The organism is Brenneria rubrifaciens (assembly GCF_005484945.1).
GTDB classification, from domain to species: Bacteria; Pseudomonadota; Gammaproteobacteria; order Enterobacterales; family Enterobacteriaceae; genus Brenneria; species Brenneria rubrifaciens.
Genome location: NZ_CP034035.1, coordinates 1,844,055 through 1,901,725, shown reverse-complemented (window position 1 = coordinate 1,901,725; position 57,671 = coordinate 1,844,055). Strand labels below are relative to the sequence as shown.

At 50.4% G+C, this 57,671-nt stretch carries 53 protein-coding genes and 1 pseudogene (2 of these 54 cut by a window edge); 24 read left to right on the top strand and 30 right to left on the bottom strand.

The features are described from left to right. A protein-coding gene (locus tag EH207_RS08835; RefSeq protein ID WP_137713660.1) for an MFS transporter crosses the window boundary here: on the bottom strand, positions 1 to 764 show its 5' portion. It extends 496 nt beyond the left edge of the window; only the first 764 of its 1,260 coding nucleotides appear in the window; it begins with the start codon at positions 762 to 764; the stop codon falls past the left edge of the window. A 112-nt stretch (positions 765 to 876) separates the two neighbouring features. Here EH207_RS08835 and EH207_RS08830 point away from each other — a divergent pair, with 112 nt between their 5' ends. Both EH207_RS08830 and mlc read left to right on the top strand, forming a co-directional pair. After that, on the top strand, positions 877 to 1,773 hold the full coding sequence (locus EH207_RS08830; protein ID WP_137713659.1) for a LysR family transcriptional regulator: 897 nt from the start codon (positions 877 to 879) through the stop codon (positions 1,771 to 1,773). A 191-nt stretch (positions 1,774 to 1,964) separates the two neighbouring features. After that, the gene (mlc, locus tag EH207_RS08825) at positions 1,965 to 3,182 is read left to right on the top strand and encodes a sugar metabolism global transcriptional regulator Mlc (protein ID WP_137713658.1); all 1,218 of its coding nucleotides are present in this window, start codon (positions 1,965 to 1,967) and stop codon (positions 3,180 to 3,182) included. Positions 3,183 to 3,203: 21 nt separating this feature from the next. On the opposite strand, the gene EH207_RS08820 is transcribed toward mlc, so the two are convergent. Further along, positions 3,204 to 3,656 (bottom strand): SgcJ/EcaC family oxidoreductase, encoded by a 453-nt coding sequence (locus tag EH207_RS08820; protein WP_137713657.1) that lies wholly within the window; start codon positions 3,654 to 3,656, stop codon positions 3,204 to 3,206. Between the two features lie 358 nt (positions 3,657 to 4,014). Between EH207_RS08820 and bioD the strand changes: the two genes are divergently transcribed. Next, a complete protein-coding gene (bioD, locus tag EH207_RS08815; protein WP_137713656.1) occupies positions 4,015 to 4,680 on the top strand; it encodes a dethiobiotin synthase in 666 nt (221 codons plus the stop codon). Positions 4,681 to 4,808: 128 nt separating this feature from the next. Beyond that, positions 4,809 to 6,296, top strand: coding sequence for an MDR family MFS transporter (locus EH207_RS08810; RefSeq protein WP_137713655.1), 1,488 nt, complete (start codon positions 4,809 to 4,811; stop codon positions 6,294 to 6,296). Positions 6,297 to 6,378: 82 nt separating this feature from the next. Here the strand turns inward: EH207_RS08810 and EH207_RS08805 are convergent. Beyond that, positions 6,379 to 6,621: pseudogene (locus tag EH207_RS08805) on the bottom strand (DUF1161 domain-containing protein); the annotation flags it as partial. Between the two features lie 93 nt (positions 6,622 to 6,714). Further along, positions 6,715 to 7,065: a DUF1283 family protein gene (locus EH207_RS08800; protein WP_137713653.1), complete on the bottom strand. Its 351-nt coding sequence runs from the start codon at positions 7,063 to 7,065 to the stop codon at positions 6,715 to 6,717. A 531-nt stretch (positions 7,066 to 7,596) separates the two neighbouring features. On the opposite strand from EH207_RS08800, the gene EH207_RS18605 reads away from it, so the two are divergent. Then, positions 7,597 to 7,677 carry a hypothetical protein gene (locus EH207_RS18605; RefSeq protein WP_377805047.1) on the top strand — a complete coding sequence of 27 codons (81 nt, stop codon included), beginning with the start codon at positions 7,597 to 7,599 and terminating at the stop codon, positions 7,675 to 7,677. Continuing rightward, positions 7,674 to 8,333: a sulfotransferase domain-containing protein gene (locus EH207_RS08795; protein WP_217496131.1), complete on the top strand. Its 660-nt coding sequence runs from the start codon at positions 7,674 to 7,676 to the stop codon at positions 8,331 to 8,333. The genes EH207_RS18605 and EH207_RS08795 overlap by 4 nt, the downstream gene beginning before the upstream one ends. 125 nt (positions 8,334 to 8,458) lie before the next feature. Here EH207_RS08795 and EH207_RS08790 read toward each other — a convergent pair whose 3' ends face one another. The 4 genes from EH207_RS08790 to xopG form a co-directional block, all read right to left on the bottom strand. Then, positions 8,459 to 9,673, bottom strand: a complete 1,215-nt coding sequence (locus tag EH207_RS08790) for a glycosyltransferase family protein (RefSeq protein ID WP_137713652.1) — start codon at positions 9,671 to 9,673, stop codon at positions 8,459 to 8,461. Between the two features lie 23 nt (positions 9,674 to 9,696). Then, positions 9,697 to 10,548 (bottom strand): mannosyl-3-phosphoglycerate phosphatase-related protein, encoded by an 852-nt coding sequence (locus EH207_RS08785; protein ID WP_137713651.1) that lies wholly within the window; start codon positions 10,546 to 10,548, stop codon positions 9,697 to 9,699. A 331-nt stretch (positions 10,549 to 10,879) separates the two neighbouring features. Next, on the bottom strand, positions 10,880 to 11,056 hold the full coding sequence (locus EH207_RS18130; protein WP_175413662.1) for a hypothetical protein: 177 nt from the start codon (positions 11,054 to 11,056) through the stop codon (positions 10,880 to 10,882). A gap of 227 nt (positions 11,057 to 11,283) precedes the next feature. After that, the gene (gene xopG / locus EH207_RS08780) at positions 11,284 to 11,928 is read right to left on the bottom strand and encodes a XopG/HopH/AvrPtoH family type III secretion system effector (RefSeq protein ID WP_137713650.1); all 645 of its coding nucleotides are present in this window, start codon (positions 11,926 to 11,928) and stop codon (positions 11,284 to 11,286) included. A 486-nt stretch (positions 11,929 to 12,414) separates the two neighbouring features. Between xopG and EH207_RS08775 the strand changes: the two genes are divergently transcribed. Next, positions 12,415 to 12,681: a YjbD family protein gene (locus tag EH207_RS08775; protein ID WP_137713649.1), complete on the top strand. Its 267-nt coding sequence runs from the start codon at positions 12,415 to 12,417 to the stop codon at positions 12,679 to 12,681. Positions 12,682 to 12,758: 77 nt separating this feature from the next. Here the strand turns inward: EH207_RS08775 and EH207_RS08770 are convergent, their stop codons facing one another. Further along, on the bottom strand, positions 12,759 to 13,043 hold the full coding sequence (locus tag EH207_RS08770; RefSeq protein WP_137713648.1) for a YciI family protein: 285 nt from the start codon (positions 13,041 to 13,043) through the stop codon (positions 12,759 to 12,761). Positions 13,044 to 13,321: 278 nt separating this feature from the next. Here EH207_RS08770 and EH207_RS08765 point away from each other — a divergent pair, with 278 nt between their 5' ends. The 5 genes from EH207_RS08765 to uspE all read left to right on the top strand — a co-directional run bounded on the left by EH207_RS08765 (position 13,322) and on the right by uspE (position 22,561). Continuing rightward, positions 13,322 to 14,716: an SrfA family protein gene (locus tag EH207_RS08765; protein ID WP_137713647.1), complete on the top strand. Its 1,395-nt coding sequence runs from the start codon at positions 13,322 to 13,324 to the stop codon at positions 14,714 to 14,716. After that, the gene (locus EH207_RS08760; protein WP_137713646.1) at positions 14,716 to 17,703 is read left to right on the top strand and encodes a virulence factor SrfB; all 2,988 of its coding nucleotides are present in this window, start codon (positions 14,716 to 14,718) and stop codon (positions 17,701 to 17,703) included. The genes EH207_RS08765 and EH207_RS08760 overlap by 1 nt, the downstream gene beginning before the upstream one ends. Further along, positions 17,700 to 20,174: a putative virulence factor gene (locus tag EH207_RS08755; RefSeq protein WP_137713645.1), complete on the top strand. Its 2,475-nt coding sequence runs from the start codon at positions 17,700 to 17,702 to the stop codon at positions 20,172 to 20,174. Before EH207_RS08760 ends, EH207_RS08755 begins: the two co-directional genes overlap by 4 nt. Positions 20,175 to 20,731: 557 nt before the next feature. Beyond that, complete coding sequence (gene fnr, locus EH207_RS08750; protein WP_137713644.1) at positions 20,732 to 21,481, top strand: fumarate/nitrate reduction transcriptional regulator Fnr; 750 nt, start codon at positions 20,732 to 20,734, stop codon at positions 21,479 to 21,481. Positions 21,482 to 21,607: 126 nt separating this feature from the next. Further along, positions 21,608 to 22,561: a universal stress protein UspE gene (gene uspE, locus EH207_RS08745; protein ID WP_137713643.1), complete on the top strand. Its 954-nt coding sequence runs from the start codon at positions 21,608 to 21,610 to the stop codon at positions 22,559 to 22,561. Positions 22,562 to 22,634: 73 nt separating this feature from the next. Here the strand turns inward: uspE and pntB are convergent, their stop codons facing one another. Then, entirely contained in the window at positions 22,635 to 24,023 is a 1,389-nt protein-coding gene (gene pntB, locus EH207_RS08740; protein WP_137713642.1) for a Re/Si-specific NAD(P)(+) transhydrogenase subunit beta, read from the bottom strand. Between the two features lie 10 nt (positions 24,024 to 24,033). Continuing rightward, entirely contained in the window at positions 24,034 to 25,563 is a 1,530-nt protein-coding gene (gene pntA, locus EH207_RS08735) for a Re/Si-specific NAD(P)(+) transhydrogenase subunit alpha (protein ID WP_137713641.1), read from the bottom strand. Positions 25,564 to 26,076: 513 nt separating this feature from the next. On the opposite strand from pntA, the gene ydgH reads away from it, so the two are divergent. Continuing rightward, complete coding sequence (gene ydgH, locus EH207_RS08730) at positions 26,077 to 27,030, top strand: DUF1471 family protein YdgH (RefSeq protein ID WP_137713640.1); 954 nt, start codon at positions 26,077 to 26,079, stop codon at positions 27,028 to 27,030. Positions 27,031 to 27,345: 315 nt separating this feature from the next. On the opposite strand, the gene EH207_RS08725 is transcribed toward ydgH, so the two are convergent. The 8 genes from EH207_RS08725 to hemA form a co-directional block, all read right to left on the bottom strand. After that, positions 27,346 to 27,888, bottom strand: a complete 543-nt coding sequence (locus tag EH207_RS08725; RefSeq protein ID WP_377804945.1) for an ankyrin repeat domain-containing protein — start codon at positions 27,886 to 27,888, stop codon at positions 27,346 to 27,348. Between the two features lie 71 nt (positions 27,889 to 27,959). Next, positions 27,960 to 29,456: a catalase KatB gene (katB, locus tag EH207_RS08720; RefSeq protein WP_137715307.1), complete on the bottom strand. Its 1,497-nt coding sequence runs from the start codon at positions 29,454 to 29,456 to the stop codon at positions 27,960 to 27,962. A 436-nt stretch (positions 29,457 to 29,892) separates the two neighbouring features. Next, positions 29,893 to 30,747 carry a 3-deoxy-8-phosphooctulonate synthase gene (gene kdsA / locus EH207_RS08715; RefSeq protein ID WP_137713639.1) on the bottom strand — a complete coding sequence of 285 codons (855 nt, stop codon included), beginning with the start codon at positions 30,745 to 30,747 and terminating at the stop codon, positions 29,893 to 29,895. Between the two features lie 67 nt (positions 30,748 to 30,814). Next, on the bottom strand, positions 30,815 to 31,624 hold the full coding sequence (gene sirB1 / locus EH207_RS08710) for an invasion regulator SirB1 (RefSeq protein WP_137713638.1): 810 nt from the start codon (positions 31,622 to 31,624) through the stop codon (positions 30,815 to 30,817). A 2-nt stretch (positions 31,625 to 31,626) separates the two neighbouring features. Then, a complete protein-coding gene (locus tag EH207_RS08705) occupies positions 31,627 to 31,986 on the bottom strand; it encodes a SirB2 family protein (protein ID WP_137715306.1) in 360 nt (119 codons plus the stop codon). Between the two features lie 39 nt (positions 31,987 to 32,025). Continuing rightward, positions 32,026 to 32,886, bottom strand: a complete 861-nt coding sequence (gene prmC, locus EH207_RS08700; protein WP_137713637.1) for a peptide chain release factor N(5)-glutamine methyltransferase — start codon at positions 32,884 to 32,886, stop codon at positions 32,026 to 32,028. Next, a complete protein-coding gene (gene prfA, locus EH207_RS08695) occupies positions 32,886 to 33,968 on the bottom strand; it encodes a peptide chain release factor 1 (RefSeq protein WP_137713636.1) in 1,083 nt (360 codons plus the stop codon). The genes prmC and prfA overlap by 1 nt, the downstream gene beginning before the upstream one ends. 32 nt (positions 33,969 to 34,000) lie before the next feature. Further along, entirely contained in the window at positions 34,001 to 35,260 is a 1,260-nt protein-coding gene (hemA, locus tag EH207_RS08690) for a glutamyl-tRNA reductase (RefSeq protein ID WP_137713635.1), read from the bottom strand. A gap of 211 nt (positions 35,261 to 35,471) precedes the next feature. Here hemA and lolB point away from each other — a divergent pair, with 211 nt between their 5' ends. The 3 genes from lolB to prs all read left to right on the top strand — a co-directional run bounded on the left by lolB (position 35,472) and on the right by prs (position 38,066). Then, positions 35,472 to 36,095 (top strand): lipoprotein insertase outer membrane protein LolB, encoded by a 624-nt coding sequence (lolB, locus tag EH207_RS08685; protein WP_137713634.1) that lies wholly within the window; start codon positions 35,472 to 35,474, stop codon positions 36,093 to 36,095. Positions 36,096 to 36,098: 3 nt separating this feature from the next. Beyond that, positions 36,099 to 36,977: a 4-(cytidine 5'-diphospho)-2-C-methyl-D-erythritol kinase gene (ispE, locus tag EH207_RS08680; protein ID WP_137713633.1), complete on the top strand. Its 879-nt coding sequence runs from the start codon at positions 36,099 to 36,101 to the stop codon at positions 36,975 to 36,977. Between the two features lie 141 nt (positions 36,978 to 37,118). Further along, positions 37,119 to 38,066, top strand: coding sequence for a ribose-phosphate diphosphokinase (gene prs, locus EH207_RS08675; protein WP_137713632.1), 948 nt, complete (start codon positions 37,119 to 37,121; stop codon positions 38,064 to 38,066). 141 nt (positions 38,067 to 38,207) lie between these two features. On the opposite strand, the gene ychH is transcribed toward prs, so the two are convergent. Then, positions 38,208 to 38,477 carry a stress-induced protein YchH gene (ychH, locus tag EH207_RS08670; protein WP_137713631.1) on the bottom strand — a complete coding sequence of 90 codons (270 nt, stop codon included), beginning with the start codon at positions 38,475 to 38,477 and terminating at the stop codon, positions 38,208 to 38,210. A 311-nt stretch (positions 38,478 to 38,788) separates the two neighbouring features. On the opposite strand from ychH, the gene pth reads away from it, so the two are divergent. The 4 genes from pth to EH207_RS08650 all read left to right on the top strand — a co-directional run bounded on the left by pth (position 38,789) and on the right by EH207_RS08650 (position 41,749). After that, complete coding sequence (gene pth / locus EH207_RS08665) at positions 38,789 to 39,376, top strand: aminoacyl-tRNA hydrolase (RefSeq protein WP_137713630.1); 588 nt, start codon at positions 38,789 to 38,791, stop codon at positions 39,374 to 39,376. A 130-nt stretch (positions 39,377 to 39,506) separates the two neighbouring features. Then, complete coding sequence (gene ychF, locus EH207_RS08660) at positions 39,507 to 40,598, top strand: redox-regulated ATPase YchF (RefSeq protein ID WP_137713629.1); 1,092 nt, start codon at positions 39,507 to 39,509, stop codon at positions 40,596 to 40,598. A gap of 123 nt (positions 40,599 to 40,721) precedes the next feature. Then, positions 40,722 to 41,093, top strand: coding sequence for a M24 family metallopeptidase (locus EH207_RS08655; protein WP_246048953.1), 372 nt, complete (start codon positions 40,722 to 40,724; stop codon positions 41,091 to 41,093). Continuing rightward, entirely contained in the window at positions 41,093 to 41,749 is a 657-nt protein-coding gene (locus EH207_RS08650; RefSeq protein WP_137713628.1) for a flavin reductase family protein, read from the top strand. Before EH207_RS08655 ends, EH207_RS08650 begins: the two co-directional genes overlap by 1 nt. A gap of 410 nt (positions 41,750 to 42,159) precedes the next feature. Here the strand turns inward: EH207_RS08650 and EH207_RS08645 are convergent, their stop codons facing one another. Then, positions 42,160 to 43,188 (bottom strand): LLM class flavin-dependent oxidoreductase, encoded by a 1,029-nt coding sequence (locus tag EH207_RS08645; RefSeq protein WP_137713627.1) that lies wholly within the window; start codon positions 43,186 to 43,188, stop codon positions 42,160 to 42,162. Between the two features lie 331 nt (positions 43,189 to 43,519). Here EH207_RS08645 and uilS point away from each other — a divergent pair, with 331 nt between their 5' ends. Next, positions 43,520 to 44,380, top strand: a complete 861-nt coding sequence (gene uilS, locus EH207_RS08640) for a UilS family quorum-quenching N-acyl-homoserine lactonase (protein WP_137713626.1) — start codon at positions 43,520 to 43,522, stop codon at positions 44,378 to 44,380. A gap of 126 nt (positions 44,381 to 44,506) precedes the next feature. Here uilS and EH207_RS08635 read toward each other — a convergent pair whose 3' ends face one another. From EH207_RS08635 to EH207_RS08620, 4 genes are all read right to left on the bottom strand, one after another. Next, entirely contained in the window at positions 44,507 to 45,286 is a 780-nt protein-coding gene (locus tag EH207_RS08635; protein ID WP_137713625.1) for an acetoin reductase, read from the bottom strand. 284 nt (positions 45,287 to 45,570) lie between these two features. Beyond that, on the bottom strand, positions 45,571 to 46,764 hold the full coding sequence (locus tag EH207_RS08630) for an MFS transporter (protein ID WP_137713624.1): 1,194 nt from the start codon (positions 46,762 to 46,764) through the stop codon (positions 45,571 to 45,573). Positions 46,765 to 46,935: 171 nt separating this feature from the next. Beyond that, positions 46,936 to 47,868 (bottom strand): LysO family transporter, encoded by a 933-nt coding sequence (locus EH207_RS08625; RefSeq protein ID WP_137713623.1) that lies wholly within the window; start codon positions 47,866 to 47,868, stop codon positions 46,936 to 46,938. 554 nt (positions 47,869 to 48,422) lie between these two features. Next, on the bottom strand, positions 48,423 to 49,019 hold the full coding sequence (locus tag EH207_RS08620) for a hypothetical protein (RefSeq protein WP_137713622.1): 597 nt from the start codon (positions 49,017 to 49,019) through the stop codon (positions 48,423 to 48,425). 311 nt (positions 49,020 to 49,330) lie between these two features. On the opposite strand from EH207_RS08620, the gene EH207_RS08615 reads away from it, so the two are divergent. Then, positions 49,331 to 50,263: an omptin family outer membrane protease gene (locus EH207_RS08615; RefSeq protein WP_137713621.1), complete on the top strand. Its 933-nt coding sequence runs from the start codon at positions 49,331 to 49,333 to the stop codon at positions 50,261 to 50,263. 116 nt (positions 50,264 to 50,379) lie between these two features. On the opposite strand, the gene EH207_RS08610 is transcribed toward EH207_RS08615, so the two are convergent. The 5 genes from EH207_RS08610 to nifL all read right to left on the bottom strand — a co-directional run bounded on the left by EH207_RS08610 (position 50,380) and on the right by nifL (position 56,309). Next, positions 50,380 to 50,901: a GNAT family N-acetyltransferase gene (locus tag EH207_RS08610; protein ID WP_137715305.1), complete on the bottom strand. Its 522-nt coding sequence runs from the start codon at positions 50,899 to 50,901 to the stop codon at positions 50,380 to 50,382. A 68-nt stretch (positions 50,902 to 50,969) separates the two neighbouring features. Beyond that, positions 50,970 to 51,494, bottom strand: a complete 525-nt coding sequence (locus tag EH207_RS08605) for a nitrogen fixation protein NifQ (RefSeq protein ID WP_137713620.1) — start codon at positions 51,492 to 51,494, stop codon at positions 50,970 to 50,972. Next, complete coding sequence (nifB, locus tag EH207_RS08600; RefSeq protein ID WP_137713619.1) at positions 51,494 to 52,891, bottom strand: nitrogenase cofactor biosynthesis protein NifB; 1,398 nt, start codon at positions 52,889 to 52,891, stop codon at positions 51,494 to 51,496. Before nifB ends, EH207_RS08605 begins: the two co-directional genes overlap by 1 nt. A 345-nt stretch (positions 52,892 to 53,236) precedes the next feature. Continuing rightward, the gene (gene nifA, locus EH207_RS08595) at positions 53,237 to 54,823 is read right to left on the bottom strand and encodes a nif-specific transcriptional activator NifA (protein ID WP_137713618.1); all 1,587 of its coding nucleotides are present in this window, start codon (positions 54,821 to 54,823) and stop codon (positions 53,237 to 53,239) included. A gap of 1 nt (position 54,824) precedes the next feature. Next, entirely contained in the window at positions 54,825 to 56,309 is a 1,485-nt protein-coding gene (gene nifL / locus EH207_RS08590; protein ID WP_137713617.1) for a nitrogen fixation negative regulator NifL, read from the bottom strand. Positions 56,310 to 56,642: 333 nt separating this feature from the next. On the opposite strand from nifL, the gene rsxA reads away from it, so the two are divergent. Then, positions 56,643 to 57,221, top strand: coding sequence for an electron transport complex subunit RsxA (gene rsxA / locus EH207_RS08585; RefSeq protein WP_137713616.1), 579 nt, complete (start codon positions 56,643 to 56,645; stop codon positions 57,219 to 57,221). Between the two features lie 10 nt (positions 57,222 to 57,231). Then, on the top strand, positions 57,232 to 57,671 hold the 5' portion of the coding sequence (locus tag EH207_RS08580; protein ID WP_137713615.1) for an RnfABCDGE type electron transport complex subunit B. Its footprint extends 103 nt past the window's final position; the window shows 440 of its 543 coding nt (coding positions 1-440); it begins with the start codon at positions 57,232 to 57,234; its stop codon lies off the right edge, out of view.

Below are 57,671 nucleotides of genomic sequence, written 5' to 3'. Positions count from 1 at the left end.
AGCAAAAAACCCTGTAAAAACAGAAGTGGCAGCCCCGCATCATGCCAGTGCAGTTTGACATTCAATAGCAGGGCTTTAGGACGCAACGAACCCGGTCGGAAATGACGCGATTTAGGTAAAATCCGCCAGAAAGTCAGCGCCGCCATCAGCGCCAGCACGCCGATCACACCAATGGCGACCCGCCAGGGGAAATAGTCGGTCAATACACCGCTGACCAGACGGCCGCTCATCCCGCCAATCGAGTTGCCGCTGATATACAGCCCCATTGAAAAGGCTAACACGCTGGGATGAATCTCTTCGCTCAAATAGCTCATGGCAACCGCCGCCACGCCGCTGAGTGATAATCCGATCATCGCCCGCATGATCAGAACGCCTTGCCAACTGGTCATGAACGCACAAATTAGGGTGCTAATCGAGGCCAGCAACAGTGACACTACCATGACGTTCTTGCGCCCGATGGTGTCCGATAATGGACCTGTGAACAGCAAACCAACGGCCAGCATTATGGTGGAAACCGAAAGCGCCAAGCTGCTGGTCGCCGGTGAAATGGAAAAATCGTGCGAGAATACGGGCAACAAAGGTTGTATGCAGTAGAGCAGTGCGAACGTTGCCAGACCGGCAGAGAACAACGCCAGCGTGACACGCATAAACTGCGGGGTGCCGCGTTTGATATAGGGAGTTTTGCCGTTTGAGTTTGGGGAGTTCGAAGGTGATTCCGCATCGTCAATAACAGACACCGGCGCGGAAGATGGCAGGCTACTCAAGATAATTCCTTACTGGACATGGCAAATAAAAGAGAGAAGAGAAAGTGGGATCATAGAAGAGTGGTATTGTTCTGTATAATATATTAATAGTTATGATTAAGACGTTTAAGATATGAATATCGAACTTCGACACCTTCGCTACTTCATCGCGGTAGCAGAAGAGCTGCATTTTGGTCGCGCCGCCGAAAGGCTGAACATCTCGCAACCACCGCTTAGCCATCAAATCCAGATTCTGGAGGAGCAGATCGGCGCCAAATTGCTGGAACGCAACAACCGTAATGTTCACCTGACGCCGGCAGGCGCCATGTTTCTGAAAGAAGCCTGGACTATTATCGACCAGGTCGAGCAGGCAGCCGAACGCGCTTCACGTCTTCAGCGCGGCGAAATAGGAGAATTGACGATCGGGTTTACCTCGTCCGCGCCGTTCATCAAAAAAGTGTCGCGCAGCCTACTGTATTTCCGGCAATCCTACCCGGAAGTCCATATTCAAATGATGGAGTTGAATACGAAGCAGCAAATCGAACCGCTGCTGAATGGCAAGCTCGATCTGGGCGTGATGCGCAATAATCCCTTGCCCGATGCGCTCGAACATCAGTTGTTGCTGCATGAAGCGCTGGTTGCGGTTGTGCATGAAGAACATCCGCTGGCCAAACAATCCACGGGTGACCCCATCAGCATCAAACAGTTGGCGCCGGAGCCATTTGTGTTTTTCTCCCGCGCCGTGGGGACGGCGCTTTACGACGAAACGCTGACGCTACTAAAAAGATACGGCATCAGCCCGTATATCACTCAGGAAGTGGGCGAGGCGATGACGATTGTCGGGCTGGTTTCATCGGGTCTTGGCGTTTCCATTTTGCCCGCGTCTTTTGTGCGTATCCGCGTCGATGGCGTGAAGTATTTGTCACTGGCCGAATACGATGCCACAACGCAGGTGTGGCTGGTTACCGCCCGGCACCGCCCGCTGAACGCGGCCGCACAGACGCTGATCGGGCTTATGCTGGCGCACTAACCCATGCAATATGTGCGTTAAATCACATAACGAATCAAATATTTGACGGTTTTAGCGAAAAGGCCCACCATAACCGCAGTTTTTTATTTTGCAGCGTGAAAAATAGTAAGCAGATAACACTTAGCGGTCAGCCCGGTCGAAAAACAAATTCCCAGTCGCAGTATCAGCAATGTAGAGTAGGAGCCAGGTTTGTGATTGCCGACGGTCAACCCGGTCACATCGATCAAATTAAACAAATGAATGCCGGGGCAGTCTACCGGCTGATCGATATGTATGGCCCAATATCACGTATCGAACTGTCAAAACGCACACAACTGGCACCCGCAAGCATCACCAAAATCGTACGCGAACTGCTGGAAGCCCATCTGGTTCAGGAAACGGAATACCAGGATATCGGCAGCAGAGGACGTCCGGCGATCGGGGTGATCCTCGATACTCAGACGTGGCATTTTCTCTCCGTGCGCATCAGCCACAATTCCATGACGTTGGCACTGCGTGATTTGAGCAGCAAACTGGTGGCTGAAGATAACGCTCTCCTTTCTGCTGAACATCCTCAGCCTTTGCTCAATCGCATTTTAAATGAAATTGATAATTTCTTTATTCGGCATCAAAAACGTCTGGAGCGATTGACCGCCATCGCCATTACCGCGCCGGGGATCATTGACGCCACAGCCGGTATCATCCATCGCATGCCGTTTTATGATGTTGAAGAGATGGCTATCGGGCCTGCGCTGGCCCAACGCACCGGGCTACCGGTTTATCTGCAACACGACATCTGCGCCTGGACGATGGCGGAAGCGTTATATGGCGCTTCTCGCGGCTTTCAGAATGTCATTCAGCTCGTCATCGATCACAACGTGGGCGCGGGCGTCATCACCGGCGGACGCATTCTGCATGTAGGTAGCCGCAATCTGGTTGAAATCGGCCATACGCAGGTCGATCCCTATGGCAAGCGCTGCTATTGTGGTAACCACGGTTGCCTTGAAACCGTTGCCAGCACGGAAAGTATGCTGGAACTGGCCTCTCAGAGAATGAGCGCCTCCATGAGTTCTATTCTGCATGGTTCTCCGCTCACGGTGGATAACCTGTGCGACGCTGCCCTGAAAGGCGATCCGCTGGCGAAAGATATCATTCACGATGTCGGAAATAACGTTGGCCGCATTGCCGCCATCATGGTGAATTTGTTCAATCCGGATAAAATCTTGGTTGGTTCTCCGCTTAACAAAGCGGCCAGCATTTTATATCCGGCGATCATGGGCTGTATCCATCAGCAGTCTTTTCCGCCCTACAGCCATAACACCCAGGTGGAAGCGACCCAGTTTTATAATCAGGGGACAATGCCCGGCGCGGCATTAGTGAAGGACGCCCTGTATAACGGTTCTCTGCTGGTAAAACTGCTACAGGGCTAAGATATGCAGGATATGCAGCGCTCAGTTTTCAGGCATGGCCGAAGAGTGATGAGTGGAAATTTTCCAATCACTACCTCTCCAGGCATAAGTGAAAGTGTAACGGGCTAAGAGCTTTGACTTATCCGCGAAAGTGAAGGTATATATTCCAGTATCAATTGCTTTATTACAGCCAATACGTATGGTTCGGCTATTGATCTTTCCACGCGGTTTTTTGGCCAGGAAATGTTCAAAATAATCAATTCGCTCCGCTTCAGTCAGACGCACTTTATTAGAAACTGTGGGTATTAAGACCGCATCGCTCAGATAATTACTTGTAACCTTCTTTGCATCACCAGTCCGTAAAGCATCGTTCCATTTATCGAATAACCGTTCAATTTGAACACGATCAACTTTAACGCAGTTAGGCGCGGTTGCCGCCCACGCAGAGCCAGAAACCAACATCAGTGAACCAACAACGCCGAGTAATTTTTTCATACTAGTTCCTTTTAGTAAGATTGCTTCCCTTCAACTCAGGAATATCAATAAAAATGACCACAAACAATAACATTTTTATATAGTTACATTACTTTACTATAATTTAAACAAGCACGGAGATATGCATTGATTGCTACTCATATTTTCACACCAATGGAAAAAGTTACAAAGGCGCATCTCGCTCCCAAGCAGATTGATATGGCTTAATGTAAGTTTTCGTTCCACCGAGCATCAGCCCACAGAAACAAAACATTGAGCTAACGCAAGCCGCCTGAATAGTGCATCGCCTAGACTTTTACACTTGGAAAGCATTTTGTTGTGCTTGTTATTTTATTTTCAGGTGGGCCGGAGTTATCTCATGTTGAAACGTATTTTTGTCACAGGAACTGATACTGCCGTCGGTAAAACGGTGGTTTCCAGAGCGCTATTGCAAAAATTGGCAGTGAGTGGCAAGTCCGCGGCGGGTTATAAACCGATAGCGAAAGGGTGTATGGAAACAGAAGAAGGGATGCGAAACCGTGATGCGCAACTGCTGCTGGCCACATCCACCCTTAAATTGACCTATGAGCAAGTGAATCCCATCGCCTTACCGGAGGATGAAATCAGCGCCAGCGAACACTTGATCAACTATAGCGCCATGACGCAAGGGCTGCATTATCTGAGTGAAAACGCAGATGTGGTGGTTGTGGAAGGCAGCGGCGGCTGGCGTACGCTGATGAACGATCTGCGGCCCTATTCCGAATGGGTTATTCAGGAACAACTCCCCGTGGTGTTGGTTGTTGGTATCAAGCTGGGTTGTATCAGCCACGCGCTGCTAACCGCTCAGGCTATTCTTAACGACGGGTTGCCGTTGGTAGGTTGGGTTGCCAATCGCATTAATCCTGGGCTGGCAAATTATGCGGAAATCATAACGGTGCTACGCAAAAAGATTCCCGCGCCTCAGCTAGGGGAGTTACCTTATTTACCCCGGGCGGAACAGCGCGATTTATCCCCTTACATTGATCTCTCCGCCGTGGCGGATTGAGACAGATGGCTCTGACTCCCGCCTCAATAGCGGGAGCTTTTTTCTCTTTTTCTTTTCCCCTCGGCCATACGTCTGTCGGATAACACCTGATATACTCAAAACAGTCTTTCTTTCTCATAAAAAATGCAATGAAAACAGAGAATAACTCCGAACATCCTCCGGTTCCCCATCGTCACTGGGTATTGATTGCCTGTATGCTGGCCATGTTCACCGCAGCCATAGAGGTCACCATCGTTGCGACCGCATTGCCGACCATTATTGCGGATCTCGGCGGCTTCTCCCTGCTTGGGTGGGTTTTCGCCGGTTATTTGCTGACACAAGCCATCAGCATTCCGATTTATGGTCGGCTAGCCGACCTTTTTGGCCGTAAGCGAATTTTTTTCATTGGCACTGTCACGTTTCTACTGGGGTCAGTGCTATGCGGTTTTTCTACCAATATGGGATGGTTGATCCTGTTTCGTACCCTTCAGGGGCTGGGGGCCGGAGCAATTACCCCGATTGCATTTACCATTGTCGCTGATGTGTACAACAGTTCGGAGCGCCCAAAAATACAGGGCTATCTTTCGAGCGTCTGGGGCGTCTCCGCCATCGTCGGACCGCTGTTAGGCGCCTTTATCGTCCAACATTTCAATTGGGCGCTGATTTTCTGGGTTAATGTGCCAATAGGTTTGCTCTCCATTTTTTTACTGGCGCGTTATCTGCCCGCCGTCAATCAAAAATGTCCTCATCGGTTGGACTGGGCTGGCGCATTCTACCTTGCCCTTACCGTTGCCAGTCTGTTAATGGCGTTACTTCAAGCTGGGGTCTTTGGATTCTGGATAATTCCTATGTTGATCGTGGCGATCGGGGGCGGCGTTTTACTGTTCCGGCAGGAAAAGAGCGCCCCTGAGCCACTTTTTCCGCTGGCGCATTGGCGTAACAAGATCATCATCGCGGGTAATTTCGGCGGTCTGGCGATTGGGGCTGCGATGATGGGCGTCAGCGCTTTTATGCCAACATTTATACAAGGCGTGATGGGAAAAACACCACTGGAAGCAGGCAGTATCCTGGCGTTGATGTCTATTGGCTGGCCGCTGGCCAGTACGCTGAGCGGACGCCTGATGCTACGTACTTCCTATCGGTTTACCGCCATCAGCGGAGGCATTCTGATTATCGTCGGCAGTCTGGCGTTACTAACGCTTGACCGGAGCAGCAATCTTAACTGGGGCAGGGCCGCCGCGTTTCTGATCGGCGCTGGAATGGGATTGAGCAACACCACCTTTCTGGTATCGGTGCAAAATTCCGTAGACTATTCGACCCGTGGTATTGCGACAGCCTCCACCATGTTTAGCCGTATGCTGGGTTCCGCGTTGGGCACGGCCATTCTCGGCGCCACGCTCAACCTAAACCTGCATTGGCGTCTGCCTGAGCTGGACGATCCATTACAAATGTTGATGGATGTAAATAGCAGGAACATGATGAGTGCGGAACAATTCGATTGGCTTTCCTGGCAGGTATCGGCATCTATTCACTGGGTTTTTGTCGTTTCGGCATTGATAGCGGTAATGACGTTATTTTCAGCCTGTATGATCCCCGCCAATCAAAGGCCGGGGAGTGCTGACGCGAGGCGTGAATAGCAGGGCAGATAAGGCAGGGGGGTTACTGCACCGGTTGTGCCGGTGGGTTTTCCGTCGGGGTCGATACGTCATTCGTCCCCGCTTCACCTTCAGCATGACGGATATAGACAATCTTCTGTGAATCATTCTCACAATGACCAACCACCTGACCACCGACCTGACTGACCTGATCGTTAGGCACAATCTCCAATGAAAAACCTGATTCCAGTACGCCGTTATTGATTATCTTCTGTGAGATGTCGGCTTTAGCACTTTCACAAGACGCCTGCGCCGTCAGAGGGGCAACCATACCTAGAAACGTGCCAACAATGATAATTTTTTTCATATTGTCACCCTTTTATTTGGATAAATCTGGCTAATCGTCTGGTGTTATGCACACCAGACGGATATTGAAACTATATAAAGGATAGACTAAAAATCAGGGAGTGACCGGACGACCGGTCCGACGGTCGAGACAACGGTCAGTATTGGCTTCCCAATAGGCGTTCACATTATAGCTGGTGTTACATTTCTCACGACCGTCGATAGATTTTTCAACTTTATCGAACTCTTTCTCGGTACGAGCATTGACTTTATTACGCAGTGACCGCGTTGAATTCCATTGTTCACTGCTTTGTCGGGCGGCCTCTTTGGATAAAACACTGTCGCCTGAATCAATCACAACATGGCGAGTGTCCGCCAGCGCAGTCAGTTGCCAGACCGTGGCCGCCGCGAGCATGGAAAGCGGGATCAAAGCCCGGATCAGAGAAGCAAAGGGATATTGGTTCATGTTTCACCTTGACAAAACAAAGGATTGATACAAACGCCACGACAATCGTTATGACAAAGAACAGCTTATCGAAAGATCATCAAAACAATACGTCAGAAACAGTAGCGTTCCCTGCACAAAACGGCAGGCCGATATTGCCGCGCCCACCTGGATATTGATACGGTAACTATACCATTCTTCATCTCAACGACACTATAACCGCGATGAGTAAGTTAATTAAGGGGTCTATTGTGGCCTCTATAATTGACCGAAAAACAGTACCCTGATAGGTTAACTTTGTGTTTGGATAGGCACAAATTCAAGTATTTTTAATTCAATACATGGAGATCGTTATGAAGAAAATTATTAGTGGTCATGTTGCAGATTATATTTATACCCAATAAGATTTATTCACATAACAGTGTAAAGATTTATCGATAAATAAAGGGGAGATAGATGAAGGAGATCGGCCTTCCCGTCAAGACAAGGGAATATGAAAACCGTTTTTTCGATTCGACGGTTTGGAATGATTTTGTATACTGAGACGACGATATTGTTATTGCCAGTTACGCAAAGGCGGGCACAATGTTATTGCAACAAATTGTCGCTCAACTCATATTTAACGGTAGATAGCGAAAATATCTCCCTGGCTTGATTCTGTTTATCCCGATAAGGCAACCAAGTTAGATCAGGTTGAATCCCAGACCCACCGGCGTTTTCTTAAAACGCACCTGCCGGCGGACTCGCTTGTATTCTCCGAACGGGCTAAATACATTTACATTTGCCGCGATGGTCGCGACATTGTCTGGAGCCTCTACGACCATCAGTCGGCTCTCCGGCAGGAAGTTCAACCCACGCTGAACGCCGCAGAGGGAACAGCGGGGCGCTTGCGGGTTATGGCGCCCCCTGAGTCCTCAATTGTCGATTATTTTACTGACTGGCTTAATAAAGACGGTCATCCGTTCTGGCCATTTTGGGAAAGTGTTCGTTCGTGGTGGTCAATACGCCATTTACCAAATGTTCACATCGTGCATTTCGCCAATCTGATCGAAAATATGCCCCGCGAGATTCGCAGAATAGCGGAGTTTATCGACACGACCATCAATGAATCCCAATGGGAAGCAATAATCCGCCATTGCAGTTTCGATTATATGAAAATGCATGCCGCCAGATACGTTCCCCAGGGTGTCGGTCTCTGGAAAGAAGGTGGCAACGCCTTTTTCAGTAAAGGGAAAAATGCTCGCTGGCTGGCAGAACATTCTCCCTTCAGATATCTGCATCCAATATGAACAGCGGGCCGTCGACGAACTCGGCAGAGATTGCGCCCACTGGCTAGCGACCGGAAAGCTGCGTTAGTCAATTAATGTGATAAACGCCGTGCTGATTGTTGACAGCTATTATGGTTTTACCGCCATTATTCCTGATTATCCGCTTCCACGGCGTTGTACAATCGCTCAAGTATATCGGGAAATGCTGACTGCACGCGGTTCCAGCTAGGTACGAAGGGTTTATCACCCGGACTTTCGCTGTAGACCTGCCCGGAAAGGGTGATGACATCCGCGAACAGCTCTACGGCTGACTCTTCAGTATGTCGATCAAAGTGCAAGCCATTCATGCGGGCATCATGCTCAAAGGCATCGATCATATCGAGCGCGTTGCGGTAGTAAGTCGCGCGCAATACCCGAAACGAATCCGTCGTAATATTCACGCCCAGTATCGCCAGTTTACGATACAATGCTTTAGTAATATCGGTCGCCATGCGTTGCAGACCGGAATTAGGGTCATCTTCCGACATCGGCTGATGCTTATGATCATAGTTATCAGCGATGTCGACCTGACAGATACGACTCGTCGCCGTTCCCCGATGAATTTCAGACAGCACGCCAATTTCCAGTCCCCAATCGCTGGGAATACGCAGGTTATTTAAAATATGGGTACGCATGGCAAACTCGCCCGACAGCGGATAACGGTAGCTACGCATGTACTCCAGATAGTCGGAATTGCCATAAACCTTTTGCAAGGATTTGAGCAAAGGGAAAACCAGTAGCCGACCGACCCGGCCATTGAACTTTCCCTCGGCCACTCGTGCATAATACCCTTTGCAGAAATCATAATGAAAATGCGGGTTCGCCACCGGATAGAGCAGGCGAGCAAGCATACTGCGATCGTAAGTGACAATGTCACAATCATGCAGCGCGACGCAGGACGTTCGCCTCGAGGCCAGAGTATATCCGACGCAAAACCAAACATTGCGGCCTTTACCTGGCTCCATTGGCGCCAGTCCTCTGTCAGCCAGTTCATCGCTTAGCGTTGTCAACCGGGGTCCATCGTTCCACAAGATACGGTGGCGTTGCGGCAGACGGGAAAAAAACTTGCGGGCATAATGAAACTGTTCCTGGTCGGCACGATCCAAGCCAATTACAATCTCGCCAAGATAAGGCACCTGAGATAACAGGTCGACAATATTATCCAGAGCAGGCCCTTCCAGTTCTGAATAAAGGGAAGGGAGGATAAGTCCCATGCTGTTTTGCCCAGAAAACACCTGTAACTCATATTCCAGTTCTTCCACACTTCGCTGGGTAAGATTGTGAAAATTGGTAATGATTCCATCCTGATAAAATTCACTCATCGTGCTTCTCCCTCAGATTACATTTATGTTTTATGCGCCGTGTTGGGGTTGGTCGTTGAAAAACTTTTACCAATGAAGTGCGACAATCCTTCACTCCAACCAACAGGTCCCATGGCCTGCGTGCGATACAACTGGCCAACATAGTTTCCTGGTAACTCTACTAATTGATTACCCTTGCCTTTAATTAATACGGCATTGTCCATCGCACTTAACAACGAGACATCATTCGGCCCGTCACCAAGACCGATGGTTGTCACCGTAGTACCATTTTTATCGGCAAATTGTGCTTTTATCCAGTAGGCAGCAAGTCCCTTACTAACCTGTTGTCCCATTACATGATAGAAGCGTCCGCCCTGTGTCAGCGAAAGACCATGCTCAGCAAGGCGCTGACGAAAACGCGCTAGCGCCTCGGCGTCATCCAGCCACAACAATGGTTCAGAAGCTTCACGCCGACGTGCCAGTTCAGCATTTTGCAATGAAAGCCCGGTCACGCTGGCGACCGCCTCGCTATCCATGTCAGCGAATCCTTTAAATTTAAACGCGTCCTGCTCCCGTAACTGGCGAAGCAGGGTGCAAATGGAAGGGTAGTCAGCCTCAAAAATCTTACGCGGGTAGTCTGGGTGCGAACGCCACGTTGGGGGTAACGCAATCAACGCGCCATTTTCCGCAATATAGGGAAGATGGCTTAACCCCAGCTCGCTTTGCAACGGGCAGATTTCCGCCGCCGTTTTACTGGTGGTAATAATGACGGGAACGCTACCCCGAGCCAGCCGATCCAGCCACGGGCGAGCGGGCTCCCAACTGTAGGTATCGTGATCAAGCAGCGAACCGTCAAGATCGCTGAAAATCATCAGCTTGTCGCTCAATACTGGCATTGGTTCTCCATAATTTACGGAAGTAAACAGATAATAACGATGGGCATGAGTTCGTTGTTTTAAAGCCGGCTGAGATATCAACCTGATAATGCAGATGAAGTGCGACATTGATCGCTGTACTAACTGTATGCGGAAATCAGTGTTTAAGCAAATGACGTTGGGATGACACTAATTCCATCTCCCTTACACATGGAAGCGCTCTCTGCTTGAGAAGGGGATTCAAGTTTCCTTGAATGATTTCAATAGTAGCCCCGAAGTGTAATCAATTTAACATAATATACATTATGCGAACCAAACTAAGAATGGGCGGGAACTGGCGTTCCCGGAGCTGTCACAGGTCGTGCTGATGTGTTGAATCAAACACGATTTCCTCGGTGCCATCATCGTGATGCCGGATAATCTGGTAATCCGGCTCCGGGTTCTGGCTCTCAGCTTCATACGCCGCCCGGAATGCGGGATCTTTTAATAATGCCTCTTTCAGTTCGTGATGTGTCGTGAACTTCTTCATAAACCCGCCTCGCAGGAATGCTGCCGCGCCGCAATTAACGCCAAAGAAAACGCCAGAACTTTCTTGGAGCATCCGCCTAAAAAGCAAAAAGCAAATAGACATTTCTATCGAGCTTCGACAAAGGTAAGTATAAGCGGGAACGCCAGTTCCCGCTGTGCGTCATTTTACGAAATAGTTAAAGCCACCCGGCGGTACGTACAGAGCCCGGCAAATTCGGACAGCGCTTATTACCATGCGCCTGAGCGTGAGTACTTCGTCCTTAATGGGAGCCCGTGTTCACGACGAATAGAGTTTTCCGTGGGCTTTCCGGTTCTTTCATACTCATACTTGCCAAGCCCGACGGCTCGAAGTTCCTCTTTCCCAGATTTTGTGGATGCAGATGAAGCATCCTGAGTTATCGAGCCACCATATTTACTGGTTCCTGCCAAATGATGATTGGCGTGAATGAGTTCATGGGCTAATGCTATGAATGCGTTATCGGGATTTGCACCGGCAACGGGAACACCTGATAAATTTATCTCCGGCTCTGCAGCCATTTTACTCCAAGGTATCTCCGATGCCGTCCCCTTTTTATTGATAATACTGGAACTGGTTGATTCCTTAATTAGCACAGACTCAAAATCCCTTTGTGTTGGATTGTTTCCCAACTTACTTATTTGGGAAAGTGTCAATCTGGGTCTGGCTACGGGTGCCTGTCCAGCACTCGCTTCCGAAATAGTTACGTATTTCTCGTGGGTAGATATCTCGGATATTTTCTGCAAAAGGCGTTGCCCGGTTGGGCCTGACTGGATTCGATTGAGGGATTCGACAACATCATTCTCAAAACTGGGAGATGAATAACTTCCTATCCTGATTCCTGGAAAATTGTTCATATAAACGACTCGTTCTGATTGATATACCCAGCATACTGAAATTGCAGGTTAATTTATCGGTTATATCGCCGACCGTGGTATATGGGTATATAAATAAAACAAACACATTTTCATGTGCGCCTAAGAAGTATTTATTTAACTCTACTTCTTGGCATATTAGTCGATATTAAAGGCACCTTGTCTTAACTCAAAATGTAAATACATTCATCAACTATAATCAATAACCATTTGTTCTTATTACAGGAAGGTCAGTATATGTTTATATATGGAAATAGATTCTAATTCTATTTGCATTATGAATATATATGGATATATTTTTTATTAAAATTGGATCATAAAACAACGCCCCGCTGTTAACTTCATTATTATTTACTCCCGTTATCAATACGGCTGTCGATGTTAACTATTTTTTCAGTTTTTCATGACCCTCCCCCCTTTTTTCCACTACAATGAAGTATCTTCATTTACCCGGTGACCCACCCCCCTATGTCTCGATTAACCCAGAAAGATATGACCGAAAGTGAACAGCGTCAGTTGAAAACCCTGCTCGATCAGGAAAGAAAAAAACTGGGGCGCCCCCTGACTAATTCCGAAAATAACCATATCAAACACGATTACATCGATAAATTAACGCAAGAACGAGAGGCTGAGGCTAAAAAGTCCCGAGCCGAAAAGAAAAAAAACAAGTTTAAACCGGATGCTTCAACGACGTATGAATGGTCTGCCAACACCAATCTTCGTGGCCGGCGTTAATCCCGATAATCAAACGTCTGCATAATGGGGGAAAAGCATTTGAATGGCAGACCAGAACTCTGCCATTCAGTACAAAATCAAATGTCTTTCAATACATTGAGGGCATCGATGGTCATGGATGGCGCGAACTCGGTAATGTTGTAATCAGCAACCGCATTGAACGGGTCCTCGGCCAGCACCGTCTCAAGCGCTTGACGTTCCATCGTTTTTGCGAAAATCACTCCGCCCGTTCGCGGTATTTTTCTACCGGAAGCGATAAATACCCCTTGTGTGTAATACTTCTTCAGCCACTCGATATGGCCTTCCAGATGGGTTTCAACTACGTCGATCGGTTTATTGTAGGTCAGATTAACGATAAACATTCTTCATCCTCTTCTAAACGGTAACTGATTCATTCACTTGAGATTAAGGATGAGTTGCAGCAAGATGGCAACCCTTATCCGTTTTACCCTGTAACCGGAACAAGTGCGTTTTTTCTCCCGTATTCCCTGTTTTCACGTCGTCTATGGCTGAAATATTTGTTAATTTTGTCCTTTCTTTAACCGTTTGATTCGCCTTGATTAGCACTAAGGTATACCCTGTCGCAGATTACACTCTATATTTTCTGCTTTAGGTATCTATCACAAAAGGTCTCTTTTGCGTGGCAAAATTATTTTTACGTAGTGGAAGTTTGGATGATTTTCTGGCGCTGGGCGAAAATGGACAGCCGGTTTATGCATCAGCACTTCAGTTACGGGAAACTTTACGTCTGCGAAAACAACCGCAGATTGCAGACTGTCTGGCTATTCCCCAACCCAATGAAAATGGCGACCGGATTGACTGGTATTCGCCGATCGAAGGTAAAGTTACCTCATGGATTGCCGCCAGCGAAAAAGAACGCGATATGGCGTTAAAACGGCTGGAAGCCTATCAATCCGCCGTCGCTGATATCAGCCAACATGCACAAAGTGCGGAAAAAGCCGGTCAGAAATTGTTTGGCGTCCTGCTGGCGAAAGCGCTTCAGTTTCCTGGGCCAAATCATGTTTATCTGGTTGATGGCAATCCAGTTTTGACCTTCTGGGGTTTTGTTAATCTGGATAAGAAATCTCGCACCGACGCGCTTGATTGCCTGCGTCCGGCAGAAAAAGAGAGCGAACCAGAGGTTGCCGTTCCCACGTCCTTCGCGCCGCCCGAAGAGCCGGCGACGCCTTCAGCGCCCAAACCTGAACTCGTCGTCACACCCGCAGCAGTTCCCGCCCGCAGCCCCTGGCTAACCATCGGGTGGTGGTTACTCCCGGCAGCGGCGTTAATGGCCGTCTTAACTTTCCAAATTCGAGGATGCGTATCCGAACAAAACGCGTCCCCTGCTCCTGCGCCATTAGCCGCAACCAATAAACCAGAAAAACGCGCCTTGCCTGCTTCCGTCCGCGAACCACAGGCAGAGACGCCTGTATATAACTCAGCGGCACCGTTATCTGTACCGCCAGAAATCGTATCCGCCGAACCAGTAATCGAAGAGGCCGCGCCTGCTGAGGCGGTCGTTGTGGAAACACCGGCAGCGAAACCGCCTGTCGCCACAGAGCCGAAAGAGAGTGCGCCCGTGCCAGTTGAATCCGCGCCGACACCTGCCCCAGAGCCCGAAGCCCCGGTGATCCAGGCGGGTAAAGACGAACTGGTGATGCCTGCCGACGCCGTGCGTTTGGGCTCAATCAAATTCCTTAATGGAAGCTGGCGTATCGCCGTTGATGCGAAAACGCCGCCGATCACCGGCAGGCCGCCAAGCCTGAGATATCAAATCAAAAACGGTAAAGGCACCGCGCGAATTACGCATGGCGACGGCGTTACTTGTCGTGCAAATATTGAAGCCGGGTTAATGAGCTCCGGTAATCTGATTATCAACAGCCGTACCAAAGCAAGGTGCAGCGATGACTCCAGATTCCAGATGCCTGAAATCGTATGTAAACAAAGCGCGAATGGCGCTGCTGCGGAGTGTATCGGGCGCTACGACGCTAACGCGATCTTCCCGATGACGATAAAGCGTGAGAGTAAATCCTAATGCTGGCAACGATCACTGATTACAAACAAAGAATTACGCTTATTCAGGACAGCGGAATCCAATTTCTGGATTTCGCGTTAAAACCGGAATCACGCATTGACTTCCCGAATAAATATGTCCGTAAAAGTGCCAATGGGCCGCTACTGCGTCTGATTTATGATGAGCAGACTGATAAATATTTTCTGCCGTCTCCCGTGGGAACGCCACCGGAAGTGGTTAAGCCGGAGCTAAGTATTCCGCTTGAGCAATCACTGAAACTACTCGAAAAGATCTGGTTGCCGCTGCCTTTTTTGCGTTTTAATCCGCCGCGCACCTTCATGGGTGGACCAGATAACTGGGCGCGGATGCAGGTTATCGCGCTGGACGCGCCGGATTTGGACGGTAATACCCATCGCATCTGTCTGGCGTTTGACACCAAAGTGTATCCTGAAGGCCATGCTTACGAAGCCTTGGCTCCCAATGCTAATGACATCAAGACCGGCGGCAGTTTTGCGCTGGCCTATCACAGTGACGAACTGGGTGAATTTCTCGATCATACCTGGGTAGATGGCTGGCTGAGAGAAGTGTTCACTCAGCAGGCAACCCTGCTGGAACATCGGGATGACCGGGAGATCAAAGCCGCGCTCAGAGGGTTTGAATATCAGGCGCACTACATGAACCTGCTGGACATGCTGGGCAACCAACTATCAGTACCAGAAATTCGCATTAATACCGGCACGTTGCAAGAACCCGCAATTAACGTGGATCTGATCCTTGACGTGGGCAACTCCCATACCTGCGGTATTCTGGTTGAAGATCACGCCAATGAAGACAACGGTCTGAAACAAACCTATGAGCTGCAACTGCGCGACCTCAGTCAGCCGCATTACCTGTATAACGAACTGTTTGATAGTCGTGTTGAGTTTGCCCAGGCCAAATTCGGTAAGCAAAACTTTTCGGTGGAAAGCGGTCGTGATGACGCCTTTATCTGGCCTTCCATTACCCGCGTCGGCCGGGAAGCCAGCCGCATGGCGTTGTTGCGTCAGGGTACGGAGGGGGCGACCGGCATTTCCAGCCCGCGCCGTTATTTATGGGATGAAGAGAGCTATGCGCCCGGCTGGCGTTTCAGTCAACCGGATGTTCACTCGCAGAGTGAACCGCTGGCAACCGCCATGCCGCTGACCATCCTGCTTAATGATGAAGGCCAACCGTTGTACGACCAACCGCTGGATGAGCGCTTGCCGGTCTTCTCCCCGCACTACAGCCGCAGCGCCATCATGACGTTCATGCTGTCTGAACTGCTGCTTCAGGCGATGATGCAGATGAACAGTGCGGCGCAGCGGCTGAAAATGATCCACTCTTCAGCGCCGCGCCAACTGCGCAACATTATTCTGACGCTGCCTTCGGCGATGCCGAAACCAGAACGGGAAATCTTCCGCCGCCGGATGCACGAAGCGATCGCGTTGGTGTGGAAAGCGCTGGGCTGGCATCCGATGGATGACGATTTCACGACGCTTTCAGACAAGCAGAAAAGCCGCGTACCGGTGCCGGAAGTCCAAATCGAATGGGACGAAGCCACCTGCGGGCAAATGGTCTATCTGTATAATGAAGCGCAGGTGAATTTTGGCGGACGGGCCGAAGACTTTTTTTCCAGTATGGCGCGCCCGGATAAAGAATTGGCTGAAGGTGAACCTGCGGGCAAAACGCTGCGCATCGCGTCGATTGATATCGGCGGCGGCACCACCGATTTGGCGATTACGCAATATTTGCTGGATGACGGCGTCGGCAATAACGTCAAAATCATTCCGCGCTTGCTGTTCCGCGAGGGCTTCAAGGTCGCGGGAGACGATATCCTGCTCGATATTATCCAGCTTTATGTGTTACCGGCGCTTCAGGCGGCGTTGAAAAATATCGGTATGGCCAGCCCGGACGGGTTGATGGCGAAACTGTTTGGCAGCGAAGGCCGTATGGACGGGCAGCTCACGCTGCGCCAGCAGGTGACGTTACAGATATTTATCCCCATTGGCCGCGCCATTCTGGAAGCCTATGAAAGTTTCGATCCGCTGGATACCAGCGCCGAAATCGAATCCTCGTTTGGCGAGTTGCTGACGCAACAGCCGACGTCCAACGTGCTGGAATACATCAATACCGAAGTTCAGCGCGAACTGCCGGTGGGCGACAATACGTTTGATATTTTACAGGTGCCGCTGATCCTCAAATTGAGCAAGTTGCACGGCGAGTTCTTGTCTAACCGCATGAATATTACGCAGAATCTGCGTTTAATGTCCGAGGTGGTGTCGCTCTACTCCTGTGATATTTTACTGTTAACCGGCCGCCCTTCCCGTTTCCCCGGTATTCAGGCGCTGTTCCGGCATTTACAGCCGTTGCCGATTAACCGCATGTTATCGCTGGACGGCTACCATACGAGTGACTGGTATCCGTTCAATAAACGCGGACGCATTGATAATCCGAAGTCGACTGCGGCCGTTGGCGCCATGCTGTGTCTGCTGGCGCTCGATCTTCGCTTGCCGGGTTTCTATTTTAAAGTCGGGGATTTCCAGCCCTATTCCACGATCCGCTATCTCGGCATGATGGACAGTAACAACGCCCTGACCACGGATAACGTGTATTACAGCGATATCGATCTGGATGTGGCGGATTTCGAGCTTGATCCGAATGCCAGTTTCCAGGTGCGCGGTTCACTGTGTCTGGGCTTCCGTCAGCTCGACAACGAACGCTGGCCCGCGTCTTCGCTATACACCCTATCCATCGTCGATCAGGAACTGGCCAGAAGAGTCGTTGGCGACAGCGTCCTGCGCGTCAGGCTGGCGGTAACCAAAGGTGACGGTCAGGATAGCCCGGAACGTTTTGAAATCGCGGATGCCGTTCTGGAAGACGGCGCCCATGTTCCTCCGGAACATTTACGCCTTAAGTTGAACACCCTAACTGCTAGCGGAACAGGCGCAACGCATTACTGGATCGATAGTGGGAGCGTATTTAGAAAATGAGACCTTTAACGCCCAAACAACTTTCTATCCAACTCAACAACCAGCTACAGGCCGTCGCTGAGAGCGTTGATCACGCCATCGATTGGATTGAAAACACGCGGCAAGATGCGCCGCGTCTGGATATGGAAGCGGATCGGCTGATCGTCAAGCTGCGCCGTCACCGCAACAAGGCAAAACACCTCTCTGAAGTATCGCTCAAAGAGATCGCCATTGGATTCTTTGGTTTGTCGCAGGCGGGAAAAGCTTACCTGATTGCTGCGCTGGCATCTGGCGAGAGCGGCAAGCTGGAAACATCGTTTGAAGGACAACAGCTCGATTTCCTAACGCACATCAACCCGGCGAATCAGCCCACCTCGCTGGTCACGCGTTTCAGCCGCCAGGCAGGTGTAAAAAACAAATCCTTCCCGGTACAACTGTTACTGCTCAGCGAAGTGGATATCGGCAAGATTATGGCGCATGCCTTCTTGCACAATCTCAATCAGCAGACCGTGACCGAGGATTGGGACGAACATCAAATTACCGAACACCTGAAAACGCTGCTAAGACACCGCCAGCCGGAACCGGTCGAAGGTATGACTCGTGATGAAGTGGTCGAACTGTGGGATTATTTGGCCCGCCACGATGCCAAACGGCAAAAGCAGTTGGAAACCCACTTTTGGCCGGTCGCCGTGGAGTTGGCTCCCTACCTCAGCATTGACGATCGCGCGCATCTGTTTTCGCTTCTATGGGACGAACTCACCACGCTGACCGCAGCTTATCGCCATTTTGCTCACACCTTGCAGCCTCTCTCCGGGGCAAGTAAAGTGCTGGCGCCGCTCAGAATACTTGTCGATGAAAACCAACACCCCACCAACGGTATGATTAATGGCGCGATGCTGGCGCGACTCAACACCGCTTCAGACCCCGCCGTGTTGGTTCGCCCGGTGCTGAATGGGCGTGCGGGGAAAACCGTTGAGCTATCGCAAGCGGAGTTAACGATGCTGACCGCCGAATTATTGATCCCGCTGCATGCGCCTACCCGCGAACCCCTGTTTGAGCAAGTCGATATTCTGGATTTCCCCGGTTTTGGCGATATCACCGAGTCTACAGAAGCACTTCAGGCGGCGGAAAACGCCAGCAGCGACGACTACCCGCTGACGCAAACGCTGTTACGCGCTAAACGCGCATACCTGTTGGAACGATATACCGATAATCAGGAGATGAATGTCCTGATGGTTTGCTCCGCCGCCGGCAAACGCGAAGATGTCAAAATCGTTGGCAAAGCGCTGGATTTCTGGGTGCGGCAAACGCAGGGGGAAAACACCCAGATTCGTAGCCGCCGCAAGCCGGGTTTAATTTGGGCGGTCACCCGGTTTGATCGACGCATTACCCACGGACAGAACTATGACGCCGCCGTACAGCGTTATGTCGGCAATCCTGGCGACACCTGGGGAACCATGCTGGCTATGGATAAACGCGGCGTTACCCGGATGGCGACTTGGCTGGGAGCTGAGGTACACCGGGAAGTGAAGCTTGGCCGCCTCAGCGAGCAACTCAGTGAAATTCAGCGCGAACTGAGCGATAACCTGCTGGGGAACTGGTATCAGCCCGCCGGGACTGACGACCCGGCGGAGAAACAGCGCATCGCGGAGACGCTGCTTAAATCATTGCAAACCAGAACCGGGGTACATGGCGAGCTACTGGAGCGCCTGTTGCCTTCCCGTGATGAACTGCGCCGTCTCTACCTGAAACAGCAAGACCGGACGAGCTATGGCGCTTACCATGCAGAAACCGAGGAGTCCGGCGCGCCATCCGTCAGCGCCGATCCTTTTGGTGTCGGGATCGAGATCGATCTGTTCGCCAACGATCCGATCGAACTCAAGCCACGACAATCTTCCCCTGCACAGGCGCTCGGCCAGGGTTATGAAGCCGAGTACGCCCATTATGTGTATCGTTACTGGATCAATCATCTGCGCAGCCTGCCTGAAAACGCGCCATTGATTGAGCTGTTGGGCGTGCCAAAAGCAACGATTGAAATTTTGGCGGAAGAACTCATTACCGCCAGTATCCGTCTGAATATTGAGGACGCGCTGGTTAATAGGCTGGTTGATACGGAACAACTGGGCGTACACCGCGAAAGCAAAGCCGACCGCCAGATTTCCCGTGTGATAACCGTGTTGGGTGACTTCGTGGCATGGCTGGGCTTCCAGCAAATGGAGGAAGCGCGGCGCCCTGCCAGCCGAATCAACCGGGGTCACAAAATTTTCGCCAAGCCGGAAAAACAGTCGGTAAACTTCGGTGCCTCACAGCGTCTGACCAAACTGGCGCTGACGCCGACCAATAATACCGCTTTTTATATCTATGACTGGCTGGTTGGTCTGAATGAAATGATTATTCAGAATGCAGGATACTCCGCAGCACGCGAAGTCAGCGCCGAACGGCGCGAGCAGTTAGGCGCTATTCTGGCGCAGATTAAACCTGTAGAAAAATGAGGCATCGCGCACAAAAACCGCCGTGTGTTTTTGTGCGCGGATTCTTAAAAGGTGTTTAAGTCACAAATACTATTTTAAAGTTGATATCTCTCCCCTGTTTTTAGTGATTTATTCCTCTTTTTTATAGTGATTATGTGATATTCATCGTGTTTTATTTTTATTATTGCAATATCTACCGGATACCGACACTTTACTGAAGATCTCAGTTTCGGCACTCAGATAAGAAAAAAATATGAAGCTTTTCTTTCTGAACAAAATGACAACGCTTGGCGGTGAATTAATAATTGTTGCGGATGAAAATAATCACCTTCTGACAATAGAATGGCGTAAATAGGAAGAAAAAAATTATATCGTTCATTCAATCGCAGTTATCGACACGCCCCTTTTTCATTGCAACCTTGCCATAATCCGGGCGGACCGACCGAGAGTCTGCAACGCCAAGCGAGTATTTATCGTTTATTCATCTATATTGGTCTTTTCAGTGAATTCGCAGTCTTATCACCGACCATAAAAGCTGTTAAAATTGACCGATATCAATTATTGCCTGAGCAAAGTCTATGATCCCGGAAAAGCGAATTATTCGACGCATTCAGTCTGGCGGTTGTGCTATACACTGCCAGGATTGCAGCATTAGTCAGCTATGTATTCCTTTTACCTTAAATGAACATGAGCTCGATCAGCTTGATAATATCATTGAAAGGAAAAAACCCATTCAGAAAGGGCAGACGTTGTTCAAAGCGGGCGATGATTTAAAATCGTTGTACGCTATCCGCTCAGGCACTATTAAAAGTTATACCATCACCGAACAGGGTGATGAACAGATTACCGGCTTCCATCTGGCTGGTGATCTGGTCGGTTTCGATGCAATCGGTAACGCGCAACACCCTAGCTTCGCCCAGGCGCTGGAAACCTCTATGGTTTGTGAAATCCCTTTCGAGACGCTGGATGACCTCTCTGGCAAAATGCCTAATTTGCGTCAACAAATGATGCGCTTGATGAGCGGTGAAATCCGTAGTGACCAGGACATGATCCTGCTGCTTTCGAAGAAAAATGCGGAAGAGCGTCTGGCGGCGTTTGTTTATAACCTATCGCGCCGTTTTGCTCAACGCGGTTTTTCTCCTCGCGAGTTCCGCTTGACGATGACTCGTGGCGATATCGGCAACTATCTGGGATTAACCGTTGAAACCATTAGCCGTCTGCTGGGACGCTTCCAGAAGAGCGGCATGCTGGCGGTAAAAGGTAAATACATCACCATCGAAAATATTGACGCGCTTTCCGAACTGGCGGGAACGCCACGCAGAACGTAGGCCTTTGCCGGATCAATAATTTGCTTTTTTTATTGATCCGGCGCCCTCATCATCAGTTGTTCAAAACGATTCCCATAGAGTACTCTTGATTTACAGACTGTGTATCAACAGCTGTTTGGAGGATCTATGGCAAAGTATCAGAACTTACTTGTCGCTATCGACCCGAATCAGGATGACCAACCAGCGCTGCGTCGGGCGGTTTATCTGGTTCAGCGACTTGGCGGCCGTATCAAGGCTTTTCTGCCTATCTATGACTTCTCTTATGAGATGACCACCCTGCTTTCTCCTGATGAACGAACCGAAATGCGGCAAGGCGTCATTCAGCAACGAACCGAATGGATTGCGGAGCAATGCAAATATTATCTTGATGCGGGCGTACAGATAGAGATCAAAGTGGTCTGGCACAATAAGCCATTTGAAGCCATTATCCGGGAAGTCATTGCCGGACAACATGACTTGTTGTTAAAAATGGCGCATCAGCATGATCGACTAGAAGCCGTTATTTTCACCCCAACCGACTGGCAACTGTTGCGTAAATGCCCCTGCCCGGTGTGGATGGTGAAGGATCAGCCCTGGCCGGAAGAAGGACGGGCTCTGGTTGCCGTCAATTTGGCCAGCGAAGATCCTTACCATGACCCCCTCAATATTAAGCTGGTTTCCGAAACGCTGGAACTGGCAAAACAGGTAAATCAAACTGAAGTCCATTTGGTTGGCGCCTATCCAGTGACCCCTATCAATATTGCAATCGAACTGCCAGACTTTGATCCCGGCGTGTACAACGATGCCATTCGTGGTCAGCACCTTATCGCGATGAAATCATTACGCCAGAAATTTAATCTGGATGAGAGTGTCACCCATGTGGAAAAAGGCTTACCGGAAGAAGTGATTCCCGATTTGGCGGAGCATTTGCAGGCTGGGGTTGTCGTGCTGGGATCGCTCGGCAGAACAGGTCTATCCGCCGCGTTTATCGGTAATACGGTAGAACACGTTATCGATCACCTGAAATGTGACCTGCTGGCTATCAAACCGGATGATTTTGTTTCACCGGTTACCCTTGAAGAAGAAAATGACGACGCGTAGTGCCACTCAAAAGTAAATTTAAAAGGGGCGATGTCGCCCCTTTTAATCTTCTTTGATACTTATCCAACGCGGGTTACAGCGCTTTCAATATTGCTTCCACGCTCTCTTTGGCATCGCCGAACAACATTTGCGTATTTTCTTTGAAGAACAGCGGATTTTGAACCCCGGCATAGCCGGTATTCATTGAACGCTTAAATACGATGACGTTCTGCGCTTTCCATACTTCCAGCACCGGCATCCCGGCGATTGGGCTATTCGGATCTTCCTGCGCGGCTGGGTTAACCGTATCGTTAGCGCCAATAACCAGTACGGTGTCGGTATCGGTGAAATCATCATTGATTTCATCCATTTCCAGCACGATATCGTAAGGTACTTTGGCTTCCGCCAACAATACGTTCATATGACCAGGCAAGCGTCCGGCAACCGGATGAATGCCAAAACGGACGTTAATACCGCGGGCACGCAGTTTGGCCGTAATATCGTGTACCGGATATTGCGCCTGCGCCACCGCCATACCGTATCCCGGCGTGATAATGACAGAGGTTGAGTTCCTGAGCAATTCCGCGACCTCTTCCGCAGACGCTTCGTGATACTCGCCCATTTCCTCGCTTTCACCCGTCGAGGAGCCGTCAGTACCGAAGCCCCCGGCAATCACGCTGATGAAAGAACGGTTCATCGCCTTACACATGATATAAGAGAGAATCGCCCCTGAAGAGCCGACCAGCGCGCCAGTAACGATCAGCAGGTCGTTGCTCAACATGAAACCCGCGGCGGCAGCGGCCCAACCGGAGTACGAGTTCAGCATAGAAACCACGACCGGCATGTCGGCGCCCCCGATAGAGGCAACCAGATGCCAGCCGAACGCCAGCGCAATCACCGTCATCAGCAGTAACGCGATAACCTGCAACGCCACGCTGCCAGTGTTGACAAAGAGCAACAACAGCAGGAAAGAAACAATCAGCGCTGCCAGATTCATTTTATGGCGATGTGGCAGCATCAGCGGTTTGGATGAAATAATGCCGCGAAGTTTGCCAAACGCCACCACCGAACCGGTAAAGGTCACCGCACCAATGAAGATGCCTAAAAAGACCTCCGTTAAATGGATGTTCACCAACACAGGATCGGTAATTTCGCCGTGATCGAGGAAGCTGTTAAACCCAACCAGCACCGCAGCCAGACCCACAAAGCTATGAAGAATCGCGACCAGTTCCGGCATTTCGGTCATTTCAACCTTACGTGCCAGATAAACACCGATCGCGCCGCCAATCACCATGGCGACGATGATCCAGCCGACATTGCCGGCATCCGGCCCCAGAATGGTGGCAAACAGTGCAATCGCCATCCCGGTAACGCCGAATATATTCCCCTGCCGAGACGTTTCATGCTTGGACAACCCGGCCAAACTGAAGATAAACAAAATTGCGGCAACAATGTATGCAGCTGTAACTAATCCACCAGACATATGTTACCCCTTAATTTTTGCGGAACATTTTCAGCATGCGCTGAGTGACGGTGAAACCACCGAAAATATTGATGCTGGCAATCAACACGGCAATAAAGGAAAAGAAAGATACCCATCCACCGTGACCGATTTGCAACAATGCCCCCACAACAATAATGCCGGAAATCGCGTTGGTTACCGACATCAGAGGCGTATGCAACGCATGGCTGACGTTCCACACCACGTAATAACCCACGACGCAAGCCAGCGCGAATACGGTGAAGTGCGACAGAAACTCTTTCGGCGCCACGTTAGCCAGCCAGCCAAACAACAGGATCGCCAGAGCGAGGAAGGCGTACTTCTTCCAGGGAGACACGGGTTTGGCTTCTTCCTTTACTGCCGCAGCGGCAGGTTTTGCCTGTTGCGGCTGGGCGGAAACCTGAATCGGCGGCGCCGGCCAGGTGACTTCGCCATCCTTGATGACGGTCACGCCACGAATGACATTGTCTTCAAAATCAACATCAATTTCGCCATTCTTCTCTTTGCATAGCAGTTTCAACAGGTTAACCAGGTTGGTGCCATAAAGCTGAGAAGACTGGGTCGGCAAACGACTTGGCAGGTCGGTATAACCGATGATTTTGACGCCGTTTTCCGTTACCGTTATCCGATCGGCGACGGTCAGTTCGCAGTTGCCGCCTGTTTGCGCCGCCAGATCGACAATCACACTGCCGGGCTTCATGCTCAGCACCATCTCTTTAGTAATCAGGCGCGGTGCAGGTTTGCCGGGAATTAGCGCGGTAGTAACAATGATGTCCACGTCTTTTGCCTGGGCGGCAAACAGTTCCATTTCAGCTTTGATAAAGGCTTCCGACATGACTTTGGCATAGCCGTCGCCGCTGCCCGCCTCTTCTTCAAAATCGAGTTCCAGGAACTCGGCCCCCATGCTTTTGACCTGCTCTTTGACTTCCGGGCGTGTGTCAAAAGCGCGGACAATCGCGCCAAGGCTACCGGCGGCGCCGATTGCGGCCAGACCAGCCACGCCCGCACCGATAATCATGACTTTGGCAGGTGGTACTTTACCGGCAGCCGTAATCTGTCCGGTGAAAAAACGGCCAAACTCATGGGCAGCTTCGACAATTGCGCGATAGCCTGCGATGTTGGCCATGGAGCTGAGCGCATCCATAGACTGGGCTCGGGAAATACGCGGAACCGAATCCATTGCCAGCACCGTAACCTGACGGGCTGCCAGCTTCTCCAGCAGTTCTGGATTCTGAGCTGGCCAGATAAAGCTGACCACAATGCTTCCCGCGCGGGTTAGCTCAATTTCATCATCCTGCGGTGCGTTCACTTTCAGGACGATGTCGGATTGCCAGACTTCAGTCGTGTCAGCAATTGACGCGCCGGCTTCCTGATATGCCGCATCATCAAAGCTGGCCAGTTTCCCCGCCCCACTCTCTATTGCGACCTCAAAGCCGAGTTTCAGCAACTGTTCAACCGTTTTCGGCGTTGCTGCCACCCGGGCTTCATTGGTCAACCGTTCTCTTGGTACACCAATACGCATACTGATTCCCTTTTCGCTTATTTTAACGAAGGCTGTCATTTTCACTGTCTCTGTAAAATGAATCAGCCGAGACCCATTGCACCTTATATCTCTTAAAACAAATTCACCTATAACCTACTGAAAATGTGATCGATGATCCATACATAAAACGAATTTCACGTAAAAGCCGAGTGATTATGGGCGCCAGCGGTTCTTTTTGCACGAAAGCCGCGCTTAATTCCCTCTTTTGTAGCATTCTTATTAATGTATTATTCTGGGTTGTTTCACAAAAACGATGTGTTACGGGCTTGTTAATGTAAAGATCTCTATAAATATCCCCTAGGGTGGTTGAAAAATAATTAACCGTTATTATTATCGCTTTTCTCTATTTCCTCAGGTGCGAAAATAACCCAGGATGTTGCTTAAAATGCTGAAGCGTACTGGTTTATTCCGTGCGATAATCGGCGACTATTCCGTTACATCTTGATTGCTAAGTCCGTTATAAACCAAATGCGTCAGGCGAAAGGATTTTTTATGAAGCTGAAGACCACTGTTATTGCATCCGCGCTACTTTCATTAGCCGCATTCTCAGCGCACGCAGCGCAGGAACTCACGCCGGAGCAAGCTGAATCACTCCAGCCATTCGAGCGTATTTCTTTTATTGGCCGTTTCAATGCCATTTACGAAGCCGTTGCTGAGGCATCAAAGCGCGCAGATAAACAAGGCGCTGACGCTTTCTATGTTCAGGGCATGACCGACATAAACTCCCGTGGCAACTGGAAAGTGACGGTCGATCTTTATCATGACGATGCGCCAAAAGTGTCTAATGAGGTCAAATACCGCACCTTTGACGGCATTAAAGAATTGCCGAAGGATGTCGCCTACAATTTAGAGCCGTTTGATACCGTCAGCGTCTCCGGTTTCTTCCGTAGCCAGCCGGATCTGAATGATGCCATCGCTAAAGCGGCCAAACAGAAAAATGCAGATTCTTTCTACATAGTGCGTCAGGTAGATATGAACTCCGAAGGCGGCGGTAATCAGAAAGTAACCGCTTACGTATATAAAGCTGATGCGCCAAAACGCAAAACTCAAAGCGCCGATCTTATTCCTGCGGATTCTGATGCAGGTAGAGCAGCTTTGGCCGCAGGTGGCGCCGAAGCCGCCAAAGTTGAAATCCCCGGCGTAGCGAATTCCGGTAGTCCCAGCCGCAATATCGGCAGGTTCTTTGAAACGCAATCGTCAAAAGGTGGGCGTTACACCATCACGCTATCGGATGGCACAAAGATCGAAGAGTTGAATAAAGCGACCGCCGCACAGATGGTTCCGTTTGACTCGGTCACCTTCCGAGGAGACTTCCAGTCTGAACCCGCCGTATCTGAAGCGGTCGCCAAACGCGCCGGACAAAAAGGCGCCAAGTTCTACCACATCACCAGGAAGTGGCTGAATAACGGCAACAACATGACGATTAGCGCGGATCTGTATAAATAAACGTTCACCATTATCGATGAAAATTAAAAAAACCCGCCTCTAATGCGGGTTTTTTCAGACTGTTGATAAACCTATCTACGGAACCAGAACGGTGAGAATGGGATAGAAGAGTAAAGCGCCCGCGCCAAGGATGGTGCGGCCCGAGCTTACAGGGACGTACTTGCAGCGTCTTTACGATCTACCCATTCTCACCGCTCGACGCACTTTGTCATCAACCTCAGGTTTTTTCTACCTTCTTCGGACAAAGATCGGCGACGAGCATGTCAGTTTTTCCCCTTTCACATACCTTTTTCTTTGCGTATGCCACAGGGAATATCAATGCGTAACAAACTCGCCTTTCCTTAACGTTTTCACGCTATTGCCTTTGGCATCAACCGCCTGCATATCTGCTCCCTTGGCTTTCAGCGCCTTCAGCAGCTCTTCACGCTGAAAGAGAGAAGCAAACATTGCAGCGGTTTGTCCGGCATTATTACGTTCGTCAGGATTACATTCAGCAGCGATGAGACGCCGTGCGATTTTAACTTCACCTTTAAACACCGCGCCCATCAATGCGGAATTACCTCGCTTATCGCGTATACAAGGATCGGCGCCACCTTTCAGCAATGTTTCAACAGCGGTATCGTGACCGTGATAGGCCGCGAGAATCACCGCTGTGTAGCCTTTTTCATCCGCGACATTAAGATTGTATTTGGAGGCAATGAAGGTGTTGATGATATCAAGGTTGCCCTCTCTGGCCGCGTCCCATAAATAGGTATTCAGGGTCTGTTTCAGTGCATGTTCATCCTGAGTTTTCTCGTCAGCCCCGGCAGCGGAAAAACATGTCGCCAAAAGGCATAGCATTAGCAATAGCGATTTCACTGTCGTTTCCTCATGAGTCTTTATTGCATTGCCCGCGGCAACTCATGACGCGGGCAACAGATACATAATGATTAATCGGACAGCTTCTCCGCCAATTTTTGAACCGTTGTCAGATCCGCTTTTGCCACTGAGGTAAGACGCGTCCCATAATCTTTATCAGCCTTGTAGAAATATGACAGCATGATGTCACGGCTCTTCTCATCGGCCGTTGCCAGCGCCGATCCCAGGCTGTTTACCAGATCGGTACGATCTTTTTCGCTGTATGAGCGATATAACTCACCGGTTTGCTTAAAGTTCTGCTCACGCTGAATTTTGCTCTGCGTCGTCGTTCCCTGTAACGGCAGGTGGCTGTAGCGCGCAGACGTCAGCTCTTCACGAGGATACAAACGGCTTGGCTGATAATTCACGCCGTTATCCTTCGTATTACCGCTGTTCAAGCTGCCGTCCTGATTGCCGTTGTTGACCTTACTGCGCGGCAGATTTATCGGCAAACTGAGGCCGTTTGCGCCAACGCGGTACATTTGTGTATCGGCGTAAGCAAAAAGGCGCCCCTGGAGCAGTTTATCTTCGGACGGTTCGATACCAGGCACCAAATTTGATGGCGCCATCGCAACCTGTTCGGTTTCCTGGAAAATGTTGTCAGGGTTTCTGTTCAACACCATTTGGCCGATCTTACGTTCAGGCACATTCGGCCAGATCTTGGTGGCGTCAAGCGGATTAAAATCGAATGTTTTTAGGGAATCCGGCGTCAGAACCTGAATATAGAGATCCCATTTAGGGAAGTCGCCGCGGTTGATCGCCGTTACCAGATCGTTCGACATGTGGCTGTAGTCTTTGCCCTGTACCTTTTCGACCTGCTGAGGATCAAGATTTTTTATCCCTTGCAGTGTTTTCCAATGAAACTTCACATAGTGAACTTCACCTTTACTGTTAACGAACTTATAGGCATGTACGCCATTACCATCCATATTGCGGTAGGTGGCTGGCGTCCCCTCGTTGGAATAGAGCAGTGTCAGCGTGCGAATGGACTCAGGAACATGGGAAAAAAAGTCGAAACGGCGGGAGTCATCGTCAAGGTTGGTTCGGGGATCGGGTTTAAAGGCGTGAACCATATCCGGGAACTTGATCGCATCGCGGATAAAAAACGTGGGGAAGTTATTTCCCACCAGATCCCAGTTACCTTCCGTGGTGTAGAATTTGGTGGCGAATCCTCGCGGATCGCGTAGGGTTTCTGGAGAGTGATTACCGTGCACCACGCTTGAAAAGCGTACGAAAACCGGCGTTTTACTATTGACCTTAAACACTTGCGCAGTCGTCAGATCAGAAATATCCGCCGTCGCGGTAAATTCCCCATGAGCGCCGGTACCACGGGCGTGTACCACCCGCTCCGGGATGCGTTCACGATCAAAACGCTGTAATTTTTGTAGAAGCTGAACATCCTGCAATAACACCGGGCCATTGTCACCGGCAGTTTGTGAATTTTGATTATCACCGACCGGCGCACCATTATCTCGCGTCAGGGTGTCGGCAACGCTTACCGGGCTGATGAAAAGTACAACTAAAGCCATTGCTGCACTTTTGTGGGGGGAATAAATATTGCTCACAGAACTATTGCTCATAACGCCATCCTCGTTTCTTTGTAGTAAGTCCGTTACCCCGAAGCGTTAGCAATAGCAACCCGATGAAGCCAAGACCCTTCTCGCCTCAACGCTCGGGATTATTCAGGCTTTCAGCCTGAACGCGTAGATACTTTACCCATATTGATTGTGGGTTCGTGAGAGCATCGTACCTATTACATCAATAGACAACGCCTTATTCCCTACTGAGTGAAGGGGCAAAAGCCCCGTGGAATAAGGACGTGCAGTGCTTAGATAGGGTGAGTGGCGGAGAGTTTTATTTGAAAAAAGTCACACTTTTCTGTTCTTGGCATAAACGGTTATTGATAAATAAAATTTATTGATAACCTGCACGTTTGTAGAAACGCGCAGGTGACACCATAAGCGCTTAGTGGCTGGTATCCAGTTCCGGAAAACTTTTCACCAAGGAGTCAATGGCTTTTATCTGTTGCAGAAACGGTTCCAGCTTATCCAACGGCAGTGCGGACGGACCATCACATTTCGCATTGGCCGGATCGGGATGCGCTTCAATAAACAGCCCCGCCAGACCAACCGCCATGCCCGCGCGAGCCAACTCCGTCACCTGCGCTCGACGACCGCCGGACGCTGCGCCGAACGGATCGCGGCATTGCAATGCGTGGGTCACGTCAAAAATCACCGGCGAACCGTTGGAAACCTGCTTCATCACATTGAAACCCAGCATGTCCACCACCAGATTGTCGTAACCAAAGTTACTCCCGCGGTCACACAAAATCACCTGATCGTTACCGCCTTCGATAAACTTATCGACAATGTTGCCTATCTGTCCGGGGCTGACAAACTGAGGTTTCTTCACGTTGATAACGGCACCGGTTTTCGCCATGGCTTCGACCAAATCGGTCTGACGCGCCAAAAACGCCGGCAGTTGGATGACGTCCACTACATCAGCCACAGGTTGAGCCTGATGGGATTCATGTACATCGGTAATCACTTTTACGCCGAAAGTCTGCTTCAATTCCTGAAAGATTTTCATGCCTTCGTCCAGACCAGGCCCGCGATAAGAATGAATCGAAGAGCGGTTGGCCTTGTCGAATGAAGCTTTAAATACGTAGGGGATGCCCAGCTTTTGGGTAACGGTGACGAAATGCTCACAAAGACGCATCGCCAAATCACGTGATTCAAGTACATTCATGCCGCCAAACAGTACAAAAGGCAAATCGTTGGCAACCGGGATATCACCGACCTTGACTACTTTGTTTTTCATACTCTTACCTTAATGTCGGATAACTCGAAATTGAATAAATTAAACATGCACTCAATGCAAAACCCTATCAATGTAAGACAATATGTTTTTGCTCTATGGAGTGAATCTGAACCTTGATCATTTCACTCACCGGGTCTTCAGGGCACTGCTCAACAAAATAGTTGAGATCGGACAGCGCGATGTGATCGCAATCCAACTGGGCGTATATCAGGCCGCGATCGCGAATTTCATAAGGATCATCGGGGTCAAACTGCAACACCGCTTCACTGGCTCTCAGGGCCAGTTCCATCTGCTTTTCTTCCATCAGGGCAATTTTCAGCGTATCCAGCATCTTGCGGACAATCAGCACATTCTCGGCTTCGTCCAAATCCTCATCCATCAGCCGGGATGACGGGCTAATGTTGCCTTTGAGCCACACATCCAGGATGTGTTCGCTCAACGTGTCGCCATTTAACGGGTTGATCAGCCACATTTCTTCATCCATCCAGTCAGCCCGCAGAATCAATTGGGTTGGGAAAATAACAGGCATCAACGGCAGGCCGAGCTCATGGGCGATATGCAGAAAAATTATCCCTAAAGAAACCGGCATCCCCTGGCGTGATTCAAGCACTTTATCCAGCCACAGCACATCCGAAAGCCGGTACACGCCACTGGCCCCGCCAAATCCCCAGGTGTGAAAAAAAAGCTCAATCAATTTCTCAAGCTGACGATCCTGTTCAAGATCGTCAGCGATAACATAACGGGCTTCATCAACCAGTTGTTGCAGATTTTGTCGCACATTCTGAGCGGGGAAGTCACGACGAATAGCCAGTGAAACGAGTACGACACCTTCACTTAACTGTGAACGGTTGAATTCAAAATCAGCAATAGAACTCATAGTTATTCCATCAGCAACGGTAACTTGCTAAGCGATATCTGCATGACCAGATAAAAGCATACCAAGGCGAATATAAACGCCAGCCAGCGAACCTTTTGGCTGCGCGGGCGTTTCCCCAAAGCAATTGAGCCAAGGAGGATATAAATAATAACGCCAAACAGTTTCTCCGTCAGCCAGCTTTGTTCATCAGTGAACGGATAAACATGGTTAAGAAAAATTAACCCTACGCCACTGAGCAACAGCAACGTATCATTAATATGCGGTAATCTCCTCACCCAGCGCTGCTGCAATATGGCTGACTGACGACATAACCAGAAGAAACGCAGCACGAAAAGAAATAGACTGACGCCGACAGCCATCATATGCAAATAGGCAAAACCCAGAAAAAACGCCACGCGAGTTTACTCCTGATTTAGCATTGCTGTTATTGTCTCCGTCCACTGTCCGAGCGAAACACGGTCATTACCGCCGTAATCCTGACAGGTTTCAATATGTGAAAACCCTTTCTGTCGCAGAAGCTGACGTACCGCGGCCCCCTGACGCCAGCCATGCTCGAGCAATAACCATCCCCCTGGCTGTAAATAATCCTCTGAATTGTCAATGATAAAGCGCAGATCGGCCAGACCTTCTTCTGCTGCGATCAGCGCGCTGACAGGCTCAAAGCGCACATCCCCCTGGGTAAGATGAATATCGGCGGCATCAATATAAGGCGGATTACTGACAATCAACATAAAACGCGCCGAGGTCAATGGCGAAAACCAGTTGCCCTGTAGAAAGCGGGTATTCTTTATGTTCAATCGGGCCGCGTTATGCTGAGCCAACGCGACGGCCGCTGGCTGAATGTCGATACCTGTCACCTGACAATCAGGTCGTTCGCTGGCGATGGACAATGCGATTGCCCCCGTTCCGGTGCCTAAATCCAGTACGGTGGCGGCTTCGGCCGGCAACCGGTTCAACGCCTGTTCAACCAGACACTCCGTATCCGGCCGGGGAATCAATGTCGCGGGTGACACAGCAAGCGATAGCGACCAAAATTCACGCTCGCCGATCAGATAGGCGATAGGTTCGCCCTCAATGCGCCGCGCCAGTAAGGACTCCAACTGCTGCTGCTGCGCTGCTGTCAATAGCGTCTCGCCAAATGCCAACAGAAAGGTACGCGCTTTGCCGGTGACAAAACTCAGCAACACCTCGGCATCGCGCTTCGGGCTTTCCCCGGCGGCAAGACGTGTCGTCGCCGAACTTAACCAGGCTTGATAATTCATTATTCCTGCTCGGACAGCGCGGCAAGCTGATCAGCCTGATATTCCTGCACCACAGGTTGAATCAGCATATCCAGTTTTCCTTCCATGGCTTCATCCAGGCGGTAAAGCGTCAGGTTGATGCGATGGTCGGTCACCCTTCCCTGTGGAAAATTGTACGTACGGATACGATCCGAGCGATCGCCGCTGCCGAGCAGATTACGGCGGGTAGACGCTTCTTCCTGCTGGCGTTTTTGCACTTCTGCCGCACGGATACGCGCCCCCAACACGGATAGCGCTTTAGCCTTGTTTTTGTGCTGCGAACGCTCATCCTGGCACTCCACCACAATACCCGTCGGCAGGTGGGTAATACGAATGGCGGAATCGGTGGTGTTAACGTGCTGACCACCCGCGCCGGAAGAACGGAAGGTATCAATACGCAGATCGGCAGGGCTGATTTCCGGCAGTTCGGCTTCTGGAATTTCCGGCATCACCGCCACGGTACAGGCTGAGGTGTGAATGCGTCCCTGGGATTCCGTTGCCGGAACACGCTGAACGCGGTGGCCGCCTGACTCGAACTTAAGCTGACCGTAAACGCCATCACCGGAAACTTTTGCAATGACTTCTTTATAACCGCCATGTTCACCCTCGCTGGCGCTTATGATTTCAATCCGCCAGCGGCGGGCTTCGGCGTAACGGCTGTACATACGGAAAAGATCGCCGGCAAAAATTGCCGCCTCATCGCCCCCCGTTCCCGCGCGAACCTCGAGAAAACACCCCCGTTCATCATCGGGATCTTTCGGCAACAGCAGCATCTGAAGCTGCTGTTCCAGCGCTTCGCTGGCGGTTTTGGCTTGCTTTAACTCGTCCTGAGCCATTTCACGCATTTCCGCATCATCCAACATTAACGCTGCAGTCTGTATATCTTCCTGTACCTGCTGCCATTGTTGGAAACAGCGAGTAATATCTGTGAGCTGCGCGTATTCACGCGACAAGGTGCGAAAACGGTCCATATCAGCAATCACGCTGGACTCGCCGAGTAAAGCCTGAACTTCCTCATGGCGTTCTTGTAACGCTTCCAGTTTAGCAACAATAGAAGGCTTCATGCGGGCTGTTAAATCCTGTTAAGAGATGAATGCTAGTCCAGCCCAAGGCTGTCGCGTAAAATTTGTAAACGATGCAGATCGCCATCGCGAGCGGCCTGCTGGAGAGATTTGGTAGGAGCATGGATCAAACGATTGGTTAACCGGTGCGTCAGTTCCTGAATCACCGTTTCAACGTCGCTGCCTTGCTGAATGGCGGCCAGCGCTTTGGCTGTCATTTCCGCTCGCAGTTCATCGGCCTGCGCACGGTAATCACGGATGGTTTCAACAGCGGACTGAGATCGCAGCCAGGCCATAAAGTCGGCGCTTTCCTGCTGAACAATCGATTCAGCCTGAATAGCGGCGGTTTTACGCTGTGCGAGATTGTGCTGAATAATGGCGTGCAGATCGTCAACGCTATAAAGGTAGACGTTAGGCAACTTGCCGACTTCCGGTTCAATATCACGAGGAACCGCAATATCCACCATTAACATCGGCTGGTTGCGTCTGGCCTTCAGCGTCCTTTCCATCATCCCTTTCCCAATAATCGGCAGCGTACTGGCCGTCGAACTGATGACAATATCCGCATGGGCGAGTTCTTCGTCGAGTTCAGCCAACGTGATGACTTCCGCACCGACTTCTGTCGCCAACGCCTGAGCGCGCTCGCGGGTACGGTTGGCTATCACCATACGCTGAACCCGATGTTCACGCAGATGACGGGCAACCAGTTCAATGGTTTCACCCGCGCCGACCAGCAGCACGTTGATTTCGGCCAGCGATTCAAAAATCTGCCTCGCCAACGTACAGGCCGCGAACGCCACCGACACCGCACTGGCGCCGATGTCGGTTTCAGTGCGAACTCGCTTGGCCACGGTAAAGGATTTTTGGAACATCCGCTCCAGTTCACCGGAAAGCCACTGCCCGCGTTGCGACTCCGCAAAGGCTTTCTTCACCTGTCCCAAAATCTGAGGTTCGCCCAGCACCAGCGAATCCAGCCCGCTGGCAACTCGCATCAGATGGCTGACAGCCGCATTATCCTGATGCCAGTAAAGACTTTGGCTAACCTCATCCGGGTCCAGATGATGGTATTGACATAACCAGTCAATCAATTGCTCAAGCTGGTTTTCCTGCTGCGCCTCAATGCTCAGGTACAGTTCGGTGCGGTTGCACGTCGACAACAGTACACCGCCCTGCACCAGCGGCTGCTGTAACAGGCTATGGAGAGCCTGCTCCAGCGTATCCGGCGAGAAGACAACGCGTTCCCGCAAAGAAACAGGAGCAGTTTTGTGATTAATACCAAGCGCAAGCAGGGTCATTGAACAATTCTTGAGTAATACCGGTGTTAGTATGGGTTTGGTCTGAGAGGCATTCTACTTGATGCGGAAGAGCAAGAAAAGCGACGGCGCGCGATGCCTCCCTATGAGGTATATTCTTTGTGACAGTAAATAGAAACGTTGACGCTAAACGGCAAGCCCGTTAGCGTGACACACTCTGTGGTACTTAATACGATTGATAGGATCACGCGACATGCCGATAAATACCGTCCGTTGCCTGCGGTTACTACCGTTAGCCAGTCTGTTACTGACCGCCTGTAGCATCAATCAACCCACCGGATCGGGGAAAAGCCCCACCTCTCCAGCGTGGCAACAGCATCAACAAAAAGTACGGGAATTGGACCAATATCAGACCCGCGGTTCCTTTGCCTATATCTCCGATAGTAAAAAACTATATGCCCGTTTTTTCTGGCAAGAATCGTCGGCGCAGCGTTATCGCCTGCTGCTCACCAACCCGCTGGGCAGCACGGAACTGGAACTTCGTACTCAACCGGATGGCGTACAAATCACCGACAATCAGGGAAAACGTTATGTGGGTAAAAATGCCGAATACATGGTGCGACAACTGACCGGCATGGCGATTCCCCTGGATAATTTACGTCAGTGGATCATCGGTCTGCCAGGGGATGCCACCGACTTCTCGCTCGACGATCGTTATCTGCTGAATAAACTGACTTATCGTCAGGGAAACCAAAGCTGGACCGTTATCTACCAGAGTTATAATCAGAAGGTGAATCCGCCCTTGCCGGATAGCCTTGAGCTGGTTCAGGGTGAACAGCGTATCAAATTAAAAATGGATAACTGGACGGTAAACTAATCCATGCAACCCCATTGCATTGAAAAATGGCCTTCACCTGCCAAACTCAATCTTTTTCTTTATATTACTGGCCGACGGGCGGACGGTTATCATCTGCTGCAAACGCTGTTTCAGTTTCTGGACTATGGCGACACGCTGACCATCACGCCTCGTCAGGATGACAACATTAATCTGCTGACACCGATTGCTGGTATTGAAGACGAGCAGAACCTGATTGTCCGCGCCGCCCGGCTTTTGCAGCAGCACTGCTTACGGCACGGTCTTCACCCCGCCCGCTTCGGCGCGGATATTCGCATTGAAAAATGTCTTCCGATGGGCGGAGGGCTGGGCGGCGGCTCCTCCAATGCGGCCACCGTGCTGGTCGCGCTGAATCGGTTGTGGGCGTGCGGATTGGGGGCGGATACGCTGGCCGCGCTGGGCTTGCAGCTCGGGGCCGATGTGCCGGTGTTTGTCCATGGCCATGCCGCGTTTGCGCAAGGCGTCGGCGAAAAACTGACGCCCGCCACCCCGCCGGAAAAATGGTATTTGGTCGCTCACCCCGGAATCAGCATCGCCACCTCACTGATTTTTGGCGATCCACAGTTAAAACGGGATTCGCCGGTAAGATCTTTAGAGACGTTATTAAAACAGACCTTCGTCAATGATTGTGAGGCTATTGCAAGAAAACGTTTTCGTGAGGTTGAACAGCTACTTTCATGGCTGTTAGAATACGCCCCGGCGCGCCTGACAGGAACGGGGGCTTGTGTGTTTGCTGAATTCGACACCGAGTCCGAAGCCCGTCGGGTGCTTGGCCAGGCTCCGGAATGGTTAAACGGCTTTGTTGCGCGAGGCGTTAATGTCTCGCCGTTGCAACGCGCACTTTCCGGGCAATTTCAGGTCTGATAATACCCGCTCTGTTACTGAGGATGTTTTATCAAACCTGATTCATACACCCGTATGCATATTGTGCCTGTTGTTGCGCCCCGCTCCCGGATATCACAGCGGGTACAATATTTCTCTGGACGCAAGCCTGAGGTTATTCTCGTGCCTGATATGAAGCTTTTTGCTGGTAACGCCATCCCGGAACTGGCACAACGTATTGCCAACCGTTTGTACACTAGCCTTGGCGACGCCGCTGTCGGTCGTTTTAGCGACGGCGAAGTCAGCGTGCAAATCAATGAAAATGTACGCGGCGGTGATATTTTTATTATCCAGTCCACCTGCGCACCTACCAACGATAACCTGATGGAACTGGTTGTAATGGTTGATGCTTTGCGGCGCGCTTCCGCGGGACGTATCACCGCGGTTATTCCTTATTTTGGTTATGCGCGTCAGGATCGCCGGGTTCGTTCCGCCCGTGTGCCAATCACCGCCAAAGTGGTGGCCGATTTCCTTTCCAGCGTAGGCGTTGACCGCGTATTAACGGTAGATCTGCACGCAGAACAGATTCAGGGCTTCTTTGACGTTCCAGTTGATAACGTTTTCGGTAGTCCGATTCTGTTGGAGGATATGCTGCAACAGAACCTGGAGAATCCGATTGTGGTTTCCCCGGATATTGGCGGCGTCGTTCGTGCCCGCGCCATTGCCAAGCTGTTGAATGATACCGACATGGCGATTATTGATAAACGCCGCCCTCGCGCCAACGTGTCTCAGGTGATGCACATCATCGGTGACGTTGCCGGTCGTGACTGCGTTCTGGTTGACGATATGATCGATACCGGCGGTACGCTGTGTAAAGCAGCGGAAGCGTTGAAAGAACGCGGCGCCAAGCGCGTATTTGCTTACGCTACGCATCCGATCTTCTCAGGCAATGCGTATGACAACATTCAAAACTCGGTTATTGATGAAGTGATTGTCTGCGATACCATTCCGCTGACAGACAACATCAAATCATTGCCCAATGTCCGCACCCTGACCCTGTCGGGTATGCTGGCCGAAGCGATTCGCCGTATCAGTAACGAAGAATCAATCTCCGCCATGTTTGAGCATTAATCGTTTTTTTAGCTGAGTCACAGTTAATAACGAGCAACAACGCCACCTTTTCCCGGTGGCGTTGTTATAATATCGATGAGATAAGAAAAAACCGCCATAGCGAGGCTAGAGCGGCTCTCAAAATTGTTCTACTAGATCTATTTATGAATGCCGCTGACGCTGGCAACGTTTGTCAAAGTGTTTCACCCACCAGTAACGATCGGCGACCGCCTCACGTCCGCTGATACGGGCGCCGACCAGCCAGGAAATAGCGCCAGCAAAAATACTCACAAGATCACTGTACATCATGGATTTTGGCAAATTCAGTTCAGGAAACTGGCTGACAATGGAAAAAACAATACCGCCAATCATCAGGATCATACCAATACCCATCAACACATTGCCTAATAGGGTCACTTTTTTACGTTTCATCTGTCACCTCCAGATCAACTCTGTGGATGAATAAAGATATTGCTATAATCTTCCTTTTTGCATTGATGTAATTATAGACTATGCCGGACGAATGATTGCGGTAAAGATCACAGATATAGCGATTAAAATTCATATTTTTTTACGTTTAAATAAATAAAAACACAAAACCATAAATAGTTTCCTGTTGATATTAATTCATTTCATTCAGTTGATATTTGGCGTTTAACCTGCCCTATGTGTAAACTATCGCACTTCATTGCTCATTTAAATCACGCGGCGTTATTTGAAATACGCGCAATCTGGAATATATCGTGAGTAGCATTAAATTAATCGTTGGTCTGGCCAACCCTGGCGCTGAATATGCCGTTACCCGCCATAACGCCGGCGCTTGGTACGTTGACCGTCTGGCGGACACTTACCGCCAGACGCTGAAAGAAGAAGGCAAATTCTTCGGTTATACATCACGTTTAACGCTTGCCGGTCATGACATCCGCTTGCTGGTTCCCACGACCTTTATGAACCTGAGCGGCAAGTCCGTGGCGGCAATGGCCACATTTTATCGCATTCAACCTGATGAAATACTTGTCGCCCATGATGAACTGGACTTATTGCCGGGTATTGCCAAACTCAAACAGGGTGGTGGCCACGGCGGACACAACGGGCTGAAAGACATCATCAGCAAGCTGGGCAATAACCCTAATTTCCACCGATTACGTATCGGCATCGGGCATCCGGGCGACAGAAATAAAGTTACCGGTTTTGTACTGGGAAAACCGCCGTTTAGCGAACAAACACTGATCGATGGCGCCATTGATGAAGCCGTTCGCTGTACTGAGATCCTGCTGAAAGAAGATATGGTGAAAGCCATGAACCGGTTACACGCATTTAAAGCGGCATAATTTCTCCGTCGATTCAGATGGCAGATCGAGATAAATCGTCATTCCGTGTATAATCGGCCGCAATATTTTCTTTCTGACAGGCAATCGAAAGTAATTGCCTGATTAATAAGTTAGTTGAGGTGATATAAACATGGGATTCAAATGCGGTATCGTCGGGCTGCCTAACGTCGGTAAATCCACTCTGTTCAATGCGTTGACCAAAGCCGGTATCGAAGCGGCCAATTTCCCGTTTTGCACCATTGAGCCGAATACCGGCGTGGTGCCAATGCCCGATCCGCGTCTGGATAAACTGGCCGAAATCGTCAAGCCTCAGCGTATTCTCCCCACGACCATGGAGTTTGTTGATATCGCCGGTCTGGTAAAAGGCGCATCTAAGGGCGAAGGGCTGGGTAATCAGTTTCTGACCAACATCCGTGAAACAGAAGCCATCGGCCATGTCGTACGTTGTTTTGAAAACGACAACATTATCCATGTGAATAATAAAGTTGACCCGGCTGACGATATCGACGTCATCAACACCGAGTTGGCGTTATCTGACCTCGACACCTGCGAACGGGCGATACATCGCGTACAGAAGAGAGCCAAAGGCGGCGATAAAGATGCCAAAGCTGAACTGGCCGCGCTGGAAAAATGCCTGCCGCAGTTGGAAAACGCGGGTATGCTGCGTTCACTGGATCTGACGGATGAAGACAAAGCCGCCATCCGCTACCTGAGCTTCCTGACCCTGAAGCCAACCATGTATATCGCTAACGTTAACGAAGATGGTTTCGAGAATAACCCCTACCTCGATAAAGTCCGCGAAATTGCGGCAAAAGAAGGTTCGGTTGTCGTGGCCGTATGTGCGGCGGTTGAATCAGATATCGCTGAACTGGACGATGCCGACCGTGCGGAATTTATGGCTGAATTGGGACTGGAAGAACCAGGGCTGAACCGTGTGATCCGCGCAGGCTACGAACTGCTGAACCTGCAAACCTACTTCACCGCCGGCGTTAAAGAAGTCCGTGCCTGGACCATCCCGATCGGCGCTACCGCGCCGCAGGCGGCAGGCAAGATTCATACCGACTTTGAAAAGGGTTTTATCCGCGCACAAACCATCTCCTATGAAGACTTTATTGCCTATAGAGGCGAGCAAGGTGCCAAAGAAGCCGGGAAAATGCGCTCAGAAGGCAAAGAGTACATCGTAAAAGATGGCGACGTGATGAACTTTTTGTTCAACGTCTAAGTAGCTTCAGCTGTCTTATGAGGTTTCATCGAATCTCATCAAGGCTGACAAACACCCTAAAATCCACGCAATTGCGTGGATTTTTCATTTATACGTCTGAGATACAAGTCAAAAGCGCGCACTATGCCGTACAACTGGGCGCCGATGCCGGACGGCGGCGCACGTCTGATCCCGCAGCAATATGTCCGTGATATCGACTGGGAAGCGCAAGGTCGTAAATTGATGCACGTCTATCCCGCCACTTATGGCCCGCACAACCCGAATCTTGGCCATTCCGTCGGCATGGCCGGTGGACAGAATAGCTTCAATATCTCATCCCACAACTACGATCGCCTGGAAGAAGGCATGGTATTTGTCCTTCATACTCAATGGATTGAGCCGCTAAAAGCGGGCTGCAACATTGGTGACTGTTACGTTGTCACCAAAGATGGCTTTGAGAATCTTAGCCGCCACACACCGTTAGAAACACATCGCATTGCTGCGGGAGTTAAATAATGAAAGATATGCCAGGACATACCTATTTTGACTTTGCTGAGTTAAGCGAGCGTGAGCGTTACAAAATTCTGATCGGCACGGTGATCCCTCGCCCGGTGGCGCTGGTCACCACCCTTAGCAAGGAAGGCCTACCCAATGCCGGTCCGTTTAGCTTCTTCAACGTGTTAACGCACGATCCGGCCATTGTGGCGATTGGTGTTGAAAACTATACCGACATGCGCTTCAAAGACACCTCGCGCAACATCCGCGAAACCGGTGAGTTCACCGTGCACATTGTTGACGATGCGCTGGTTGAGCAGATGGAGATCTGCGCCATCAAATTTGGCCCGGAGGTCGATGAGTTACAGGAAGCCGGCCTGGAAACCACGCCAGGCAAAATGGTGCGTAGCCCGCGCATTCTCGCGGCTCCCGCTGCCCTCGAGTGCCGCCGTCATACCACGCTGCAGGTTGGTGCGGCGCGCGAGATCATTCTCGGCGAAGTGGTCGGCGTCTATGTGCGCAGCGACGCGGTGAATCCTGAAAATCTGCATATCGATCAGCAATTGATGGATGTGATTGGTCGAATGGGGGGCAATACCTATTGCAGAACGCGCGATCAGTTTGATGTAAAAACCCTAACCAAAGAACAGTGGGAGGCGCGCCAGTTGACGAAATAAACAAAGACAGTTTTTCAATGAGGATGGTGGAATCAAAATCTAATAAATATCCCGACATTCGCGGGAAATAAAATTTAAGGCAAGGAAAACTATAAATTAAAAAACATTCATTAGTGGCGGCCTCCCCTCCGTGCCTCTGCCGGCAGGCCTGTGCGCCGCTCAAGCCGCGAGATATATAATAAGGACGTTAACAAGCTGGATTAAATGGCAGAATTAAAGTCTCACATATAAATAGATAAAACAAAAAAACCTATTCAACGTCTAAATGGCTTCTGGTGTTTCATGAGGTTTCAGTAAATCTCATAAAGACAAGAAAAATAGATAAAACCCATGCCGTTGCGTGGATTTTTCTTTTCCAGATTTAACGCCTCGCATGTTGTAGAACATGCGAGGCGTTTTTCATTTTAAATTTATACGTCGCGCCAACCCATTGCTGGCGCAACATGTTTCAGAATGGACTCGATAACATGCACGTTGTAATCCACACCCAGTTGATTCGGCACCGTCAGCAATAACGTATCCGCTTCGGCAATCGCTTCATCCTGTTTCAGTTGCTCGATCAGCTTGTCCGGTTCGGCGGCATAGCTGCGCCCGAAAATCGCTCGGGTTTTCTCATCAAGAGAACCGACCTTATCGCTGTCGTCACGGTTTGAACCGAAATACATCCGGTCACGATCATCCATCAGGGCAAAAATGCTGCGGCTGACCGAGACACGTGGCGTACGTGTATGCCCCGCTTCCGCCCAAGCCTCGCGATACGCACGGATCTGCTTGGCCTGCTGAACGTGGAAAGGTTCGCCGGTTTCATCGTCTTTCAACGTGGAACTTTGCAGGTTCATTCCCAGTTTCGCAGCCCACACCGCTGTCGCATTCGAACCGGCGCCCCACCAAATACGATCGCGTAAACTTTCGGAATGAGGCTCAAGCCGCAACAGGCCAGGCGGGTTCGGGAACATCGGCTGTGGGTTAGGTTTCGCAAAGCCCTCGCCACGTAACATCTCCAACAGCACTTCGGTGTGACGGCGCGCCATATCAGATTCGTTTTCCCCCTCGGAAGGGGCATAACCAAAATAGCGCCAGCCATCAATCACCTGCTCCGGGGAGCCACGGCTGATACCAAGCTGTAAACGCCCGCCGGAGATCAAATCCGCCGCCCCTGCATCCTCCGCCATATACAGCGGGTTTTCATAGCGCATGTCGATAACACCAGTGCCGATTTCAATACTCCGGGTTTTCGCGCCTATCGCTGACAGCAGGGGAAATGGCGAGCTGAGCTGCCGGGCAAAGTGATGCACCCTGAAATAGGCTCCGTCCGCACCCAGTTCTTCGGCGGCAACAGCCAGATCGATGGATTGCAGCAGCGCGTCAGCGGCCGAACGGGTTCCAGACTGCGGCGACGGCGTCCAATGACCAAATGACAAAAATCCAATCTTTTTCATGATGTGTTTATCCTGGTTTTCAGGGAAATTATCAGTAGGCGGGGCATCGTTCATGATGAAGCAAACCTGTTCCTGCCTTAGGTTATCCCTACTTTACGCATTACCAGATGAGAATAAATACCGTATGTTTAACATAATGCATCAAATAAATTGACTGAGTAGAGCGTTCAGTCGTGCTCGGCGGATTGGTTTCAGGTTAGGTCGAACAATATCTGTCGATTTCGCTGAATCGGGCAAAGCATGGTGGCAACCAACAGATGGAGCGGCTATATTAATAACGCTTCAGAATCACAACATTTTATTTATCTGAAATAAAGGAATAGCCACCGAAATGGAAACAATAACGCATCAACTCCCTAACGGCATCGCTCTTACACTAAGAAAACCCATATTGACTGCAAATGCGCCGGTCATTATTTTGTGCCACGGATTCTGCGGCATACAGGAGATCTTATTACCGCCGTTTGCCGAATCGTTTGCGCATTCAGGGTTCTGCACTGTTACCTTCGATTACAGGGGTTTTGGCGCGAGTACCGGCGAACGAGGCCGTCTTGTACCGGCAATGCAAATCGAAGACATCCTCACGGTTGTTGAATGGGTTAAAGATCAACCGAATATTGATAAGAACCGTATTGGGCTGTGGGGAACATCATTAGGTGGCTGCCATGTATTCGGGGCCGCGGCGAAACATCCTGATATCAAATGTATCGTCAGTCAGATGGCGTTTGCTGATGGAGAAGAGATTGTCACGGGAAAAATGTCCGTTGAAGAAAAAACAGGCTTTATGGCTACGTTGAATAAGATGGCAGAGAAACAGCGCGCCACCGGTAAGGAGATGTTTGTCGGCATAACGCGTGTATTAAGCGATGAAGAATCAAAAGCATTTTTTGAGGCGAATAAAACTCGCTATCCGGCAATGGATATTAAGATCCCTTTTCTTACAGTAAGAGAAACCCTGCAATATAAGCCTGCGGAAAACGCCAGGCTGGTAACCTGTCCGACAATGGTGGTTGTGGCGGGGAATGATACTGTAAATGCTCCCGAGCAGGGGCGGGCGTTATATGAAGCGGTAAAAGCGAATAAAAAGCATCTTCATGTTGAAGAGGAAGCTCGCCACTATGACATGTACAGTGGCGAACATTTCGACCGCGTAGTCAACGTTCAGACTGACTGGTTTAACACTTATCTTTAGTCGCGGTTAGCGGCACACAGTGCAGCGACGGCGACGACATCCTGCATGCAGGGTCTCCGGCACCCGAGAAAAATCCACGCAATTGTGTGGATTTTTGCTGTATGCCCGGCGGCCAGGGAAAAGGGCTTAGCGATAAACAATGCCGCCATCAATCAGAATGGACTGACCGGTGACATAGTCGGAGTCAGCACCGGCCAGATAGGACACCAGTCCAGCCACATCTTCCGGCGTTTCCGCACGACCAAGGGCAATACCGGCCACGTACTTTTTGTAGGTTTCGCCCAGCGGCGTGCCGGTAATTTCAGAAAAACGACGATCTATCTCCTGCCACATACTGGTGCCGACAATCCCCGGACAATATGCGTTCACCGTAATTCCCCGGCTGGCATACTCTTTGGCGGCGGTCTGGGTTAAGGCACGCACGGCGAATTTCGTTGCGGAATAAATTCCGAGTAAAGCAAAACCATCATGACCGGCAATGGAGCAAGCATTAATGATTTTGCCTTTCTGTTTTCTGTCGATAAATTTCTTCGCTGCGGCCTGAATGCCCCAGAGTGTCCCCTGAACATTGATACGCATAATGCGATCGACCTCTTCCGGGGTAACATCAGCCAGCGCTTGAACCTGAGCAATTCCCGCATTGTTGACAATAATGTCAAATCCTCCCAACTGCTGCTCAGCTTGATCGATCGCTTTGTAAACCTGATCGCGGTCGGCAATGTCGGCAACAAACGTCGACGCCTTACGCCCCAATGCTTCAACTTCCGCAGCGACTGTATCCAGACCGGAACGATTGACGTCGACCAGCATTAACGATGCTCCATCTTTGGCCAAACGCAGTGCGATACCACGGCCAATCCCCTGCCCGGCACCGGTTACTAACGCGACTTTATTTTCGATAGCCATACTTTGATCTCACCTCGTTATTGATCAAAAAAATCAATAATTACTGATGCAATGCCTGGTCATTAGCTGTGAGAATGGCCTCGTGCATTGCGCCCGACAGCCTGGGATGTGCAAAAATCATCTCAGGAAAATTTTCATCCGTCATCTCAATCATAGAGCGACACAGCCAAAACTCCAGCGTAGCCTGAGGGATCGTTTTGCCTTGCGTGCGATCCGCTTTGTAACACTGTTCGCCCCTCCCCCCATTTTTTGTTTTGATAACGTCTCGCTATTTCACCGCTATTTCAGGCTCGTTGATACTCTCTGGGAGCAAGCCTCATGCCCAACAGAGTGACAACACAAATAGCTGCGCCGGCATAGAATGTGGAGGGCGCGCCCCAAAAATCCCAAATAAGGCCGGCGCCCAGGCTAGCCAGCAATAATGCGATACCGCTCATCAGATTAAATACGCCGTACGCTGTACCGCGTAAATCCACGGGGGCGGAGTTCGCTATCATTGCCGCCAGTAATCCCTGAGTCATGCCCAAGTGGACACCCCACAGCGCAACACCCAGCAGAACACCCGACCAGTGATTGATGAACGCCAGAACGATGTCCGCGACGATCAGTACCACCAGCCCCAACTGCAACAATCGGGTATGACTCACACGGTCAGATAGCTTGCCAAACGGATAGGCTGAAAAAGCATATAACAGATTCATCGCAACCATCACCAACGGGATCAGTGCCAGCGGAATAGCCATCTGCTGTGCTCGCAGCACTAAAAATGCCTCGCTAAAGCGCGCTAAAGTAAACACGGTGCCCAATCCAACGACCCACCAGTAATCTCGTCCCAGCCGACGGAGATTTTCACGCCGTATTGGATTACTCCGTTTATGAACAATCGCTGACCCAGGTTCCTTCAACCCGAAAAAAAGCAGCGCAACCGCGAGTACGCCGGGGATCACCGCTACCCAGAATACGGCGCGGAAATCATTGTGCCATAACAGCATTAACCCGACGGCCAGGAGCGGGCCAAGAAAGGCACCGACGGTATCCAGCGACTGTCGCAAGCCAAAAGCAGCACCGCGAATCTCAGGGGGCGTGACATCGGCCACTAAAGCATCCCGGGGAGCGCCGCGAATCCCTTTTCCTACCCTGTCCAATAGCCGGGCGCCGAGCACCAGACCGGAAGAAGACGCCATCGCAAAAAACGGTTTGCTGAGTGCGCCCAGTCCATACCCCAGAAGCGCGAGTCCTTTACGTTTACCCAGATAATCGCTAAGCACCCCGGAAAACACTTTGATGATTAATGCCGTGGCTTCTGCCAGCCCTTCGATCAAGCCAATGATCAACACACTGGCGCCAAGTGTGGTTGCCATGAATAACGGCAGCAGGCTGTGGATCATTTCTGAGGAAACATCCATCAACAAGCTGACGCCCCCAAGCACCCATACTCCCTTTGGGATACGGTTCAACGTTGAAAAGCGAGGAGACACAGATTTACTCCGACAGGCAACCATTCAGAATGGCAATATTAAAGCAATTCGCGTGCTATTTGATAAGCATAAAATGAAAATAGTTATCGTTTGTGACTAAAGAGTGAACGCCAAAGATTCTAAACGCAAAAGACCTTGCCTTTTATGCGTTTGAGGTTATTTAGGGATGGGTTATAGAGAATAGAAAAACGGAATTAGAAAAGGAACGATGATTGTGATTATACCGCCGGAAAGAAGCGCTACTGGCACATACGAAACACCGCAATGTTTTTCTATCACAGGAAGTGTGACATCCATTGCCGTGGAACCAGCAACACCAATCGCTATATTCTCATTGCCTATCCTTGATAAGGTTGGTATCAGAAGAAATGCGATAGCTTCTCTAAAAAGGTCACATAAAAACGCCACAGACCCTAACAGCGGATCGCCCATCTTAGTGAACATAATACCGGAAAGGGTATACCATCCAAAACCGGAGCTTACCGCTAGACTTTGGGTAAGAGACAATGGAATAAATAGAGAGACGATAGCCGCGCCAAAATAAGAGGCTATCACAGTGAAAAATGTCATTACCAGGTTTTGTTTATTCAAGAAGATCTCTTTCAGACTAATACCCGAATACGATATCTTTATCGCTATCGTAAAAATCAGCAAATAAAGAAAAAAAGATATCGTCATTTCATAGTTTATTGACGGGATAACCCCCCTATATCCAGCAAAAAAGCCCAAAACAACCAAACCCGCCAACACAAGGGGATCTGTTATATAGCCCATGATATCAAAGGCTGTTGCTTGCCCTTTTTCCAACTCTCCCTTATCCTCAATAGCGCGGATTTTGATGTGAAGGACTTTTAAAACAATAGCGATAGAAAGAGATGAACCGGCCGCGATGCTTAAAGCATTAATACCTACCTTGCTTAGATTTTGCATAATATCGGGAATCAATCCAATCGTTACCCCCATCAAGACAAGAAGGAGATACAGACAAATATTCGATATTTTATCGACAAGCCCCATATTTACTCTTTCGTAAACTCTTTTTAAATTCAAACCCAGGACAAAAGCAATAAATATAGGTAACAGATTAGACAATGCCATATTCATTTTTTTAGTTCCAAATCGGTGTAAATTATATTTCAAATGTGTTAGATTGACGAATCGAACTGATTAATATGTCTTTCTCGAACAACTCAAAAAGCTCAAATCAATATTTGAGTTAATATTTACATCTTCTTTTGGATATAAAATGGATAAGATGTTAACTGCCGATCTATTCCCGATAAAGCTAAACAAATATTTTCGGCGACGCTCTACAACACTCTTCATGACAATCCCTATCACTCATCAAGTTTGTAAATATATAAGTATATTTAAACAATAAGATCAAACCCACTCAATCGAGATACATTCTCATATGAGTGAATTATTTCAGAATTCATATAAATACAAAAATAAAAACTCAGCATTAACAAGTTGAACAATATATTAAACCAACATATAACATACATATAGAGCAATAATCTTTCTAATAATTCAACCTTTTCCATAAGCTATTCTTATAATAGACAGTGGAGCGTGATATACCCATTAAAAAACAAGCAGGTTACCGCCGTATACCGGGTAACCAGATGATTGCGGTAGTGGATTTCGCCAACTCGTTATTTTTTTAACGTCAGCATGGTTTTCCCAATCTCCACCACTAATGTGTTTTGCTGATTGATGACAATTTGAGTGCTCGCCCTGTCCTGAACATTCTCCAGCGTATTGACAGCCTGAATCTCCAGCACTCGGCCCTTGACCAGCGCGTAACAAAGTGAATGCAACACCCTATTGTTCAAAATGGTCTGTAGACAGCGAAATGTGGACGTACCGTCAACCGGCACTTCGCGTTTGTCTGGCCGGATACGCTGGCGAATCATCTCTTTTTCCGCGGTGGCGATAACTGCCGCCAAATCGCGGTATTGGGAAGCTTCCGGCACTTTTCCGCTTTTGTCTACCGGCAAAGTATACAGTGTCACCAGAGCCTTACGCACGCCGATGCTATCTATATACTCCGATTGCAGCGAATGGCTTTGATCGTCAACCACCACGCCACGCTGCGCCATATCCGATACCTTGGCGGGTAACGCAGCGGCCAGCTCCTGAGAGGTATAACCCGCAATCAGGTCAGGATTATTAATGGTTTCTGCAAGACTGCACAGCGGTAATGCCAATAACAGAGCGCCAATCCCTTTTTTTATCACACCGTTCCTCATCACGTGCTCCCGCTACTGATTTTTGAGCCACCATATCGCCATAACTGCCGGTAAGGATACAACTACTTTTATAACATTGTGAGATCGGAAACAGGGATTGCCACAGGTTCAGTTTTACTAGCATTAAATTTAAAATATTAAATTTTCTTATAGAACAAATCACTCTGAGACACGTTTTAACCATATTTGTGTTGAAGTAAACCAGTCTAATAATTATTATTAGAGTTATACAGAATTTTTAAATAAATTCAGTGAACTGATATAGCTTAAGTTTTTCATAAATAGTACAGCGTACTTTCTTCGAGGAAAACATGGAAAAATACATTGTGGCAGTAGGTCTTGCTGGTATTGCTGTTACATCCCCTGTAACAGCACAGAATATCTGGGGACTGAATACGGATAGCGTCACCGTCAAAACTTCTTTGGGATTGATAGCTGGAGAGTCCAAGGAATATGTTTATAATCCTGACACTGGTTATAAATCAAGCGAGTTAGATTGGAAAATAAAAAACACGCCTGTTATCAAGGGTGATATCTCATGGGATGTACTCAAGCACCTGACATTGAATGCTCGTGGCTGGACAACATTGGCCTCCAGAGGTGCTTTAATGGATGATTACGACTGGAATGACGCAACACAACCTGGCTGGACGGACTGGTCAACCCATTCTGATACCCGTCTGAATTATGCCAATGAGTATGATATAAATCTTAAAGGCTGGGTATTTAACGAACCCCGTTACCGTTTTGGCGGCGTGGCCGGTTATCAACAGACACGATTCAGTTGGATGTCATTTGGCGGTTATTACCAGTACGATAATGGTACTAATGTTGGATATTTTCCCAGAAATGCGCGCGCGATTGGCTACCAGCAGCGATTCAGTGTGCCATATTTAGGTCTGGCAGGCATGTACCGCTATCGGAACTTTGAATTTAATATGTTACTGAAATTCAGCCCATGGGTACGGGCAAAAGGGAATGATGAGCATTATATGCGCGAGCTGACGTTTCGTGATAATGCGGTGAATTCCAAATACTATTCTGCGACCGTTGATGCGGGATACTACATCACGCCTGCTGCCAAAGTATTTACTGAATTCAGCATCAGTAAATTCTCTCAGGGTAAAGGCGGAACCCAGATAATTGACAATGACGCTGGAGAAAACGAATATATTGGCGGGGATGCGGCCGGAATAGCGAATATCAATTATGGCGTCTCAGTTGGCGTTCAGTACAGATTCTGACGTTCATTTTTCTCGTAAAAAATAATGATGAGAAGTAAGGGTAAACGGCTCCCAAATTACTGAGGGGCCGGTTCTACTCTTCTCCGTTTCCTTCTTCCCCCCTGATTTTTACATTATTACTCATGGGGCAGCTGGCTGCCGCCGACACCCAGATCTCGCTGCATGATGACCGTATCTACCCAGCGACCGTGTTTAAATCCCACCGACTTTAATATCCCGGTCAGCTCAAAACCCAGGGAACGATGCAACGCCAGCGAAGCATGATTTTCACTATTGCCGATAATAGCAATCAGTTGACGGTATCCGGCCAGTTCAGCAATACGAATCGCTTCCGTCAGCAGGGCACGCCCTACCCCGCGTCCCGTACATTCAGGATGGATATAGACCGAGTCTTCCAGTGTAAATCGGTAGGCAAAGCGGGAATGGTAATTCATCAGATAGCAGTAGCCGATCACCTTGCCGTTTTCCTCCGCCACAAGCCACGGCGTACCGGCGTCGGTCACCTTCTTCAGCCTGTCGGCCATCTCAGCGTCTTCCGGGGGAGCCGTCTCAAATGTGGCAATCCCATTAATGACATGAAATGCATAAATCTCCTGTATTTCCGGGATATGCGCTTGCTGAGCCTTCACTATCTTCATCATTGTCTTCTCGGGAAAGGATCTGATGAATTAACATAGCGCATTCCTGCCGCTATCGGTAGCCAGAGTCAGGTTTCAGGCGCAAAGCAGACCTCAATTTCACTACAGCCTTCACAAGACGGCGAACGGCAGGTCAGTTCCCCTTCCCGCGACAAACACACCTGACGATAGAAAAACTTTTTCCAGCGCATATTCTGCGCGTTCATTTCAACCAGCGGCGTGAAACATACGGTAATCAGCTCACGCAGTTCCTCACGCGACGCCAGCCCCAAGTCCTGCCACAGATGATTGAAGCTCATTGACGCACTGGCAATTAACCAGTGCATCGGCGCGGCCTCTTCATCCATGTATTGCACAAGCCAATTCGCCAGTTGTTCACACTCCTGCCAACGTGGGCGCAGCAACGCACTCAGCAACGCGTCCTGCTGCTCAAGCAGGGCGGGACGCGCTGTCGCGTCCCGTTCCACTCGCCACAGCAAGCGTTGCCAGCCGTCATCATCCAGATTCATTTGTGCCGGAAAACGCGCCAACCCTTGCAGGTGATTATCGACAAGATAGCGCAGCCATGCCAGAGGCGTTGGTGAGATAACCATTACGCCACCCCCTGCCGGCTGACCTCCGGTCGGACACGCTGCGCCCGCCATTGCTCCAGCGTTTCGCGCACCGGTTGCCATGCGCCGTACACGCAAGGTTCGATGCCTTCGGCTTCCAACCGATGCCAGGGCGCCATCCCGATACGGGCGCAAAATACCGCTTTGACATCGGCCAGCAGGTCGATGACCTGATCCAGCCGATTTTCCTGCTCATCCTCCTCGCACTCTGTCGGACTGGCGCAGTAGCGCTGGGTGAACCGTTCGCCCAGCGGGATAATACCCGCCCGGGAGATGCTGAAAATATAAAAGCGATCCACATGACCAAAGTGCCGATCAATCACATCGCCTTGCCCGGTGGCGACGGCCACCAGACAGGCATCGGGTTCTTCGGATTCCCCCTGCGAGGCGATGCTGGCCTGAATGCTCGCCCGGCGAAATAACGCAGGCAACCGCGACTCCTGTCGTTCAGGCAATGACGCCAGCGGGAACTCCTGGCTACGATCTTCCCCCAGCATGCCGATGGCATCGGCGCGGCACTGCTGGCAATGCGCCATCTGCGGCATATGACGACCGCACTGGTTGCGCACTTCCCCCAGCGTTTCCGCATCCGGTTCGCGCACCCCTTCCAGACCGAAGCGGGTGCCATGTTCCGGTTTTGCAATCAACGGCATCACGTTATGCAGCACCGCTCCCCATTGCCGCGCCTGCAAGCTGACCTCACTGAGATGCGCCGCGTTGATTTCCGGGATCAGCACCGAGTTGACTTTCACCATTACCCCCTGCTCCGCCAGCTTGCGAATCCCTTCCCCCTGACGCTCAATCAGCAAATCGACGGCGATGCGCCCGTTAAGCTGGTCGCCTTCGTACCACAAACCGTCATAGATTTTTTCGGCAATCACGGCGTCAATGGCGTTCACCGTAACGGTGACATGATCCACCCCGACCGCCACCAGTCGGTCGACGACATCCGGCAGCATCAGGCCATTGGTCGACAGACACAGTTTAATATCCGGCATCTCCGCTCGTAGTCCTTCCAACGTCTTAAACGTACGGGCAATGTTGGCCAGCGGGTCGCCCGGCCCGGCAATCCCAATCACCGACAACTGTGGGATCTGTGACGCGACATATTTGGCTTTGGCAATCGCCTGTTCTGGCGACAGGAGTTCCGAGACAACGCCTGGGCGGGATTCATTGCTGCAATCGTATTTGCGATTACAGTAGTTGCATTGCAGGTTGCATGCTGGCGCTACCGCCAAATGCATTCGGGCGAATCGGTGGTGGGCCAGCGGAGAGTAACAGGGGTGGCGAGACACTTTATCCGTCTGTAACGGGGTAAAGTGCGCCGTATTCATCGACCCGCATGACCGCTTGCCTGAAAAAGATGCGTTGTCTGCCATATGGTTAACCTCAGTAATAAGCGACTTCACTTCTTTTTTGCAAACGATATGCCGGACAATCGGGTAAAGAAAACGTTTATTTTTTATTGAGTTACCGATTAACTTTACTGCTTCATAACTGACATTGTCTGACAATGTATTGAATGCGACATTGGTGTGGAACGGCTAAGAGCCAGCATGCGAGAGGCCAAAGCAGCGATTTGTTGTTCATATCTTGCCGGGAGGCTTTGCTGACAAATGGGCATTTCACCTCAACCTTAGCCAAGAACCTAAGTAGACAAATATTACTAGCGGGCAAAGGCGTGGTTCGCCAGCGCAGCGTTGCCCGTTGTTTTATGGCATGCCTCACATCCGCTGCATATTAATATTCATAATCTGAATACGATACGCCACCTGCCGCGGGGTCATTCCCAACAGGCGAGCGGCTTTGGCCTGTACCCAGCCGGTGCGCTCCAGCGCCGCGATCAGCCGTTGCCGTTCATCCTGAATGTGTTCAATGCTCGGTTCATGACTCATGTTGACGACATCGCTGGTGGCTTTGTGGCGATTGAACGACGTCAGCGTATTTTCTTTATAGTTGAACAGAATGACGTCCCGGTCGATCAATCCATCTTCCGCCATCACCGCCGCGCGCTCCAGACAATTTTCCAGTTCGCGAACATTGCCCGGCCAGTCATAGCTCATCAACAAACGTAGCGCGCCTTCGCTAATCTGCAATTCCCGCCCTTGCCGTTTACTAAGTTTGGCGATCACAAACTGAGCCAGTTCCTGCACATCCTCAAGCCGTTCACGCAGCGGCGGCAAAAAAATCGGCATCACATTCAGACGGTAATAAAGATCTTCCCGGAAATTCCCGGCCCTCACTTCATCTTCCAGATTGCGGTTGGTCGCCGCGATAATGCGAACGTCCACCCGCAGCGTCTCATCACCGCCGACGCGCTCCATTTCACCTTCCTGCAAGATACGCAGCAGCTTGGCCTGAAACGATGCGCTACTTTCACCGATTTCATCCAGAAACAGCGTTCCGCCATCCGCCAGTTCAAAACGGCCTTTGCGCTGTTTGACCGCCCCGGTGAATGCCCCTTTTTCGTGGCCGAACAGTTCGCTTTCAAGCAGCGAATCAGGCAATGCCGCACAGTTGAATTTCACAAATGGCGCCCCGGCGCGCGGAGAATTGTAATGAATGGCGTTGGCGATCATCTCTTTACCGGTGCCGCTTTCCCCGCGGATCAGTACCGTGGTATCCCAGCGTGACACCTGACGCATCATGTCGAAGATATGCCGCATCGACTGGCTTTTGCCGACAATGTTGTCAAAGCCATACTGCTGCTGCACTTTTCTGCGCAGGCTGTCGCGCTCACTGCGCAGCGCCTCGCTTTCCCCTCTGGCATGGCCGATTAACCGGATCGTTTGCGCAATCAGATTCGCCACCATCTCCAGAAAGCGGGTGCTGGAAGGCAATTTATCTTCATGCAGTTCCATTGGCTGAGCCGCCAGTACCCCGAGCGGCATCGCATCCGGGCCGGGAATGGGAACGCAGATAAAAGGTAACGCGTAATCATACAGGTTGAGGCGATCCAGAAAGCGCGGATCGTCCGAAACCCGAGGCAAAACCAGCGAAGCCCGCTCGCTCATGACCGTTCCCAGAATCCCCTCGCCCACCCGATAGCGAACGCCCCGGCCGCCTTTGATCACCTGGATATCCGCGCCCTGCAACGCTTCAATAAATAGCGAAGCGCGGTCTTTATCAAACAGACACACCATGCCGTATTGCATAAACGCGTGATCGTGCAGCGCCTGGATCATCTCTTCCAACGTATGCTGTACATCCAGAGAATGGCTCAGCGCCACACTGATTTTATGCAGCGCGACCACCTGCTGCTGTGAGTCCAAACGCCGGGAAAGCCGTTCTGTCGTCGGGAAATGAGCCATTTTATCCTCCCAGGGCTACGGTATCGGTGAGGTATAACCCCTCAGTGGCCAGTATCAGCATCATCACGGTGCTGCCTGACGCCGTCTGTTCGGTGGTCACCGAACCCCGCAGTTGCGACATGATCACCTGCATCAGACGCAGTTCCATACATTGTCCGGTTGCCAGCATTTCTATCATCGGATGGGTCGCTTCCTGCTCGAAAGACGGGAGGTTATCAGTGACGATAAAGCACAGCCGCTGACACTGCCGTCTGGCTTGAATCGAGATCGCCACGGCATTCTGTGTTTTTCCCATCAGTGTCAGACAGCGATCGAGCCACAAGCTTAATGCGGTTAAAATCAGCGTACACTGACCCCGCAGGGTTAAATCGGGTGGAGAACAAGACCACTCCAGCTTGCCGTTCCGCCCCATACGATACTGATAGAGATCGGCCAGGTCCGCCATCATCGCGCCGACCGGAACGCTGTCTTGTGATTCCCGAGGCAACGCCGGACGGCACGCGGTCAGGCGGGCAATAGCTTCCTTCCCTTCATTCCAGGCCGTGCGCAACGCGACATTGTCCGCCTCGGGATTCAAACGCAGTGCGGCAGACAGCATATTCAGCGGGCAACTGAGCTGAATCAACGCGGCATCCAGCGTTTCACGGATCGCCGCCACCATTTTGTTGACGCTAATCTGGCGCTCAAGTTGATCCCGGCGATCCTGCGTCATTTGCCGCTGCTGCTCGGTGTAATCGACAATCACCACCAACTGGCGCGGCGGCGCGCTGTCGGTAAAATAGAGGCTGGCTTCCTCATTGACCGCGTGCAGCGGCCAGCAACTCACCGAGAACCAGCGCTGCGTGCCGCGGATGTTCAACGGCGTCATGGCTGAAGGTTCGGTCTGGTTCAGGCAATCCAGCAACACCAGCGGTTCTCGTCCATCACAATCGGCACTGAGGGTTTTATAGGCCAGATTGTCCATCACGATGTTGTACTCGCCTTCCACCACCACCACGGCTGCCGGGATGTTATTCAGCACGGCGGAAATCAGCGTCATCTGGTTGTGAACCCGCTGCGCCAGCGCGTAGCGCTCGCTGATGTCTTTATGCATCCCCAGATAATGTTCAATTTCCCCCTGGGCATTGACGATAGGGGAAATCGTGATTTCCGCCAGATAGAGCGACCCGTCTTTACGCTGGTTGATGAGCTGACCGCTCCATGAATCGCCCGCCTTAATCGTCGTCCACAGCGACTGATACACTGAGGCCGGCGTCTGATGGCTGGAAAGCAGATTATGATTCGCGCCCATTAATGTGTGCAGCGGGTAGCCGCTCAGCGCGCAAAAGGCGGGATTGGCGTACACAATATTTGCCTGCGGATCGGTAATTGAAATCGCCACTGAAGATTGCTCAACAGCCGTATGAAACAGCGCCGCATGCAACCCCTTTCCTCCCAGCGACGATGTAATCAATTGCACATCATCCAAGACTAACGATGAACTCATCCGGGCCCCTCCGGTTTGCATAACGCGTCTGTCGGCTTCATGACAAATTGTCAGATTGCGCAACAGACATCGGACGACATGATATACCCCTGAGAAAAGTGCAAGATTTATTCCCCTTTGTGAAATAACCTCGAAAACCTTGATCTCGATGTGGGTTTTTGCCGTCATTCGCGTTTCATTGGGCTTCGTGATCGGTATCCCCCCCCTCTCTCGCCGCCGCCGTGATCACTTTTGGCGCAAATTTTTGCACCTTGATTGACCAATTATTGACCACAACAAGCTGGCACGTCTTTCGCAATAGCTCTCTAGGAATCTCGACCGCCGGGGGAATAAATGAAAGAGATATTGTTAATCATTCTGGCCAATATTCTGGTCAACAATGTCGTACTGTCGCGCTTTTTAGGGCTCTGTTCTTTTATGGGCGTGACAAATCAGGTCAAGTCCGCCGTGGGCATATCCATTGCCACCACGGTGGTCATCACACTGGGTTCCGCATTAGGCTGGGTGATTGAATTCTGGATATTGGCTCCGCTCAATCTGGGTTACCTGCGTTTGCTGTCCGTCATTCTGGTCATTGCATCGCTGGTACAGTTGATTGAGATGGTGATTGCAAAATACAGCCCGACCCTCTACCGCTCACTGGGCATTTTTCTTCCGCTGATTACCACCAACTGCGCCGTGCTCGGTGTGGCTTTGCTGGTGCTTCAGGATAGGTTGAACTTTACGCACAGCGTATTTTTCGGCTTTAGCGCTTCATTAGGTTACTCGCTGGTCATGATTATTTTTGCCGGGCTGCGTGAACGGCAGGCCAGCGCGCTGCCGCCGCTGTTATTCAAAGGGACGCCGCTAAACTTTATTACCGCCAGTATTCTGGCGTTGGCCTTTACCGGCTTTGCCGGATTGTCATCATAAGGAGGCGGAGATGTTGATACTGACGTTACTCGCCATCCCGCTGATCTCCGCGATGATCGGCGCCTTGCTGGGCTATGCCGCCCTCTACCTGAAAGTAGAAAGCGATCCGATGGTCGATAGCATTGTGGCGATCCTGCCGAGCGGTCAGTGTGGTCAATGCGGCTACCCCGGCTGCCGTCAGGCCGCGATCGCCATGGCCAGCGGTGAAGCGGCCGTTACCCTTTGCGCCCCCGGCGGCAGCGCTGTCGCACAGCGCATTGCCGCCCTGATGGGCATTAATCTGGATGAAAGCAGCGTTAAAGGACCGATGGTGGCGATGATCAATCCTCAGCAGTGCGATGGTTGCGGCCGTTGCTTAAAACAGTGCGCCTTCGATGCGATTGTCGGCGCCACACGACAATTACACGGTGTTCTCAGTGAAGACTGCACAGGCTGCGGCATCTGCGTAGA

What these genes read in the sequence shown, in the direction of transcription:
- EH207_RS08810 (WP_137713655.1), top strand. Translation starts at nt 4,809, where the DNA reads ATGAAAACAGAGAATAACTCCGAACATCCTCCGGTTCCCCATCGTCAC.
- fnr (WP_137713644.1), top strand. Translation starts at nt 20,732, where the DNA reads ATGATCCCGGAAAAGCGAATTATTCGACGCATTCAGTCTGGCGGTTGT.
- hemA (WP_137713635.1), bottom strand. Translation starts at nt 35,260, where the DNA reads ATGACCCTGCTTGCGCTTGGTATTAATCACAAAACTGCTCCTGTTTCT.
- prmC (WP_137713637.1), bottom strand. Translation starts at nt 32,886, where the DNA reads ATGAATTATCAAGCCTGGTTAAGTTCGGCGACGACACGTCTTGCCGCC.
- EH207_RS08615 (WP_137713621.1), top strand. Translation starts at nt 49,331, where the DNA reads ATGGAAAAATACATTGTGGCAGTAGGTCTTGCTGGTATTGCTGTTACA.
- ychH (WP_137713631.1), bottom strand. Translation starts at nt 38,477, where the DNA reads ATGAAACGTAAAAAAGTGACCCTATTAGGCAATGTGTTGATGGGTATT.
- EH207_RS08645 (WP_137713627.1), bottom strand. Translation starts at nt 43,188, where the DNA reads ATGAAAAAGATTGGATTTTTGTCATTTGGTCATTGGACGCCGTCGCCG.
- EH207_RS08790 (WP_137713652.1), bottom strand. Translation starts at nt 9,673, where the DNA reads ATGAGTGAATTTTATCAGGATGGAATCATTACCAATTTTCACAATCTT.
- EH207_RS08650 (WP_137713628.1), top strand. Translation starts at nt 41,093, where the DNA reads ATGAAAGATATGCCAGGACATACCTATTTTGACTTTGCTGAGTTAAGC.
- pntA (WP_137713641.1), bottom strand. Translation starts at nt 25,563, where the DNA reads ATGCGTATTGGTGTACCAAGAGAACGGTTGACCAATGAAGCCCGGGTG.
- katB (WP_137715307.1), bottom strand. Translation starts at nt 29,456, where the DNA reads ATGGCTTTAGTTGTACTTTTCATCAGCCCGGTAAGCGTTGCCGACACC.
- lolB (WP_137713634.1), top strand. Translation starts at nt 35,472, where the DNA reads ATGCCGATAAATACCGTCCGTTGCCTGCGGTTACTACCGTTAGCCAGT.
- EH207_RS18130 (WP_175413662.1), bottom strand. Translation starts at nt 11,056, where the DNA reads ATGAAGAAGTTCACGACACATCACGAACTGAAAGAGGCATTATTAAAA.
- prfA (WP_137713636.1), bottom strand. Translation starts at nt 33,968, where the DNA reads ATGAAGCCTTCTATTGTTGCTAAACTGGAAGCGTTACAAGAACGCCAT.
- EH207_RS08760 (WP_137713646.1), top strand. Translation starts at nt 14,716, where the DNA reads ATGCTGGCAACGATCACTGATTACAAACAAAGAATTACGCTTATTCAG.
- EH207_RS08635 (WP_137713625.1), bottom strand. Translation starts at nt 45,286, where the DNA reads ATGGCTATCGAAAATAAAGTCGCGTTAGTAACCGGTGCCGGGCAGGGG.
- nifL (WP_137713617.1), bottom strand. Translation starts at nt 56,309, where the DNA reads ATGAGTTCATCGTTAGTCTTGGATGATGTGCAATTGATTACATCGTCG.
- EH207_RS08785 (WP_137713651.1), bottom strand. Translation starts at nt 10,548, where the DNA reads ATGCCAGTATTGAGCGACAAGCTGATGATTTTCAGCGATCTTGACGGT.
- EH207_RS08620 (WP_137713622.1), bottom strand. Translation starts at nt 49,019, where the DNA reads ATGAGGAACGGTGTGATAAAAAAAGGGATTGGCGCTCTGTTATTGGCA.
- ychF (WP_137713629.1), top strand. Translation starts at nt 39,507, where the DNA reads ATGGGATTCAAATGCGGTATCGTCGGGCTGCCTAACGTCGGTAAATCC.
- EH207_RS08605 (WP_137713620.1), bottom strand. Translation starts at nt 51,494, where the DNA reads ATGGTTATCTCACCAACGCCTCTGGCATGGCTGCGCTATCTTGTCGAT.
- uilS (WP_137713626.1), top strand. Translation starts at nt 43,520, where the DNA reads ATGGAAACAATAACGCATCAACTCCCTAACGGCATCGCTCTTACACTA.
- EH207_RS08625 (WP_137713623.1), bottom strand. Translation starts at nt 47,868, where the DNA reads ATGAATATGGCATTGTCTAATCTGTTACCTATATTTATTGCTTTTGTC.
- EH207_RS08775 (WP_137713649.1), top strand. Translation starts at nt 12,415, where the DNA reads ATGTCTCGATTAACCCAGAAAGATATGACCGAAAGTGAACAGCGTCAG.
- EH207_RS08820 (WP_137713657.1), bottom strand. Translation starts at nt 3,656, where the DNA reads ATGAAAAAATTACTCGGCGTTGTTGGTTCACTGATGTTGGTTTCTGGC.
- sirB1 (WP_137713638.1), bottom strand. Translation starts at nt 31,624, where the DNA reads ATGAGTTCTATTGCTGATTTTGAATTCAACCGTTCACAGTTAAGTGAA.
- rsxA (WP_137713616.1), top strand. Translation starts at nt 56,643, where the DNA reads ATGAAAGAGATATTGTTAATCATTCTGGCCAATATTCTGGTCAACAAT.
- nifB (WP_137713619.1), bottom strand. Translation starts at nt 52,891, where the DNA reads ATGGCAGACAACGCATCTTTTTCAGGCAAGCGGTCATGCGGGTCGATG.
- EH207_RS08770 (WP_137713648.1), bottom strand. Translation starts at nt 13,043, where the DNA reads ATGTTTATCGTTAATCTGACCTACAATAAACCGATCGACGTAGTTGAA.
- bioD (WP_137713656.1), top strand. Translation starts at nt 4,015, where the DNA reads ATGTTGAAACGTATTTTTGTCACAGGAACTGATACTGCCGTCGGTAAA.
- EH207_RS08655 (WP_246048953.1), top strand. Translation starts at nt 40,722, where the DNA reads ATGCCGTACAACTGGGCGCCGATGCCGGACGGCGGCGCACGTCTGATC.
- uspE (WP_137713643.1), top strand. Translation starts at nt 21,608, where the DNA reads ATGGCAAAGTATCAGAACTTACTTGTCGCTATCGACCCGAATCAGGAT.
- nifA (WP_137713618.1), bottom strand. Translation starts at nt 54,823, where the DNA reads ATGGCTCATTTCCCGACGACAGAACGGCTTTCCCGGCGTTTGGACTCA.
- ispE (WP_137713633.1), top strand. Translation starts at nt 36,099, where the DNA reads ATGCAACCCCATTGCATTGAAAAATGGCCTTCACCTGCCAAACTCAAT.
- EH207_RS08705 (WP_137715306.1), bottom strand. Translation starts at nt 31,986, where the DNA reads ATGATGGCTGTCGGCGTCAGTCTATTTCTTTTCGTGCTGCGTTTCTTC.
- EH207_RS08610 (WP_137715305.1), bottom strand. Translation starts at nt 50,901, where the DNA reads ATGAAGATAGTGAAGGCTCAGCAAGCGCATATCCCGGAAATACAGGAG.
- kdsA (WP_137713639.1), bottom strand. Translation starts at nt 30,747, where the DNA reads ATGAAAAACAAAGTAGTCAAGGTCGGTGATATCCCGGTTGCCAACGAT.
- EH207_RS08755 (WP_137713645.1), top strand. Translation starts at nt 17,700, where the DNA reads ATGAGACCTTTAACGCCCAAACAACTTTCTATCCAACTCAACAACCAG.
- ydgH (WP_137713640.1), top strand. Translation starts at nt 26,077, where the DNA reads ATGAAGCTGAAGACCACTGTTATTGCATCCGCGCTACTTTCATTAGCC.
- EH207_RS08800 (WP_137713653.1), bottom strand. Translation starts at nt 7,065, where the DNA reads ATGAACCAATATCCCTTTGCTTCTCTGATCCGGGCTTTGATCCCGCTT.
- pntB (WP_137713642.1), bottom strand. Translation starts at nt 24,023, where the DNA reads ATGTCTGGTGGATTAGTTACAGCTGCATACATTGTTGCCGCAATTTTG.
- xopG (WP_137713650.1), bottom strand. Translation starts at nt 11,928, where the DNA reads ATGAACAATTTTCCAGGAATCAGGATAGGAAGTTATTCATCTCCCAGT.
- EH207_RS08830 (WP_137713659.1), top strand. Translation starts at nt 877, where the DNA reads ATGAATATCGAACTTCGACACCTTCGCTACTTCATCGCGGTAGCAGAA.